60 protein-coding genes, 2 tRNA genes, 1 rRNA gene, 1 other RNA gene and 4 pseudogenes (1 of these 68 only partly in view) are annotated in these 57,453 nt (G+C 41.7%); 11 read left to right on the top strand and 57 right to left on the bottom strand.

Going from position 1 to position 57,453, the window contains the following annotated elements; all coding sequences use genetic code 11:
• From HCJ54_RS14170 to HCJ54_RS14090, 17 genes and pseudogenes are all read right to left on the bottom strand, one after another.
• A protein-coding gene (locus tag HCJ54_RS14170; protein ID WP_036065878.1) for a response regulator transcription factor crosses the window boundary here: on the bottom strand, positions 1-591 show its 5' portion. 111 nt of this gene lie to the left of the window's left edge; 591 of the gene's 702 nt are visible here — the first part of the coding sequence; it begins with the start codon at positions 589-591; its stop codon lies off the left edge, out of view.
• A 98-nt stretch (positions 592-689) separates the two neighbouring features.
• Positions 690-1,562 carry a cation diffusion facilitator family transporter gene (locus HCJ54_RS14165; RefSeq protein WP_036065793.1) on the bottom strand — a complete coding sequence of 291 codons (873 nt, stop codon included), beginning with the start codon at positions 1,560-1,562 and terminating at the stop codon, positions 690-692.
• Between the two features lie 214 nt (positions 1,563-1,776).
• The gene (locus HCJ54_RS14160; protein ID WP_342354469.1) at positions 1,777-2,085 is read right to left on the bottom strand and encodes a thioredoxin family protein; all 309 of its coding nucleotides are present in this window, start codon (positions 2,083-2,085) and stop codon (positions 1,777-1,779) included.
• An 81-nt stretch (positions 2,086-2,166) separates the two neighbouring features.
• Positions 2,167-2,544: a glycine cleavage system protein GcvH gene (gene gcvH, locus HCJ54_RS14155; RefSeq protein ID WP_187138107.1), complete on the bottom strand. Its 378-nt coding sequence runs from the start codon at positions 2,542-2,544 to the stop codon at positions 2,167-2,169.
• A 28-nt stretch (positions 2,545-2,572) separates the two neighbouring features.
• On the bottom strand, positions 2,573-2,926 hold the full coding sequence (locus HCJ54_RS14150; RefSeq protein ID WP_036065791.1) for an arsenate reductase family protein: 354 nt from the start codon (positions 2,924-2,926) through the stop codon (positions 2,573-2,575).
• A 130-nt stretch (positions 2,927-3,056) separates the two neighbouring features.
• Complete coding sequence (rodA, locus tag HCJ54_RS14145; RefSeq protein WP_187138106.1) at positions 3,057-4,232, bottom strand: rod shape-determining protein RodA; 1,176 nt, start codon at positions 4,230-4,232, stop codon at positions 3,057-3,059.
• 53 nt (positions 4,233-4,285) lie between these two features.
• A pseudogene (locus HCJ54_RS15740) lies at positions 4,286-4,594 on the bottom strand (FtsW/RodA/SpoVE family cell cycle protein).
• 535 nt (positions 4,595-5,129) lie between these two features.
• Positions 5,130-5,921: an ABC transporter ATP-binding protein gene (locus HCJ54_RS14135; RefSeq protein WP_185411513.1), complete on the bottom strand. Its 792-nt coding sequence runs from the start codon at positions 5,919-5,921 to the stop codon at positions 5,130-5,132.
• Complete coding sequence (locus HCJ54_RS14130) at positions 5,918-6,913, bottom strand: FecCD family ABC transporter permease (RefSeq protein ID WP_185411514.1); 996 nt, start codon at positions 6,911-6,913, stop codon at positions 5,918-5,920. Before HCJ54_RS14130 ends, HCJ54_RS14135 begins: the two co-directional genes overlap by 4 nt.
• Entirely contained in the window at positions 6,913-7,893 is a 981-nt protein-coding gene (locus HCJ54_RS14125) for an ABC transporter substrate-binding protein (protein WP_187138105.1), read from the bottom strand. Before HCJ54_RS14125 ends, HCJ54_RS14130 begins: the two co-directional genes overlap by 1 nt.
• 66 nt (positions 7,894-7,959) lie before the next feature.
• The gene (locus HCJ54_RS14120) at positions 7,960-8,457 is read right to left on the bottom strand and encodes a GNAT family N-acetyltransferase (RefSeq protein WP_187138104.1); all 498 of its coding nucleotides are present in this window, start codon (positions 8,455-8,457) and stop codon (positions 7,960-7,962) included.
• Positions 8,458-8,534: 77 nt separating this feature from the next.
• The gene (locus HCJ54_RS14115; protein ID WP_187138103.1) at positions 8,535-9,293 is read right to left on the bottom strand and encodes a MerR family transcriptional regulator; all 759 of its coding nucleotides are present in this window, start codon (positions 9,291-9,293) and stop codon (positions 8,535-8,537) included.
• Between the two features lie 75 nt (positions 9,294-9,368).
• Positions 9,369-9,938, bottom strand: coding sequence for a YdcF family protein (locus HCJ54_RS14110; protein WP_187138102.1), 570 nt, complete (start codon positions 9,936-9,938; stop codon positions 9,369-9,371).
• A 10-nt stretch (positions 9,939-9,948) separates the two neighbouring features.
• Positions 9,949-10,539 (bottom strand): VanZ family protein, encoded by a 591-nt coding sequence (locus tag HCJ54_RS14105; RefSeq protein ID WP_187138101.1) that lies wholly within the window; start codon positions 10,537-10,539, stop codon positions 9,949-9,951.
• Between the two features lie 386 nt (positions 10,540-10,925).
• On the bottom strand, positions 10,926-12,197 hold the full coding sequence (locus tag HCJ54_RS14100; RefSeq protein WP_187138100.1) for an FtsW/RodA/SpoVE family cell cycle protein: 1,272 nt from the start codon (positions 12,195-12,197) through the stop codon (positions 10,926-10,928).
• On the bottom strand, positions 12,188-12,532 hold the full coding sequence (locus tag HCJ54_RS14095) for a PadR family transcriptional regulator (RefSeq protein WP_185411522.1): 345 nt from the start codon (positions 12,530-12,532) through the stop codon (positions 12,188-12,190). Before HCJ54_RS14095 ends, HCJ54_RS14100 begins: the two co-directional genes overlap by 10 nt.
• 228 nt (positions 12,533-12,760) lie before the next feature.
• Positions 12,761-13,564 (bottom strand): YwqG family protein, encoded by an 804-nt coding sequence (locus HCJ54_RS14090; protein WP_187138099.1) that lies wholly within the window; start codon positions 13,562-13,564, stop codon positions 12,761-12,763.
• Positions 13,565-13,689: 125 nt separating this feature from the next.
• Between HCJ54_RS14090 and HCJ54_RS14085 the strand changes: the two genes are divergently transcribed.
• Entirely contained in the window at positions 13,690-14,244 is a 555-nt protein-coding gene (locus tag HCJ54_RS14085) for a GNAT family N-acetyltransferase (RefSeq protein ID WP_187138098.1), read from the top strand.
• Positions 14,245-14,282: 38 nt separating this feature from the next.
• Here HCJ54_RS14085 and HCJ54_RS14080 read toward each other — a convergent pair whose 3' ends face one another.
• The 4 genes from HCJ54_RS14080 to HCJ54_RS14065 form a co-directional block, all read right to left on the bottom strand.
• On the bottom strand, positions 14,283-15,224 hold the full coding sequence (locus tag HCJ54_RS14080; RefSeq protein WP_187138097.1) for a siderophore ABC transporter substrate-binding protein: 942 nt from the start codon (positions 15,222-15,224) through the stop codon (positions 14,283-14,285).
• A gap of 79 nt (positions 15,225-15,303) precedes the next feature.
• A complete protein-coding gene (locus HCJ54_RS14075) occupies positions 15,304-16,062 on the bottom strand; it encodes an iron ABC transporter ATP-binding protein (RefSeq protein WP_187138096.1) in 759 nt (252 codons plus the stop codon).
• Positions 16,059-17,000, bottom strand: a complete 942-nt coding sequence (locus tag HCJ54_RS14070) for an iron chelate uptake ABC transporter family permease subunit (protein ID WP_187138095.1) — start codon at positions 16,998-17,000, stop codon at positions 16,059-16,061. Before HCJ54_RS14070 ends, HCJ54_RS14075 begins: the two co-directional genes overlap by 4 nt.
• Positions 16,993-17,943, bottom strand: coding sequence for an ABC transporter permease (locus HCJ54_RS14065; protein ID WP_185527220.1), 951 nt, complete (start codon positions 17,941-17,943; stop codon positions 16,993-16,995). Before HCJ54_RS14065 ends, HCJ54_RS14070 begins: the two co-directional genes overlap by 8 nt.
• A 226-nt stretch (positions 17,944-18,169) precedes the next feature.
• Here HCJ54_RS14065 and HCJ54_RS14060 point away from each other — a divergent pair, with 226 nt between their 5' ends.
• A complete protein-coding gene (locus tag HCJ54_RS14060; protein ID WP_159101111.1) occupies positions 18,170-18,340 on the top strand; it encodes a hypothetical protein in 171 nt (56 codons plus the stop codon).
• Positions 18,341-18,392: 52 nt separating this feature from the next.
• Here the strand turns inward: HCJ54_RS14060 and HCJ54_RS14055 are convergent, their stop codons facing one another.
• The 3 genes from HCJ54_RS14055 to ald all read right to left on the bottom strand — a co-directional run bounded on the left by HCJ54_RS14055 (position 18,393) and on the right by ald (position 20,805).
• Positions 18,393-18,623, bottom strand: a complete 231-nt coding sequence (locus HCJ54_RS14055; RefSeq protein ID WP_036065876.1) for a lipopolysaccharide assembly protein LapA domain-containing protein — start codon at positions 18,621-18,623, stop codon at positions 18,393-18,395.
• 80 nt (positions 18,624-18,703) lie between these two features.
• Positions 18,704-19,705 carry a bifunctional threonine ammonia-lyase/L-serine ammonia-lyase TdcB gene (gene tdcB / locus HCJ54_RS14050; protein WP_187138094.1) on the bottom strand — a complete coding sequence of 334 codons (1,002 nt, stop codon included), beginning with the start codon at positions 19,703-19,705 and terminating at the stop codon, positions 18,704-18,706.
• Positions 19,702-20,805, bottom strand: coding sequence for an alanine dehydrogenase (gene ald, locus HCJ54_RS14045; RefSeq protein ID WP_187138125.1), 1,104 nt, complete (start codon positions 20,803-20,805; stop codon positions 19,702-19,704). Before ald ends, tdcB begins: the two co-directional genes overlap by 4 nt.
• A gap of 352 nt (positions 20,806-21,157) precedes the next feature.
• Here ald and HCJ54_RS14040 point away from each other — a divergent pair, with 352 nt between their 5' ends.
• The 4 genes from HCJ54_RS14040 to HCJ54_RS14025 all read left to right on the top strand — a co-directional run bounded on the left by HCJ54_RS14040 (position 21,158) and on the right by HCJ54_RS14025 (position 27,158).
• Positions 21,158-23,263: a BglG family transcription antiterminator gene (locus HCJ54_RS14040; RefSeq protein ID WP_187138093.1), complete on the top strand. Its 2,106-nt coding sequence runs from the start codon at positions 21,158-21,160 to the stop codon at positions 23,261-23,263.
• Positions 23,264-23,363: 100 nt separating this feature from the next.
• Positions 23,364-24,554 carry a glycine C-acetyltransferase gene (locus tag HCJ54_RS14035; RefSeq protein WP_187138092.1) on the top strand — a complete coding sequence of 397 codons (1,191 nt, stop codon included), beginning with the start codon at positions 23,364-23,366 and terminating at the stop codon, positions 24,552-24,554.
• Positions 24,555-24,786: 232 nt separating this feature from the next.
• Positions 24,787-25,758, top strand: a complete 972-nt coding sequence (locus HCJ54_RS14030; RefSeq protein ID WP_185411532.1) for an L-threonine 3-dehydrogenase — start codon at positions 24,787-24,789, stop codon at positions 25,756-25,758.
• A gap of 74 nt (positions 25,759-25,832) precedes the next feature.
• The gene (locus tag HCJ54_RS14025) at positions 25,833-27,158 is read left to right on the top strand and encodes an APC family permease (protein WP_187138091.1); all 1,326 of its coding nucleotides are present in this window, start codon (positions 25,833-25,835) and stop codon (positions 27,156-27,158) included.
• 85 nt (positions 27,159-27,243) lie between these two features.
• On the opposite strand, the gene HCJ54_RS14020 is transcribed toward HCJ54_RS14025, so the two are convergent.
• The 3 genes from HCJ54_RS14020 to HCJ54_RS14010 all read right to left on the bottom strand — a co-directional run bounded on the left by HCJ54_RS14020 (position 27,244) and on the right by HCJ54_RS14010 (position 30,479).
• Positions 27,244-28,728, bottom strand: coding sequence for a peptide MFS transporter (locus tag HCJ54_RS14020; RefSeq protein WP_187138090.1), 1,485 nt, complete (start codon positions 28,726-28,728; stop codon positions 27,244-27,246).
• Between the two features lie 97 nt (positions 28,729-28,825).
• The gene (locus HCJ54_RS14015; protein ID WP_187138089.1) at positions 28,826-30,007 is read right to left on the bottom strand and encodes an iron-containing alcohol dehydrogenase; all 1,182 of its coding nucleotides are present in this window, start codon (positions 30,005-30,007) and stop codon (positions 28,826-28,828) included.
• Between the two features lie 163 nt (positions 30,008-30,170).
• On the bottom strand, positions 30,171-30,479 hold the full coding sequence (locus HCJ54_RS14010; protein WP_187138088.1) for an antibiotic biosynthesis monooxygenase family protein: 309 nt from the start codon (positions 30,477-30,479) through the stop codon (positions 30,171-30,173).
• Positions 30,480-30,653: 174 nt separating this feature from the next.
• Here HCJ54_RS14010 and cbpA point away from each other — a divergent pair, with 174 nt between their 5' ends.
• Positions 30,654-31,295, top strand: coding sequence for a cyclic di-AMP binding protein CbpA (gene cbpA, locus HCJ54_RS14005; protein WP_187138087.1), 642 nt, complete (start codon positions 30,654-30,656; stop codon positions 31,293-31,295).
• Positions 31,296-31,439: 144 nt separating this feature from the next.
• Positions 31,440-32,360 carry an ABC transporter substrate-binding protein gene (locus tag HCJ54_RS14000; RefSeq protein ID WP_187138086.1) on the top strand — a complete coding sequence of 307 codons (921 nt, stop codon included), beginning with the start codon at positions 31,440-31,442 and terminating at the stop codon, positions 32,358-32,360.
• A gap of 46 nt (positions 32,361-32,406) precedes the next feature.
• Here the strand turns inward: HCJ54_RS14000 and HCJ54_RS13995 are convergent, their stop codons facing one another.
• Positions 32,407-33,576, bottom strand: a complete 1,170-nt coding sequence (locus HCJ54_RS13995; RefSeq protein WP_187138085.1) for a serine hydrolase domain-containing protein — start codon at positions 33,574-33,576, stop codon at positions 32,407-32,409.
• A gap of 261 nt (positions 33,577-33,837) precedes the next feature.
• On the opposite strand from HCJ54_RS13995, the gene HCJ54_RS13990 reads away from it, so the two are divergent.
• Entirely contained in the window at positions 33,838-34,854 is a 1,017-nt protein-coding gene (locus HCJ54_RS13990) for a tagatose-bisphosphate aldolase (RefSeq protein ID WP_036065754.1), read from the top strand.
• Positions 34,855-34,906: 52 nt separating this feature from the next.
• Here the strand turns inward: HCJ54_RS13990 and HCJ54_RS13985 are convergent, their stop codons facing one another.
• The 7 genes from HCJ54_RS13985 to HCJ54_RS13955 form a co-directional block, all read right to left on the bottom strand.
• A complete protein-coding gene (locus HCJ54_RS13985) occupies positions 34,907-35,875 on the bottom strand; it encodes a tRNA dihydrouridine synthase (protein ID WP_187138084.1) in 969 nt (322 codons plus the stop codon).
• A gap of 114 nt (positions 35,876-35,989) precedes the next feature.
• Positions 35,990-36,382, bottom strand: a complete 393-nt coding sequence (gene rpsI / locus HCJ54_RS13980; RefSeq protein WP_036065752.1) for a 30S ribosomal protein S9 — start codon at positions 36,380-36,382, stop codon at positions 35,990-35,992.
• A gap of 21 nt (positions 36,383-36,403) precedes the next feature.
• Positions 36,404-36,841 carry a 50S ribosomal protein L13 gene (gene rplM, locus HCJ54_RS13975; protein WP_036065750.1) on the bottom strand — a complete coding sequence of 146 codons (438 nt, stop codon included), beginning with the start codon at positions 36,839-36,841 and terminating at the stop codon, positions 36,404-36,406.
• A 244-nt stretch (positions 36,842-37,085) separates the two neighbouring features.
• Positions 37,086-37,826 (bottom strand): tRNA pseudouridine(38-40) synthase TruA, encoded by a 741-nt coding sequence (gene truA / locus HCJ54_RS13970; RefSeq protein ID WP_187138083.1) that lies wholly within the window; start codon positions 37,824-37,826, stop codon positions 37,086-37,088.
• 15 nt (positions 37,827-37,841) lie between these two features.
• Positions 37,842-38,639, bottom strand: a complete 798-nt coding sequence (locus HCJ54_RS13965) for an energy-coupling factor transporter transmembrane component T family protein (protein WP_185411543.1) — start codon at positions 38,637-38,639, stop codon at positions 37,842-37,844.
• Positions 38,636-39,508, bottom strand: coding sequence for an energy-coupling factor ABC transporter ATP-binding protein (locus HCJ54_RS13960; RefSeq protein ID WP_187138082.1), 873 nt, complete (start codon positions 39,506-39,508; stop codon positions 38,636-38,638). Before HCJ54_RS13960 ends, HCJ54_RS13965 begins: the two co-directional genes overlap by 4 nt.
• A complete protein-coding gene (locus HCJ54_RS13955) occupies positions 39,484-40,323 on the bottom strand; it encodes an energy-coupling factor ABC transporter ATP-binding protein (RefSeq protein WP_185411545.1) in 840 nt (279 codons plus the stop codon). The genes HCJ54_RS13960 and HCJ54_RS13955 overlap by 25 nt, the downstream gene beginning before the upstream one ends.
• A 546-nt stretch (positions 40,324-40,869) precedes the next feature.
• Between HCJ54_RS13955 and HCJ54_RS13950 the strand changes: the two genes are divergently transcribed.
• Positions 40,870-41,763: an acetamidase/formamidase family protein gene (locus HCJ54_RS13950; RefSeq protein WP_187138081.1), complete on the top strand. Its 894-nt coding sequence runs from the start codon at positions 40,870-40,872 to the stop codon at positions 41,761-41,763.
• 47 nt (positions 41,764-41,810) lie between these two features.
• Here HCJ54_RS13950 and HCJ54_RS13945 read toward each other — a convergent pair whose 3' ends face one another.
• The 12 genes and pseudogenes from HCJ54_RS13945 to HCJ54_RS15515 all read right to left on the bottom strand — a co-directional run.
• A complete protein-coding gene (locus HCJ54_RS13945; RefSeq protein ID WP_187138080.1) occupies positions 41,811-42,890 on the bottom strand; it encodes a winged helix DNA-binding domain-containing protein in 1,080 nt (359 codons plus the stop codon).
• Between the two features lie 82 nt (positions 42,891-42,972).
• A 5S ribosomal RNA gene (gene rrf / locus HCJ54_RS13940) occupies positions 42,973-43,088 on the bottom strand.
• 502 nt (positions 43,089-43,590) lie between these two features.
• Positions 43,591-44,520 (bottom strand): ABC-2 transporter permease, encoded by a 930-nt coding sequence (locus HCJ54_RS13935; RefSeq protein ID WP_187138079.1) that lies wholly within the window; start codon positions 44,518-44,520, stop codon positions 43,591-43,593.
• On the bottom strand, positions 44,501-45,133 hold the full coding sequence (locus HCJ54_RS13930; RefSeq protein WP_036065742.1) for an ATP-binding cassette domain-containing protein: 633 nt from the start codon (positions 45,131-45,133) through the stop codon (positions 44,501-44,503). Before HCJ54_RS13930 ends, HCJ54_RS13935 begins: the two co-directional genes overlap by 20 nt.
• A gap of 98 nt (positions 45,134-45,231) precedes the next feature.
• Positions 45,232-45,804, bottom strand: a complete 573-nt coding sequence (locus tag HCJ54_RS13925) for a hypothetical protein (RefSeq protein ID WP_051998430.1) — start codon at positions 45,802-45,804, stop codon at positions 45,232-45,234.
• Positions 45,805-46,278: 474 nt separating this feature from the next.
• The gene (locus HCJ54_RS13920) at positions 46,279-46,989 is read right to left on the bottom strand and encodes a peptidoglycan recognition protein family protein (RefSeq protein WP_187138078.1); all 711 of its coding nucleotides are present in this window, start codon (positions 46,987-46,989) and stop codon (positions 46,279-46,281) included.
• On the bottom strand, positions 46,971-47,369 hold the full coding sequence (locus HCJ54_RS13915; protein WP_187138077.1) for a hypothetical protein: 399 nt from the start codon (positions 47,367-47,369) through the stop codon (positions 46,971-46,973). Before HCJ54_RS13915 ends, HCJ54_RS13920 begins: the two co-directional genes overlap by 19 nt.
• A gap of 2 nt (positions 47,370-47,371) precedes the next feature.
• Positions 47,372-47,494: pseudogene (locus HCJ54_RS15520) on the bottom strand (HNH endonuclease); the annotation flags it as partial.
• Between the two features lie 62 nt (positions 47,495-47,556).
• Positions 47,557-48,330, bottom strand: coding sequence for a toll/interleukin-1 receptor domain-containing protein (locus tag HCJ54_RS13910; RefSeq protein ID WP_187138076.1), 774 nt, complete (start codon positions 48,328-48,330; stop codon positions 47,557-47,559).
• A gap of 260 nt (positions 48,331-48,590) precedes the next feature.
• Positions 48,591-49,337: a hypothetical protein gene (locus HCJ54_RS13905; RefSeq protein WP_187138075.1), complete on the bottom strand. Its 747-nt coding sequence runs from the start codon at positions 49,335-49,337 to the stop codon at positions 48,591-48,593.
• Positions 49,338-49,444: 107 nt separating this feature from the next.
• Complete coding sequence (locus HCJ54_RS13900; protein ID WP_187138074.1) at positions 49,445-50,017, bottom strand: hypothetical protein; 573 nt, start codon at positions 50,015-50,017, stop codon at positions 49,445-49,447.
• Positions 50,018-50,080: 63 nt separating this feature from the next.
• A pseudogene (locus HCJ54_RS15515) lies at positions 50,081-50,224 on the bottom strand (site-specific integrase); the annotation flags it as partial.
• Between HCJ54_RS15515 and HCJ54_RS13895 the strand changes: the two are divergent.
• Positions 50,223-50,480: pseudogene (locus tag HCJ54_RS13895) on the top strand (tyrosine-type recombinase/integrase); the annotation flags it as partial. The pseudogenes HCJ54_RS15515 and HCJ54_RS13895 overlap by 2 nt on opposite strands.
• A 147-nt stretch (positions 50,481-50,627) precedes the next feature.
• Here HCJ54_RS13895 and ssrA read toward each other — a convergent pair.
• The 10 genes from ssrA to HCJ54_RS13845 form a co-directional block, all read right to left on the bottom strand.
• Positions 50,628-50,995: a transfer-messenger RNA gene (ssrA, locus tag HCJ54_RS13890) on the bottom strand.
• Between the two features lie 154 nt (positions 50,996-51,149).
• Entirely contained in the window at positions 51,150-51,614 is a 465-nt protein-coding gene (smpB, locus tag HCJ54_RS13885; protein WP_036063106.1) for an SsrA-binding protein SmpB, read from the bottom strand.
• Between the two features lie 15 nt (positions 51,615-51,629).
• Positions 51,630-53,987 (bottom strand): ribonuclease R, encoded by a 2,358-nt coding sequence (gene rnr / locus HCJ54_RS13880; protein ID WP_187138073.1) that lies wholly within the window; start codon positions 53,985-53,987, stop codon positions 51,630-51,632.
• Between the two features lie 27 nt (positions 53,988-54,014).
• Entirely contained in the window at positions 54,015-54,761 is a 747-nt protein-coding gene (locus HCJ54_RS13875; protein WP_187138072.1) for an alpha/beta hydrolase, read from the bottom strand.
• 208 nt (positions 54,762-54,969) lie between these two features.
• Positions 54,970-55,200: a preprotein translocase subunit SecG gene (secG, locus tag HCJ54_RS13870; protein ID WP_036065738.1), complete on the bottom strand. Its 231-nt coding sequence runs from the start codon at positions 55,198-55,200 to the stop codon at positions 54,970-54,972.
• A gap of 118 nt (positions 55,201-55,318) precedes the next feature.
• Positions 55,319-55,765, bottom strand: coding sequence for a carboxymuconolactone decarboxylase family protein (locus HCJ54_RS13865; RefSeq protein WP_036065872.1), 447 nt, complete (start codon positions 55,763-55,765; stop codon positions 55,319-55,321).
• Positions 55,766-55,957: 192 nt separating this feature from the next.
• Positions 55,958-56,917: an immunoglobulin-like domain-containing protein gene (locus HCJ54_RS13860; RefSeq protein ID WP_187138071.1), complete on the bottom strand. Its 960-nt coding sequence runs from the start codon at positions 56,915-56,917 to the stop codon at positions 55,958-55,960.
• Positions 56,914-57,057 (bottom strand): hypothetical protein, encoded by a 144-nt coding sequence (locus tag HCJ54_RS13855; protein ID WP_187138070.1) that lies wholly within the window; start codon positions 57,055-57,057, stop codon positions 56,914-56,916. The genes HCJ54_RS13860 and HCJ54_RS13855 overlap by 4 nt, the downstream gene beginning before the upstream one ends.
• A 213-nt stretch (positions 57,058-57,270) precedes the next feature.
• Positions 57,271-57,343 (bottom strand) — tRNA-Thr (locus HCJ54_RS13850).
• A 35-nt stretch (positions 57,344-57,378) separates the two neighbouring features.
• A tRNA-Asn gene (locus tag HCJ54_RS13845) sits at positions 57,379-57,451 on the bottom strand.
• Between the last annotated feature and the right edge of the window lie 2 nt (positions 57,452-57,453).

Raw genomic sequence — 57,453 nt, 5'->3', positions numbered from 1 at the left:
ACTCGCACCAAGCGCTTTTTCTTGCCAAATCCGCTCAAAAATCAACTCGGAACTAAAAACACGACCTGGTTCATGCGCAAGCAAAAATAAGATATCAAATTCTGATGTCGTTAAATGCAACTCTTTCTCATTCACCATCACCGTGTGCAGCTCACGATCGATCACAATCGGTCCTAGGATGAGCTCATTACTCGGCTTATTTCCAAGGCTCCCCTGCTTCATCATCTGCACGCGTCGCAAAATCGCCTTCACACGCACCGACAGTTCCAGTGGATTAAACGGCTTTACCATGTAGTCATCAGCACCAGTCAAGAGTCCCATAATTTTATCATTATCTTCAGCCTTCGCACTCAGCATCAAAATTGGCGTCGCGATACCTTCTTGACGCATCAAGCGACACACTTCCAAGCCATCCATCTTCGGCATCATAATATCTAACACAACGAGATCCAACTGCTCTTTTTGTACCATTTCCCACACCTGGGCGCCATCGTATGCACTATGAATCGTGTATCCCTCATTTTGAAGGTATAGTTTGACCAAATCAACAATTTCCTTATCATCGTCTGCAATTAAAATGGATGTCATCATATCAATCCCTTCTGTCGTTCGGCGCATCATCTTTATCGCCTATATTTATTGTATCACAAGAGACTTCAAGGTACATTCCTAAACTAAGAACGCCCAATTTACTTCGTCAAAACCCGCTCTTCTTCCGGTTCTAAATGGATGAGCACCTGCGCTTTAGCATAAAATTCGTAGATTTCCTTCTCAATAGCATCACACAACGAGTGTCCCTGCTCAATGGTCAGATCATTCGCCACGACCAAATGGAAATCAATATATTCCTCCGCGCCAGCACGACGAGAACGGAAATCATGAAATTCAATAAAATCGTCCTGATACGTCAGGATAATACGCTTAATTTCCTCTTCTTCGCTTGGCGACAAACGCTTGTCCATCAATGGTGGGAACGACTCTTTCAACAACTTCCAAGCCTCATACATAATATAAAACGCCGTTAAAATCGCAATGACAGGATCTAGCCACAACCAGCCAGTCAAATGAACAAGTAACAAACTAAACGCAATGCCTAGCGACGTAAACACATCCGTGTACAAATGAAGCGCATTCGACTTCATCGCCACCGAATTTTCCTTATCCGCCGCCTTTTTGATGATTTTTGAAACAATAATATTCACCGCAGCCCCAAAAAGCATCACCGCGATACCAAGGGCAGGAAAACGAATCTCATGCGGATTGAAAAACTTATTCATGGATTCAAAAATAATCCAAATCCCCGCCACAAAAATAAGTAAAGTTTCAATCGTTCCAGCAATGTTTTCCGCTTTCCCATGCCCATAAGGATGATCCGTATCCGCCGGCTGACTTGAAATACGAATCGAGAAAAAGGTAATCACAGACGCAAACAGGTCCATCGATGAATGGACAGCCTCCGAAATAACCGCAACAGACCCCGTCAAAAATCCAACGATAAACTTCAAAACCACGATAACAAAATTACTTATTACCGAAAGAATAGTTAAATTAGAATTGCTCATCATAAACCCCCGTTATACTATAAATATCATCGCGCCTAAGAAAGAGCATTCGTGGGGCACGAGAAGTATCTCAAGTATAGTACCACACGGTCTTCATGTGGGTCTATAGAAACCTTTTTTGCAAGGTACACATCTATATCAGGAGCGAAACTTTTTTGAGCTAAGGAAACTTTTAACCTTGGTTTACTTCCTGTTTTTGAAATTAAAATAAATCTCACAACGCCTTCAAAAAATCATACACCTCAATCATATTTCCTAACCTATAGCTCGTCGAAATCCATTCACCATCCTTAAAAGTCAATAAGACTGGCACGTTCGTAATTGCCCATTTCTCCGCGAGTTCTGGTACGTAATTCAAATCCATTTTGCCAATAGTAAGGTCCGGCAAGGCGGCTCCCGCAAGGTCTACCAACTTCATCGCTTGTTGGCAACCTAAACACATCGGTGTGAAAAAATATACTGCGAAATCCGCGCGATTATCTAACTGCGCCATGAGTTGTTGCTTATTCCAAATGTCTACCACTGTTTAACCTCCCCTCTGTATCCATGCTTTAAAGAAAGAAAACCCTACCGCATCACGCGAGAGGGTTTTCTATGTAACGTATCAATCTAATGTTTTTTCATAGTCGTCTGCAGAAAGTAAGGCTGCAACTTGCGCTGCGTCTACATCTTCCACTTTCAATAACCAACCAGCCTCATAAGGCGCTGAGTTAAGTAGTTCAGGCTCATCTTCAAGCACTTCATTGATCGCAACGACTTTCCCTGTGATTGGCGCATAAAAATCAGACACTGTTTTTACAGATTCAATACTTCCAATAGAATCACCTTGCGTAATTGTGTCACCAACCTCTGGTAATTCAACAAAAACGATATCACCTAATTGATCTTGCGCAAAATCTGTAATCCCGATAACGAAATTTCCCGCGTCATCTTTCACCCATTCGTGCTCTTCTGAATAACGTAAATCCTTTGGTAAACTCATTTTAATAAATCCCCCTTCAAGTCCGTATTTACTTCCAGTTTGCTACAAATTCGCTTTCCTTGAAACCAAGCGTCACTTTTTTGCCGTCCGTAACAATTGGTCTCTTAATTAGTTTACCATCAGTTGCAAGTAATGTAAACGCTTCATCCTCTGTCATATGCTCTACTTTGTCTTTTAAGCCCAATTCACGGTATTTAATGCCGCTCGTATTAAAGAAACGACGAATTCCTAACTCACTATTTTCAAACCACTTCTGCAATTCTTCTTTCTTCGGTGGTGTTTCAATCATGTCTACTTGATTATAAGCCACTTGGTTGTCATCTAGCCACTGTTTTGCCTTCTTGCAGGTCGAACATTTTGGATACCAGTAAAAAGTTATCATCTTTGTTATTCCCCTCCCAAATTGTAATCTACCTCTATCATAATGGATTTCGAATGTAATCACAAATAGTTCCTTAAAAAAAGCAAAAAAAGATTACCCAGCCCACCAAACCGACAGGGTAATCCACCTCTTATTCTGCGAGCTTCTCTTCCTTCACCGTAAACATCGATTTCTGATAATTGAATCTAATTCCTAAAATAAGTCCAATCGCCATCATATTCCCGAGGAGCGCACTACCACCATAACTAATGAATGGTAATGGAATACCAGTAATCGGCAGTAAACCAATATTCATCCCAACATTTTCAAATACGTGGAACATAATCATCATGACCACACCTGTACAAATGTAAGAATAGAACGGAATACCGATATCTAGAGCCACACGAATAATTTGATAAATGAGCAAGAAATAAATCGCTAATAAAATACTCGCGCCAACAAAACCAAAATCCCCACCAATAACCGTAAAAATAAAGTCATTATGGTTTTCTGGTATCGCAATCGCGTTATATCCTGCTCCGTTCCCGCTAATCTGACCCGAACCAATCGCCGTCATCGCGCGCAACACTTGATAGCCGCCACCTTGTGGATCAGATTCTGGATTAATCCACGTATGGATACGCTCAAATTGATACGATTTAAAACCTAGCTTCACAAGCCAACTCTCATGATAGAGCACAAGATATAGCAAAGCCCCACCAATCGCCACAATCGATCCATAAATCGGAACAATCAACTTCCAAGTGATCCCCGAAACCAAAATCATTCCCGACATAATCGCGATAAAAACAAGACCAGTTCCTAAATCCGGTTGTAGCATAATAAGACCAATCGGAATAATTGTAATAATCCCCATTTTGACAAGGAGCAAGAAATCATATTTAACCGTATGCATCGTGTATTTACGATTATGATCCCAGATCACTTTTGCAAGCACGATAATTAAGATCACTTTTACGACCTCAGATGGTTGCAGGCTTCCTAAAAACGGAATGATAATCCAACTTTTCGCGCCGTTCACCTCTTTACCGAAGAACAACACAAAAACCAACATTAAAAGACCCGCACCATAAAAATAGTACGCCCATTTAGTTAATTTTTCATAATCTAATTGCATAATAACGAAAATAGCAAAGCCACTAACAACGAACCAAACGGCTTGTTTCATGACAAAGTTGGCTGTATACTGCTCATTCGTTAGCTGTGCGCTATAGATCGAAACCATGCTGATCAAACACAATAACATAAGAGATAATACAATACCGTAATCAATTCTCGCAGACATTTTATTTTGCGAATTCATTCCTAACGCTCCTTACTGGACGGAATACTGTTCCCCATACAGTTTTTAAAGATTTATAAATCCATTGCCTTTGGTGCATTGTAACGTGCGGATAAAACAAGGCCGATCGCCATTAAGCTGCCCGCCATTGCACTTCCACCATAACTAATAAATAGTAGCGGTATCCCCGTAATTTGGTAATATTCTAATCGTCATACCTATATTCTGTAATACGTGAAAAAAATCATCGCCACAACGCCTGTACATATGTACGAATAAAACGGCATCCCAACATCCAAGGCGACACGGATAATTTGGTAAACTAATAAGAAGTATAACACAAGTAAGAGACATGCACCAACAAAGCCGAAGTCCCCACCGATGATTGTAAAAATAAAATCATTATCGTTTTCCGGGATTGGAATGGCTGGCTATCTGACACCACCAAAAATCGGCAGCAGTAAACGCCGTGAACATTATGCCAATCATAATAGCAATAAGCACTAGCGACGTATCTAAATCTGATTGTAACATAATAAGGCCTATCGGAACCAAGGCCATAAGACTGATTTTCATAAAAAAATAACATCGCTCTTGCATGTCCGAATGTGTGTTTTCTTAGTATAATCCCAGATTAGTTTTGCGGGGGGCGACAATCAAGAAGCTTTTCATTGATTCGGAAGGCTGAATAATGATCGAATAATCTATCTTTGTGCTGTCGTCCCCTTTGTTATTCATGCGCTTCCTCCTAAATAATATTTACGTTACGCCAACCTTCTTATTATATAAAATTTTGTACTGGATAGGAAGCTTTCTCACTAAATTCTAATGTAGTCAAAAACGGCTCTAGAGAACAAAACAGGATGCTGTCTTGGTTTCTAGAGCCATAATATTGAAATCTTTAACATATCTTTAACTTCATGAATGAAATTTTGCCGAGGCGATTGGGAGTACGCGTAAGCCTCTTTCCGTCGTGTGGATCTCCGCTTCGATTTTGAAGATATCGCGCAGTAAATCCTTCGTGAAAACGGCTTCCGGTGTTCCGGTTCGCTGAATCTCTCCGTCCTCGCATACGATAACGTGGTCGCTATATCCTGCTGCTTGATTTAAATCGTGCAAAACAAGAATAATCGACATATCAAAATCGCGATTGAGTTGCTTCAACAGATCGAGTAATTCTAGTTGATGCGAGATATCAAGATAGGTTGTCGGCTCGTCTAATAGCAGAATAGGCGTTTTTTGTGCCAAGGCCATGGCAAGCCAAGCACGCTGCTTTTCGCCGCCAGATAAGGTGTGTAACGGGCGATATGCAAGCTCTTCTAGGTTACAAACTTTCATCGCCCAATCTACCGCGAGTTCGTCGTCCTTTTCCATCGTGCCAAGCCATGATTTGTAAGGCATCCGTCCGTAGCTCACAAGATCGCGTACCACGACATCAATAAGTCCATCGGGTGATTGAGATAGCATCGTCATTTCGCGTGCTAAATTTTTCGCGCTAATATTTTTTAGATCTGTGCCATTTAACATAATTTTGCCTTCATTTGGAGCTAAAAGACGCATGATGAGGCGCAGAATGGTCGATTTTCCGGAACCGTTTGGCCCGATAATCGTGGTGATTTTGCCTTCTGGAATTTCGAGTTGTAAATCCTTCATTTCGAAGGAACGCTTGCGGATGAAGGTGACGTTTTCCAGTGCTGTAATCGCGGTCATGAGGCAACCCTCCCTCTTTGTAGTAGAAATAGGAAGAATGGTGCGCCGATCATGGCGAGCAGGATGCCGACTGGTAATTCAATCGAGCCAAACCAGCTACGCGCGGCCGTGTCTGCAAATCCGACGAGCAAAGCGCCGCCGATCGCTGACATTGGTAGCAGGTAACGGTAGTCATTACCAATGATAAGTCGGAAAATATGTGGCACAACAAGCCCTACGAAACCAATTAAGCCTGCGACGCTGACAGCTACACCACTTAGGAAAGCCGCTAGCATGATGATGAAAAAGCGGTGTTTCTCAACGGAGTAGCCGAGCAATTTCGCCGCGTCATCCCCGAGTAAGAGGACGTTTGATGACCTAATCGCAAAGATACTAAGCGCGAAACCGACCATCATATATGGCAAAATAAGATTCAGATGGTACCAGCTTTTTCCTGATAGCGTTCCGGTCATCCACGAAATGATACTTTGCACGCGATTGCTATAAAGCACCATGATGCCTGATGTCATCGCACCGATAAAAGCATTGATGGCAACACCAGATAAAATGACGCGAAGTGGTGCAACGCCTTTGTCCCAAGCGACTAAATAGATAAGGAGCGCCGTACCAAAAGCGCCGATAAAAGCGCCAAGTGGGACGAACTGGCTCAGTGATGGCAACACGATGGTCAAAATAATCGCGACAAGTCCACCACCTGCTGAAACACCGATAACGCCTGGGTCAGCGAGCGGATTGCGCATCACACCTTGTAGTAAACAACCAGCAATGGCCAGTGCCGCTCCAACGAGAAACGCGATGAACATTCGTGGTAAACGCAGATTCCAAATGAGTTGTGTAGAAAGGTCGTCGCCATGCCCCATCAGCGTTTGCCATACGTCAGAATAGCTCACTTTCACCGATCCCGTTGTCAAACCATAAAAGAAAACAACGATGAGTAGCAAAATCGTAACGATAAATGTGATGATTCTTCTCTTTTTACGTGGATCATGCATTATTTTGTAACCTGATTCAGTTCATTTGCCATGTAATCAAGCGCTTTTGTAATACGGATACCAGGGTTTGTACCAAAAAGATCTGCCGGAAGCACGACGATATTGTTATTTTTTACAGCTGTTGTGGAATTCCATGCATCGTTTTGCTTCATTTCTTTTTGGAACGCAAGCTCGGTTTCCTTTTCGTCGCCACCGTGGATCATCAGGAAGATCACCTCTGGATCTGATTCGACGATTTTTTCAATATTAAGTGATGCATATTGAGGGAAATTCTCGACCCCTTTGAAATCCTTTGCAACATTGATTCCGCCAGCTTTTTCGAGGATATCTCCGCTGAGTGAACTCGGCAATGCCGCATAATTACTGCCTGGCGCGCCTAGTATGAGTAGTGCGCGAACTGCCTTTCCTTTTTGTTTTTCATTTATTGCAGCGACTTTCGTATCGATTTCTTGCTCTAGATTCGTCGCGTCTTTCCCTAGTAATTGCGCCAAAATCGCTTCTTGTTTTTTGATATCAGCGATCGAGTTGGCACCTGTTAATATGACTTGCGCGCCAATCCCTTCCAGCGCGGGGACGTCTTTTAAATTTTGTTCCGAACTTGCGATAATGACGTCTGGCGTGAGCGATGCAATTTTTTCTAAATTCAAGTCATGGGTATTGCCGACTTCTGTTGCTTTTAGCGCGGCACTTGGCTCAACACCGCTTGCATCCATCGTTTGACGGCCAATCACTGTTCCGCCCAGTGCATAAACAATTCCCATATCAGAATTGGTAAGTGTAATGATTCGTTCTGGCTTCTTGGCGAATTTCACCGTTCTCCCCGCCATATCCTTCACGGTTAAAACTGTAGCCTGATTCGACACCTTTTGCTTGCTAGATGTTTCACTATCACTTCCAGAAGAAGTAACATCTTTAGGTCCGCATGCTGCCATGATAACAAGAAGTAGTGAGAGTATACTTATAAACAGAAACTTTTTCATGCTTTCCTCCTTTTTATGCTCCACTTCTATTGTACTAAAAATCTATAGACATGTCGCCACTTAAATTTAATAATATAAGTAATGTGGCATCTCGACGCCGCGATAATATTTCACGTAGCGTTTATGTCTTGTCATACCAATCCGTTCGGCGACTTTTTGGGAGGCAATGTTCGTGTCTCGAATCGTGCAAGTCACCGTTTTTGCACCTAGCGTTTCTAGCGCATATTGCTTGCATCCGAATGCTGCTTCCGTTGCCAAACCTTGCTGCCAAAACTTCCTTTTCAAAAGGTAACCGATTTCTAGCACTTCCTCTTCCTCCACACGTTGCATGGTCAAACCGACTTGTCCGATAAATTCGCCAGTATCTTTCTTGATTACCGCCCACAGACCGAAGCCCCACCGTTCGTAATTATCTAACTGCTTCGCAAGCCAGCGCTGCACTTCTTCATCCGTAAAAGCGCCCTCATAAGCCGTCATCACCGCATCATCTTGCAATATCTCACATAAATCCGCAAAATCGAGTTGATCCAATTCGCGGAAAACTAGGCGTTTTGTTTCTAGCATTAAAAATCCCTCCCAAACTAAAAAAGAACCTCCGCATCAATGTTCGGAAGCTCTCTTCATTATATCGTTTTTCCAGCCTACTTACTAGTAAAAATGACAATCGCATCGCGTAAAAAAGCGGCCGATCCTGGTTTTTCTTTGTCGTAATAAGCCGTAAATCGTGCATCATCAACGTACATTTGGGCAAGTCCAGCATGTGCTTCTTTGCTGTAGCTATCCCAGTAAGCCATCAGCCATTCTTTATGCATTGCCGCTACGTTTTGTGCCAGTTCACCAGCTGGATCACCCGTTTCATACGCCACTTGTAAGTCTGTTAAGATCGTTTGACCAAGTTGATCGATCCGCGCAAGCTCAGCCTCACTCATGCCCTTTAGCTTCGCGTTCGATTTATTGACCGTCTCCTCGCCATATTTCTCGCGAATTTCCGTGCCATATTTTGTTTCGTTATCATCTATCATTTTTTGTTTGAAGCCTTCGAATTTTTCTTTATCCGTCATTGTCATTCTCCTTTCTGAATGCGCGATGGATTTCTCCACATTGCGAATCAGTTCGTCTAATTGTTTTCGTTTATCAAGCAGTTCGACGCGATGTTTTCTGAGTGCTTCCGCCTCGTCAAAATCAGGTTGTTCTAGAATCGCCTTGATTTTTTCCAAGCTCACATTCATTTCCCGGTAAAACATGATTTGCTGCAATCGATCCACCTCAACTTGCCCGTAAATTCGGTACCCTGAAGAATTAATTCTCGCCGGCTTCAGAATCCCAATTTCATCATAGTACCGCAGCGTCCTCGTGCTAACTCCCGCAAGCTGTCCTAGCTTTTGAACCGTATATTCCATGCGTCTCTCGCCTCCTTGATAACTCTACTTTACACCTTGACGTAACGTGAATGTCAATAACTTTTTCAAAAAATTCTATCGATCAAAAAACCACGCATAACTAATCGATAAAATCTCGCGAGGGACACCTTTGAAAAGCGCTCCCGTCTGCGTTTTTGCAGGTAATCCTGTCGCATCAATATTTTGCCGTCCTGCTAGCATGAGCGCGCGGTACAAATGATAGTCACTCGTCACGATGACCGTTTTACCAAGCTCAAATTCCGCTTTACTATTCGCTAGGTTTTCCTCGGTGCGCATCGATGTATCCTCGACTTCAATCCTTGATGCTGCAATGCCCTGCGCTACTAGGTAGTCCTTCATCACACTTGCCTCAGACGCAGACTCATCCTCGCCTTGACCACCCGACACGACCACTTTCGCCAAGCCATGCTTCTCAATAAACGGAATCGCCGCATCCAATCTTTCTCGCAAAACAGGCATGGGTCGCGCCGGATCATCGATTACTTTTGAACCTAAAATAAGAATCGTATCCGGGTTTGACGTTGGTACCGCTCGCGCCCCGCTGTACATAAAGCCGAGCACGACGCCAACATACACAACACCAATCCCCACTAATGCTAAAATCACTTTTTTCCATATTTTCATTACTGTCCACTCATTTCTGCTCCATTATATGTTTATGCGAACTTGAAAAAATACGAATGATCACGTACCCGATCATAATACCAGATACATTCAAAAAGACATCTCCCGTATCAAAATACCCTACATGTAGCGTATATTGCAACCCTTCCACAATAAAAATCATGATTCCCGCTGAAAGTAGCGCCATCAGGGATGATAATTTCTTCAACAAGAAACCAATCGGTACAAAAGCAAGCACATTTCCAATCGTGATTACCCGTAAGTTTCCCGAAATAAACGTATCCACAAAACCGAACGTGTCCATCGAAAACCCTTGCGCACCAGATGCTTTTCCAAAAAGAAGTCCAATCATAATGCCAAAATAAATCAGATACGTCAAAACAAGCAACGTCTTATTAATTTTCCAATTGACAAGCTGTACCGCACAAAGATAAAGCATCAATGCCGTCACACCAACCGTTATATATCCCATGTGATCCACCGCTTGCATCACATCTCTCAAATAAAATTGCAACCATCCTTGAAACCAAAGATAGTACATCATAACCGCTGCACAAAGGGATAGCACTGGTAAAACCGTCCAAATCGTTAACTTTTTCATTCTATCTCCTCCTCATCTTTCTTACTAGCTACTAGCATACCATCTAACATTCAAGGCTTACTAAAAACTTTTTAAAGAAATGTTAAGGTTTTACAGGCATGAAAAAGAAGCTTAGGAACAACACTCGCTCCTAAACTCCCTTAAAATCAATAACAATATCCGGTATTAACTGATAATTTAAACGACAATGTAAAACCTAAATATCGTCCACTGGAATCAATTGTTCTCTGATAACCCTTGCTAATACTTCAACATCTGATTCTACGATACCTTTCATATAAGCCTCGTAGACCGTCGCATTATTTATTGGATTTCACTTGAGTGTCCAGGTCAAGCATCGAACAGCCACTCTGCGATAGATAGGCGTTTTTGCTTTATCTTGAATTTTATCCCAGACTTTGGTTTTCTGTTCCATTTATTTCTACGGCTATTTTTCGTCTTCTAAATATGCTTAAAATTAGACCTAATGCAATCATCTCCAACAATATATGTGAGCCTCCAAAGCTCATGAATGGCGTGGCTACACCAAGTAAAGATGATAAGCCCAGGTTTGTCAGGATGCTTAGTATAAATTGGCTTGCAAAGGTTACTGCCAACCCTATGACCAGCATTTTACCATAACTGAAATGAATCCCTTTTGCGGCACTCCATATTCTACAAATAAAAAACACAAGCAATACGAAAGCGCTAACCGCGGCTAACCAGCCAAATGAATAGGTGATGTACGTGAATATGAAATCTGTATGTACCTCAGATATTAAATTTGGGGTTAAATGAAGACTACTTCCAATAAAATGAGATGTGCCTAGGTTTTTTATATACTCGGTATCAATCCATGTATAATTTTGAGATAGATTCCACAGATGGAAGATTGGCCATATAGATGTAGTAGCTGCGAATACCACAGTTTGTTTCATACTTGCTCTAGAACTAAACATAATGGCTGTGCCTGCAATAATACAAATGATAGAAGTTGCTATGGCACTTGTTGTTAATAGTAATAAGATAGGGAATGCCAAGATTCCTACTCCAAGCCAAGATTTTCGATAATCATTCCAATTCCAAGAATGAAAAATTCCAGCACAGGATATAACTAGGAGAAAGGGAGTAATCTCGATAAAATTAACATTTGCAAAACCTAAGATTAAAAAAGGAATACCATCTACCCTAACACCAAAAAGAACAGTTATTAATAGAATGAAGACCGTTCCCACGTATAGTGGTTTGGAGAACTTTAATAACTTTCTATAGTCAAACCTAGACAAGCTTAGCATAAGAAGAATTCCTACTAAGTAAAAGATAAGACTCTTGCTAAACACTTTCATATTCTGAAGCGCTGCAAAAGTAGAATGAAATTGTAAATAATACATGACTATTAATCCAAACAGTGAGGCTATCATTACTGGAAGTATGGTTTTAATATCCATTGGAGCTTTGTGTGTTTTGTTAAGCTGCTTTCCAAGTACCTTTACATCTCCCATACGAGTCAACGCCTGAGCAATTGCCTCTTTTTCTGAGAGCCCAGCCAACAAGCCTTCCTCTTTAAGTGTTTGAAGATGATCACTTATTTCCAGTTTTAAACTAGCATGTACATCTTTATTTCTTATTTTTTTACACAATTCTTTAATATATACTTCAAAATCCTTCTCTAATCGCATACCGTTTTCTCTCCTTTCAACACTTCGTCCACCGCAGTTTTAAAGATTGACCATTCTTCTTTTTTTTCTTTTATAAATTCCTTACCTTTTTCGTTGATATTATAGTATTTTCTCTTTCTCTTCCCTTGACCCTCTTCCCAATAAGAAACAATCAGTCCTTTATCTTCAAGCGTGTGAAGGAGGGGATAGATCGTTCCTTCTTTAAAACTAAAAATTCCCTCAGACTTCATTTCCAGCTCTTTAATAATTTCATAGCCATACATTGGTTTTGCATTAAGTAGGCTTAAAATAAGAGTGGTGGTACTACCTTTTAGCAACTCTTTACTAATCTTCATAATAGTCTCCCTCCGATACATATGTTATATATGCATAGTAATGCTAGGTATATAGTATATTATAAATTCATGTGTGTCAACTCTTTGGAATAAGAACAAAAAAATGTTGAGGCAGATTATTTTCTACCCCAACATTTATTATAGGACTTACATGTAAAACCTTTGGAGATTAGCTACTTGCTCTAATATCCATTTAGGAACAACACAAGCCCCAAAACTCCCTTAAAATCAATAACAATCCCAGTTATATAGCACATTCGAGAAATCTTTTCGCTTCAAATCTTCCCGATTAATAAAGAAATTTCCGACGCCCATATCGCCCCACATAATGTCATCGACTGAATCCAGCTGAAATAACAACGTGTCGTGGTGCACCTTCTCATCACCCAGCCGAGGATCTTGTTGCGTGAAAAACGGATAACCTCCAAGCTGACTACTGCTACTATCCAATTCAAATAACGCGTCCACCTTCGCCTCATCCTCACCAGTCCACGCATCTAGCAAATCATAAAACTCACCGCCATACGCCTGCTCAAAATCATAACTTTCTTTCAAAGTCACTTGTTTCGTGATTTCCCCACTTAAACGAAATTCACCATCCACAATTGGATAAAACTCCGCATGCACCGACTCAAACAACTTATCCTGTTCCTCAGCCGAATAACTAGCCTCATTCACCGTTTCAAAATACAAAACTCGAAAACCATGTTGACTCGTTTGATCATCAAAATCAAGTCCAGTCAAATCATCAAAGTAATCAATGTAGAACGCTAACAATCCTATTTTCGGAAAATCTTCCAAATCAGGCATTTCCAAAAAATTAATCTGCGCCAACAAGCTAAGAGGGCCTCCGTCTTTATTACGCGGATATTCCATAGACTTAGGCACATAGCCACGTCCGCCCACCTTACTATCAGTTAAGCCTAGCTCCCCATCACTTTCACAAGACAACAAAATACGTTCTTTTTCCGATGCAAGAATCCGATTTACAATTTCAGTTTGCACCAATTTTTCAAGTTTATCTTTTAACATGGAAAAGCCTCCCTAGTCATATAATAACTTCATCATAGCACATTTTAAAAACTTTCAATATAGACTTTAATCGTCTCTATAAATATGCTAAAATAAGCAACAATACCCAAAAGGAGGGAACGAAAATGGAAAGCTTTACTTACTTGTTAGTGGAACATCAAATCATTCACACCGAACGACTCATCTTACGCCCGATTACGCTCGCCGACGCAAAAGGCATGTTCGAATACGCCTCTGATGAAGAGAATACCCGCTTTGTTTTTGATACACATCCATCCATCGAAATCACCCGTCAAAAAATCGCCGAATATTTCGTCGCGTCTCCCATTGGAAAATACGGAATAGAACTCGCTGAAACTGGCAAATTGATCGGTGGTATCGATATTCGCATCGATCCGATGAACCGGAGTGGTTGCCTCGGCTACATCCTAAATCGAGATTACTGGAGCAAGGGCTACATGGTCGAAGCTGGGCACGCTATCCTCGATCTTGCTTTCCAAACACTACAACTAGAACGCGTCTACGCCATGCACGACGTCCGCAACCCCGCCTCTGGAAAAGTCATGCAGCGACTGGGCATGAGCTATGAAGGCACACTTCGAAAAAGCCGCTACGTCAAAGAGGAATTCGTAGATGACGCTTATTACGCTATTTTAAAAGAAGAATACAGCGCCAAATAAAAATGCTCAGCGACACATTTCGCTGAGCATTTATTTTACTATTTCAGGCTATCTCCAACCTCTTTCACCATTTCCAAAACAGACTCTAGCCCGCCTCCTGACAAGTACCAATACTCTGGATTCAAGTAAACAATATTGCCATTTTTATAAGCATTCGTCTTCTTCACTAGGTCATTCTCAACGACAGATTTCGCGGAAGATTCCCCACCAATCGCTGCACCACGGTCAATCACGTACAAGTAATCCGGATTCTTTTCCGCAACGTACTCCGAAGAAATACTTTGGCCATGCGTGGACGCTTCAATTTTCGGATCCGCCGGCGTCACACCAAGCACATCATGAATCAACCCAAACCGAGAACCAGAGCCATACGCACTCATTTTCCCATCGTTCGCCAAGATAATTAATCCCGTTTTTCCAGTTGGCACGCTCGCTTTTACATCCGCAACCTGTTTATCAATCGCGTCTAGCTGTTTCTTCGCCTCGTCCTCTTTCCCAAACAAACTAGCCACCGTGTTCACATTCGCTTGGAATGACTTCATGTAATCCTTCGTATCCACACCTTGGTAAATCGTTGGTGCAATATCGGAAAATTTATCATAAGAATCGGATTGGCGACCAGAGATAATGTTCAAATCAGGCGCCGCCTCGTTTATTTTCTCAAAATCAGGTTCTTTCAAACCGCCAAGATCCGCGTATTTATCGCTCGTGAAATCATCTAAATATTTCGGCAAGGATTGTTTCGGCAAACCGGTCACATTTTTAGATAAGCCTAGCGCTTGCAACGTATCCAACGTCCCGAAATCAAAAACAACCACTTTCCCAGGGTTTTGCTTCACTTTCGTTTCTCCAAGTTCATGCTTAATCGTCAGTTCCTTCGCTGTTTTCTCCTCATCCGCGTTCGTCTTTTCATCCGTCCCACAAGCAACCGTAAACACCGCCAAAAGCATCAACATCGCGACCATTACTAATTTCTTCATCTACTTTAACCACCCTTATTTATCTATTTTTAAAGCTATTATTCCGTGTCATACCAACCGTTTCGCACCCTCACCTCCTTTATTTAAAATACACGCCAATCCGGTCATTATTAATCAACGAAATCGGAATATGCATATCAAAAACTTGCGCCAACACATCTTCCTGAATCATCTCCGCCGTGCTACCATTCGCCACAACCGCGCCATCTTTCAAGGCCACAACCGAATCCGAATAACACGACGCAAAATTAATATCATGCAAAACCAACAACACCGTCTTGCCAAGCTCATCCACCAAACGCCGCAACAGCTGCATAATTTGCACCGAATGCTTCATATCCAAATTATTAAGCGGCTCATCCAGCAAAATATAATCCGTATTCTGCGCAATGATCATCGCAATATAAGCCCGCTGCTGTTGACCGCCACTAAGCTCATCCAAATATCGCGAAGCCAAATCACGCAATTCCATATAATCCAACGCCATCTCAATAAACGCCTCATCATCCTTTTGCAATCGTCCTTTCGAATGCGGAAAACGTCCAAATGCCACCAAATCTCGAACCGTCAAACGCATCGTAACATGATTACTCTGCTTCAAAATCGACAACCGTTTCGCCAAATCATCCGACTTCCAATCACCGAGCGCCACGCCATCTATCAAAACCTCGCCACTATCGGATTTCATCAGCCGCGCAATAATCGAAAGCAACGTACTTTTCCCCGCACCATTTGCTCCGATAAAGGAGACGATCTGCTTTTCCGGAATCACCAAATCGATATCTTGAAGCACTGATTTTGTTCCATATTTTTTCTGCAAGTTCCGTACCTCAATCATAATTTCGCCCCTTTCAAAAGCAAATACAAGAAATATACGCCGCCACATAAATTGATAATCACGCTGATTGGCGTATCGAAATGGAATAGCCTTTCTGCTAGCAACTGCCCACCAACGAGGGCCACCAAACTAATCAGACTCGCTCCAATGAGCAATTCGACATGGCGGTGCGTCTTCAAAAACTGATACGTCACATTCGCCACAATCAGTCCCAGAAACGTAATTGGCCCGACAAGCGCCGTCGCAACTGAGACCAAGACAACAAGAATAAGCAACAGCTGTTTCACAATCCGATTATAAGGAACGCCCAAATTAACCGCATGATCCTTACCCAAAGACAGCACATCCAAATACTTCACAAATCGCAATAAATACATCATCGCCAGCAGAAAAATGAGAATAGCAACCACTAATATCGACGTGTTCACATTATTAAAACTCGCAAACATTTTATCCTGTACAATCTGGAATTCATTCGGATCAATCAACATTTCCATGAAAGATGAGAAACTCGAGAAAAAAGTCCCGCAAACGATCCCGACAAGTAACAAGAAATAAATATTCCGCCCGTTCCGCTTAAACATCAACCAATACAAAACAAGTGCAAATCCCATCATCAACAGCACCGACAAAAAGAAATTCCAGCGTCCACTCCCAGCTCGCATCAACGCTTGTGAGCCAAAAATAAACACAATCGACGTCTGCAAAAGCATGTAAAGCGAATCCAGCCCCATGATGGAAGGCGTTAATATTTTATTTTGCGTAATCGTTTGAAAAATAACCGTCGAAACCGCAATCGCAACGCCCGTAAACACAATCGCAAGGAGTTTCATCGACCTGAGTTCCAAAGCAAAAGCTGGATTCCCACCCAAGAATAAAAATAAATAACACGCCATCAAAAGTCCGACAATACCTGCTAAAATCCAATTTTTACGCATAGACTTTTCTCCTCATCAGCAGATAAATAAAAATCGCACTACCGATAATGCCTACCATCAAACTGATCGACACCTCATAAGGATAAATAATCACTCGTCCCAATACATCGCAAAACAGCAAGAACGTAGCGCCAAAAACGGCCGTATCAAATAGCGTTTTCTTCATATTATCCCCACGATAAATCGAGACAATATTCGGCACAATCAATCCCAAGAAAGGAATCATGCCCACCGTCAGGACAACCGATGCCGTGATAAACGCCACAATGACCAGGCCAATCCGCATAATCGCCTTATAAGAAAGCCCCAGATTGCGTGAAAAAGTTTCGCCCATTCCCGCCACTGTGAATTGATTCGCATACAAATACGCAATCACAATGAGCGGAACGGCAACGTAGAGCAATTCATAACGCCCTTTTAGTACCATCGAGAAATCGCCCTGAAGCCACGAAGAAATATTTTGAATCAAATCAAATTTGTATGCAAAAAATGTCGTAATCGAGCTAAGTATCCCACCAAACATCAACCCGACTAACGGAATAAAAATCGTATCTGTAAATGGAATCCGTTCCAATATTTGCATAAATATAAATGTACCTAATAATGCAAATAAGAAAGCCACACCCATTTTCACTAAAGGACTCGCCGTCGTAAACACGAGCAACGATACAAGTATTCCGAGTCTTGCCGCATCCATCGTCCCTGCCGTTGTAGGCGAAACAAACTTATTTTGCGTCAAACTCTGCATAATCATCCCACAAATACTGATCCCAGCTCCCGCCAAAATAATACTGATTAGCCTAGGGATTCGGCTTATCCAAATAATGTCCCATTGTTCCTTTGTTAATTCAAAAATATGTAATATAGAAATCTTCTGTACCCCGACAAATACCGAGAGTAGCGCTAGTCCAATAAAAACAATAATAAGTATCGCTCTCTTCAAGCAACCACCCACCTTTATAATTGAGAATGATTTTCATTATCGTTTATACACCCCATTCTAATAGATATTAGGGTAGCTTGTCAACCGTTTATTTATTATTGAGCGCATAAAAAATACCCCTCCTACACAGAGAAGCACTCCTATTTCCCATTAATTATTTCACCTTATGAACTAGTGTTTTAATCTATATTTTTGGGGAAAGGAACAAGAAAGGAGGTTTTAAAAAATGACCAATTCTAAGAAAAGTCAGACCTCGCAAGCGATTCAAACACCAAAAATCAGTGACGCTCTTCCACATGACAAAGAAAAAAAGCCATTTGCTGAAAATTTGCATGGGAAACCGCATCAACAAGTGCATGATTCCCATCAACAATTTCACCGTAAAATTCTAAAATAAAACACCAATCTCCAAAGACCATGAAACGAGGCCTTTGGAGATTTTTTAGCGGCTATTTTATTGGATTTTTCACAGCTTTACGCTTCTTTCTTGCTCGGTAGTAATTCAGACAAATAACGAGCAAGGCTCCTGCCACCACAGATCCTAAAATAACAATAATAAGCGGCCATTGTACCGTCCAAAACAGTAATTTCACATCTACCGTTCCCATATTCGTCGTACCAAAGATAATAATCAAAATAGCGATAATAATACCGACAATCGCTTGCCACTGCACCTTCATTGCACTCACTCCTCTCCAAAGCTCTAACTTCCTTTAAGTATACCCATTTTGGAAAAGAGTTACAATGAAAGTGATTGCGATTACTGAACTACTTCACTTGAAAAGAAATGTTCGCAAACTTGTGAAATTCGCTCTAAATCGACATTTCCACCAGAGATGACACACACCACATTCTTCCCTTTGACATAGTCTACTATTTTATCAGAAACAAGCGCTGCGGCACTGAGAGCTCCAGCACCTTCTACAACGGCTTTTCCGCGCTGTAACAGATCTTTCATGGCTTGCTCTAATTCGCTTTCTGAAACTGTGATAATCTCATCCACCAATGCTTGTACAGTTGCAAAGGTGATGTCACCAGGTACTTTGACAGCACAACCGTCAGCCATCGTTGGCGCTTTATAATGCGGCGTTATTTTCCCAGCGTCAAACGAGGACTTCATCCCATGCACATTTTCTGCTTGTACACCGATAATCCGAATGTTTGGATTGAAGGATTTGAGGGCGATCGCGATACCTGAAATCAAGCCACCGCCGCCAATTGGAACGATGACGGTATCGACATCCCACATATTATCCAAAATTTCCAAACCGATGGTGCCTTGTCCCGCAATCACCGCTGGATCATCATACGGATGCAAAAAAGTTCGCCCGGTCCGTTCTGCGATTTCAATGCATTTTTCTTTGGCTTCATCGAACGTTTGCCCATATAAAACAACATCGGAGCCGTAACCTCTCGTCGCATCAATTTTGGCTTGAGACGCGGTTTCGGGCATCACGATCTTACTATTGATTCCAAGTAATTTCGAGGATAGTGCGACACCTTGTGCGTGATTTCCTGCCGAACACGCGATAACGCCATGCTCTTTTTCAGTCGTTGTCAGAGCGGCTATCTTATTGTAGGCTCCACGAAATTTGAAGGAGCCTGTTAATTGCATGTTTTCTAACTTTAAGTAAACATTTGCTTCTGCAACGCTTGTTAAGTAGAATGATTTTACAAGCGGTGTTTTGCGGGCATTATTTTGAAGGACTTCTTTCGCTTTATTAATATCCCAAATATTGACGTGTTCATTGGTTGTTATCATTGGGGCACCTCGCCAGGTTCCATTCCTAGTGTCTCAGCAAGGCTTTTTGAGGTAATTTCCCCTTGATGAATGTTGAGGCCGCTCGCTAAAGATGGGTCTGCTAACATGGCTTGTTCTAGCCCTTTATTGGCAATAGCCAGCAGGTATTCGATGTTCCCCGTTGCCAGTGCCATCGTGGAGGTTCTAGGCGTTGCGCCCGGCATATTCGGCACCGCGTAATGGATAACTCCGTGCTTGATAAAAGTAGGGTTATCATGTGTCGTATAATGCTCGATCGTTTCCACTGTTCCGCCTTGATCAATAGCAATATCAACAATAACACTGCCCGCTTTCATTGATTCTACCATGTACTCTTTCACGATTTTTGGTGGTTTTGCTCCAGGTATGAGGATGGTAGAGATGAACAGATCTGCGTTCTTGATTTCTTGTTCCAAATTTTCCGTAGTCGACGGCAAAACTGTTACTGCTTGGTTCGCGTAATGTTCTTGTAAATAGGTTATACGTGCTGCATTCAGCTCTAAAATCGTCACATCACAACCAATTCCTATCGCCATATCACACGCATTTATCGCTGCATTTCCGCCACCAAGTATCACAACATGCCCAGCCGGAATATTTTCAATCCCTGATAACAAAATTCCTTCACCTTGATGCTGTTTCTCTAAGTAATAAGCTCCCATGAAAATCGCGCGGCGCCCAGCAATAGCACTCATCGGTTTCAACAAGGTCAGCACGCCATCTTTTTCGATAGTTTCGCCACCAATCGCTGTAGCACCAGCCGTTAAAAGTGCCTCCACACAAGGTTTTGATGCGGCCAAGTGTAAGAATCCCCAAATAATCTGTCCTTCTTTGAAAAAAGGATATTCGGAGGCTTGCGGCTCTTTCACTTTCACAACCATATCAGCCATCCACGCCTCGGCTTGATCAACGATTATGGCGCCCGCTTCCACATATTCTTGATTACTATAACCAGAGCCAATTCCCGCATCTTGTTCTACCATCACAACATGATCTTGATCCACCAATTTTTGCACATTTTCTGGTGTCATTCCAACTCGTGCTTCACCGGCTTTTATTTCCTTAACAACACTTATTTTCATCATGAACACGTCCTTCTTTAAATTCTGTTTGCGAGTACAGAATAGCATCATAAAAGAAACGCTGTCAAATCAAGTTTGATAATTATTTCACAAATCATATCAGATTGATTCTTCCCAAAAGTATTGCGCGCCAACGCCTGCAAACACTAGCAAAAGCACTCATTTTGCGCCTTGATATAACTTTGTCCAACTTTTCACTTTCAAATCTGGACAAATTAGCAGTATGTTTGTATTGCTTATATGCAAGCGGAGTCATAGTATAAGGGTGTAAGGTGAAACTTTAGCAACGCAAGAAATAACATGCACAAAGTAGCTTTCACGGGGGAAAAATTCTGCGAAAGGAAGAAGCATAATGTACCTATCTGCACGCTCCCGAATCATTTTAGAGAAAATCTTATCGGTACCTAGCGATATCTCGATTGCGCAACTCGCGTCCTATCTTGATGTTAGCGAGCGAACCGTGCGGCGTGATTTAAAAGAAGTAGCCCAAACATTGAACGACTTCAAACTTACACTCGTGAAACACGGTAGCCGACTCACCGTGACGGGAGCAACCGTTCACCGCGACCAGATTCAAAAAAATATATTAGAACTTGTCAATAATGAATTCACACCTTTTGAGAGACAACAAATCATCTTGCGGGTGCTTTTAAACGAATCCGAACCAGTAAAATTGATTGTACTTGCCAATGAATTATCAGTCACCGTCGCGACGGTCAGCAGTGATTTAACGCGACTTGAAGAAGATTGGAACGGCAAAATTCATATCAAACGAAAGCGCGGTATTGGGGTTCTACTAGAAGCTTCTATTTTAGAAAAGCGCGAACTCCTTTGGGAATTGCTTTTGATGACGATTCCGAAAATCAAACTATACCAGATGTTCAGCGATATGCTAGCTGAGAAAGCGAATCAAATAGACGACCGAATCGCCGACTTCATTGATGTCTCCCTTCTGCAGATGTGCGATCCGATTATTAGTAAATGGATGAAGAAGCTATCGTATGAAATTAGTAACGATTCCTACATGAATTTGCTTATTTACCTCATGATTACGATTCAGCAGATTCCAAAAGGGAAAATTATTACAAAGAGTGAAGGCAATCATGTCTTTTTGCAGGAATATCCTGAATTTGATATTGCCGAACGCATTTTACGTGACTGTTTGCCAGACATGGTGGAAATACCGGAGAGTGAGATTACTGAACTGACAATGCTAGTACTTGAATCCGAGATCCGCAAAGGGCAAGATGTTTTCTATCGCAATGAGAAAGTGCAAGCCATTCGGATCGCGAAGAAGCTCATTTCACGCGTTGCCAAGGAAATCGATACACCGCTTTCCCAAATCAATGTTTTAAAAGGACTCACCGAACATATCCAGTATTCCATTATCCGATTGAAGAAAAAGATGCCCATGAGTAATCCGTTGCTCGAAATGATCAAGGCAGAATTTCCGGAGCTTTTCCAGATTGTGCATAACGCTGCGTGTGACGTTTATCCTTTCAAACAAATACCCGAGGAAGAGACTGGCTTTATCGTTCTTCATTTTGAAGCTGCCATTATTCATTCCGAAAACATGCGACCGTACAGCGCACTCATCGTCACTTCGCGCAGTAGTGGTATCCATACTTGGCTACAAGCAAGGTTTAGGAAGCGCTTACCTAAATTAAAAAAGATGAAATTCATCACGCCGATCGATCTCATGAAAGAAACCAATCTAGAAAAATACGATATGATCCTATCAACATCTCATTTGGAGAATTTTACGCATGATTATCAATTTATCAGTATTTTTTTCACAGATCATGAAATCAATACCATCAATAAAAAGCTGGAGAAAATTGCGAATCGGAAGCAAAGTGAAGTCTTTCCGATGGATGCCACTTCAACGACTGATTTCGACATCGCCTTGTCTGGTTTGACCGCAATGCAATGCTATTATAACTTGATTATTTCCCTTATCCAAGCAACGCATTTCACAACAAGTAGCGTGATGACCCGTAATTTAGAAGACAATCTACGCGCTTTCAGTCAAGAAATCGCGCAAAAAACCGACCTTTCGGCGGATAACCTTTATGCTCAGCTTAACCAACACGAAAGTAAGCGTAAAATCTTGGCCTGCGGAACAAATACGGCCATGTTTCTTATCAACACAGACGTCACTACATCATCGGTTCACATCTTCAACTCCAAACATAATCTAGAAATGCATGTCGCCTCAGAAGGTAAAATCAACATCGCAAACATTCTCGTCTTCCTACTTCCAAGTACACTGTCAAGCGAAGAAATCGAGATTTTCACCTATCTGATTACGATGCTTACCGAAGATGAAATCGCAACCACGATGATCGAGTCTGGCAATCCCGAAAAAATCAAGAGCCTGATTCTCTCCATACTTCAAGAATTTTTAGAACAGAAAAATATCAACCATATGGGGACCGATCGCTCGCTTGGTTTCTAATCTTATTTTGTCATTACCGCGCGTGCCCCTTTTTCAACCCCATCCGAAAATTTCAGCATGCGTGATAATATATAAAAACTTTTTAGGAGGAATCTCTCACATGACGAACAACGTTTTAAATGACTTTCTAGAACCACAATTACAAGCCTTACGAGAGCAAGGCCTTTACAACACGATTGATACGGTAGAAGGTCCTAACGGCGCAAAAATTAAAGTGAACGGTGCCGAACTGATCAACCTGTCTTCCAATAACTATCTTGGCTTTTCAAATGACGACCGCCTTAAAAAGAAATGCATCGAAGCTACCGAACAATATGGCGTTGGCGCTGGTGCCGTCCGGACGATTAACGGAACGATGACCATCCACAATGAACTTGAGGCACGCCTTGCCGAATTCAAGCACACCGAAGCAGCGATTGCTTTCCAATCCGGTTTCAACTGTAATATGGGGGCAATTTCCGCTGTCATGACAAAAAAAGACGCGATCATTTCCGATGAACTAAATCACGCATCGATCATTGATGGCTGTCGCCTTTCTGGTGCTAAAGTATTGCGCGCCAAGCATCAAGATATGGATGACCTTCGCCGCGTCGCCAAAGAAGCAACCGAAAGCGGTCAATATGAAAAAATTATGTACATCACAGATGGCGTTTTTTCCATGGATGGCGATGTTGCCAAAATCCCGGAGATCGTTGCTATCGCTGAAGAATTCGGCTTAATTACTTATGTAGATGATGCGCATGGCTCAGGTGTTATGGGTAAAGGTGCTGGAACCGTCAAACATTTCGGTATGTCCGATAAAATTGATTTCCAAATGGGCACACTTTCCAAAGCCATTGGTGCGGTCGGTGGATACGTGGCTGGCTCTCAACAATTAATCGATTGGCTCAAAGTCCGCGCTAGACCGTTCCTATTCTCAACATCCCTAACACCAGGAACCGCAGCCGCATGTATCGAAGCTATCGACATCATGGAGAACGATTCAGAACGCATGGATAAATTATGGGAAAACGGTACGTATCTTAAATCGGGCTTAGCAAAATTAGGCTTTGACATCGGTCATTCAGAAACACCCATTACACCATGCATCATTGGCGATGAAAACCTAACACAACAGTTCTCCCGCCGTTTACTAGAAGAAGGCGTTTATGCCAAATCGATCGTCTTCCCAACCGTTCCAAAAGGCACTGGCCGCGTTCGTAATATGCCAACCGCTGCCCACACAAAAGAAATGCTCGATGAGGTGCTTGCAACCTACGAAAAGGTCGGTAAAGAGCTAAACGTGATTTAAAAACTGCATACGTCTCTTGGGAAAAAGTCGACACACGTCCACTTTCCTTCCCAGTGCAGAACACACATATCACTCATTATGTGTCGAAAAAACACAAAAAAGAGCCAATCGAGTGTACATTCGTCTCAATGCGCACCCAACCGATAACTCTTTCTAACACCAAATTTAATTATATCATGAATGTGTCGCAACATATAAAAATACGATTTCAAATCCAATGGAGGTTTTTTTAATGAAAAAAGTACTTATTACAGGTTGCTTAGGTCAAATTGGTTCTGAATTAACGATGCGTTTACGTGCCGATAATGGTACAGATAGTGTTATCGCAACAGATATTCGCCGTATCGCCGGCAACGAAGTAATTGAAAGCGGTCCCTTTGAGATTTTAGATGTGACCGATAAGGATAAGATGATGGATATCGCACGTGAATATGAAGTCGATACCATTATTCACCTGGCAGCCCTTCTTTCCGCAGTTGCCGAAGAAAAGCCACAACTAGCTTGGAACCTTAACATGGGCGGACTTGTCAATGCTCTTGAAGTAGCCCGCGAACTCAATCTGAAGTTCTTCACACCAAGCTCGATTGGCTCATTTGGACCGGGCACACCCGCCGAAAACACACCACAAGATACGTTGCAACGGCCAACCACAATGTACGGTGTTACCAAAGTCAGCGGTGAACTTCTATGTGACTACTACTTCCAAAAATTTGGCGTGGATACCCGCGGCGTTCGCTTCCCTGGCCTCATCTCTTATAAAACCTTACCAGGCGGTGGAACAACCGATTATGCAGTAGATATTTATTATGAAGCCTTGAAGAACAAGAGCTACACCTCCTTCATTGGCAAAGGAACGCACATGGATATGATGTATATGCCAGACGCTATTGATGCCATCATCAAACTGATGAACGCGGATCCAAAACGTCTCGTGCATCGCAACGCCTTTAATATTACCGCAATGAGCTTCGAGCCAGAACAAATCGCTGCGTCGATTCGCAAATTTATTCCTGACTTCGAACTAAAATATGATGTCGATCCAGCTCGTCAAGCCATCGCTGACTCATGGCCAGATTCCCTAGACGCTAGTTGTGCTAGAAACGAATGGGATTTTGATCCACAATATGACCTAGACCGTATGACAAAAGATATGCTAGAAAAGCTGACAAAAAAGCTAGAAAATGATACAGTAGTAAGGCATTAATTAATTTCTATTTTTACAAAAACAACTGTTTGCGGTGTTGCTATGTCATACCGCAGACAAGCGAGGGGAAACATATGGAAAATCAGAAACTTAAAAAAGAGATTGGCTTCTTTACCGCACTAACCATTGTTATGGGGACTGTTATTGGTTCCGGTGTATTCTTCAAACCGGAGGCTGTTTATTCAGCAACTGGAACTGCAGGATTAGGCTTGCTAGCTTGGATCCTCGGTGGTGTCATCACTATTTGTGGAGGGCTAACCGCAGCCGAACTTTCCGCGGCCATCCCACAAACCGGTGGAATGATGATGTACCTTCAAAAAACGTACGGCAAGCTAACCGCATACTTACTTGGCTGGGCACAGACGGTTATCTACTTCCCAGCAAATATCGCGGCCTTATCCATTATTTTTGCAACACAAGTCGCTAATCTTTTTGGCACTGGCGATCATATCATTGTCCCAGTTGCCATTGCTGCAGCAGTTTTCATTATGCTCATGAACTTTATTGGCGCAAAAGTAGCGGGCTCATTTCAAGCCGTCACAACAATTTGTAAACTAGTACCACTTATCTTAATTATTATTTTTGGACTTTTTCATCAAGGGGACGTTGCTTTTCGTTTATTCCCGATCAGTGTAGAAGACCACCCATTTTTGACAAGCCTTGGTTCCGGCCTTGTTGCAACAATGTTTGCTTATGATGGCTGGATTCACGTTGGTAATATTGCCGGCGAAATGAAAAACCCGAAAAAAGATTTGCCAAAAGCGATCGTATTCGGACTAACAGGTGTCATGCTCGTCTATCTATTGATTAATATTGCTTATTTATTCGTGATGCCTGCTACAGCACTCGCAGCTACAGCAACACCAGCATCTGACGTAGCAAACATCATCTTTGGCTCGATTGGCGGGAAGTTGATCACCGTCGGAATTCTAATCTCCGTTTTTGGTACTATCAATGGCTATACGATGACCGGAATCCGTATTCCATACGCAATGGCCTTAGATAATCAACTACCATTCAGCAACTGGTTCAAAAAACTTGGCGCTAAAAGTAGTGTTCCGTATAATGGTGGAATTGTCGTACTCCTCATTTCGATTATCATGATCTTCACCGGGAAATTCAACCAACTGACAGATATGCTCATCTTCGTCATCTGGATTTTCTATACACTTACATTCATTGCCGTCTTCATATTGCGAAAACGAGAACCAGAACTCGCCCGACCTTACAAAGTCCCACTTTATCCAGTGATACCACTCATTGCGATCTGTGGTGGAGCCTTCATCGTTCTGAACACCTTGTTCACACAACCAATGAACGCCGGAATCGGACTAGTTCTCACCGCAATCGGACTACCAATTTATCTTTACAAAAAGAACAAAGGACACTTCTCTGAATAACCAACTAAAAAGCATTGAAAACTGGTCTAAAATCCAGTTCTCAATGCTTTTTTTGTACTGCCTTCTTATGCACAATTTGGCGTCATTAATCCACGCCTCGCATATATTTTTTTAGTAATGGCGCGCCGAAGAAAAGTAGGATCGCAAATGCCACGGCACCAAATCCGAAAATACCGAAATACAAGATCTCCGTTTTGGCATTGAAATATTGCGTCGTTTGGGCATTAAACGCCTGAGCCATCGCATCAGATAAGAACCAAACACTCATCGTCTGGGATGCAAATGCCGCTGGCGCTAGTTTTGTCGTTGCTGATAAACCAACTGGCGACAAGCACATCTCACCCACGATACAAATAAAGAAGCTCAGCACAAGCCACATCGGGCTTACTGCTGTCGTTGTATTTCCCGCAAGAATCCCCGGCAACATCATAATCACGAACGATAGCCCTGCAAAAAACAGACCTAGCGCAAATTTTCGCGGTGTTCCTGGTTGCCTTTTTCCGAGCTTCGTCCAGATCCAAGCAAAGATTGGTGATAAAATAATGATGAACATTGGATTTAGCGATTGGAATAATCCCGGATCTAATGTAAAACTACCAACGCTCAGATCCGTTCGATTGGCTGCAAATAAAGCAAGCGTCGTGGATCCCTGTTCCTCAATCATCCAAAACATAACCGAGATCAAAAATAGAGGTATGTAAGCCGTAAGTCGCGAACGCTCATCTTTCGTCGTCTTCTTACTCGTCATCATCACAATAAAGTAAATAAGCGGAATAATAACACCCATAACGGTAACCGTCATAATGACTGTTTGCAATGTAAATTCACCTTGAAGCCAAGCTACAATCGTGCTAATAGCAACAATTCCAGCTGCTAAAGCTAACACTAGACCAGACATTTTCTTCTTTTCCGAGCTTTTCAGTGGGTTAGGAACCTTTTTACCAGCATCACGCAGATACATTTTCCCCGTAATCACGTACACGATCAAACCGACCGCCATCCCAACCGCAGCCACACCAAACCCAGCATGATAACTATTAGCCGAATTCGACACGCCCGTTACGATAAACGGTGCAATGAACGCACCCAGATTAATCCCCATGTAAAAAATACTAAAACCAGCATCCCGTCTTTGATCTCCTTTTGGATAAAGATCACCGACCACATTCGATACGTTAGGTTTCAAAAAACCAGTTCCAATAATAATGAAGAACATCGATACGAAAAGTGCCGTCGCGCCTCCTGGAAATGACAGCGCAATGTGCCCTAACATAATCAAGACGCCACCGTAAAAAATCGTCCTACGCGGCCCTAGAATCCGATCCGCCGTCCAGCCACCAATAACGCCAGACATGTAAACAAGCGAGCCATAAATCGACATGATCGCCGTCGCTGTAGCTTGAGAAAAACCAAGCCCTCCATCGACAACCGCCGTGTACATGTAGTAAATAAGAATCGCACGCATCCCGTAGTAAGAAAAACGCTCCCAGAACTCTGTGAAGAACAGCGTTGCAAGACCACGAGGATGTCCAAAAAATGTTTTAGCACTACTATCCTGAATCTCCCTCATCATCATCCCCTCTTCCCTATCAAAATCTACTATTATAGGACGCCAAACTCACAAAAAGTCCGGCGTCCTATTCACATAAAGTTAGATTAACCTATTATTACAAGGCATTTTTATAAATTTCGCGGCTGACATCAAGCGTTTGATCCCCTCGTTCAGAAATCGCCGTCAGCCCATGTTTTTCAAGCTGAGAAACGAGCGCATCCACGACTTCCTCGCCAAGCTCATACTCACTGAAATGCGTCGGAGCTCCAAGCGATTCAAAGAAAGCACGCGTTTTGTCGATAGCCGCTTGAATTTTCTCATCATCCGTCCCGTCCGTAATATGCCAAACACGCTCCGCATATTGCAACAGCTTCGCGCCCTTCTCTTCCTTACGAATCTCCAGTAGCGAAGGCAACACAATCGCAAGCGTCCGCGCATGGTCAATATGATAAAGCGCCGTAATCTCATGCCCTAACCCATGGCTCGACCAGTCACCCGGAACCCCTTTATTCAGCGTCCCGTTCAGCGCGTATGTCGCCGTCCACATAAAGTTAGCCCGCAAGTTATAATCATGATTCGACTCATCTACAACGTCCGGCCCAATCTCAATCAACGTCTCAAGCAACCCTTCTGCGAACCGATCCTGCACCATCGCACCAACTGGATACGTCATATACTGTTCCATAATATGCACAAACGAATCGATCACACCGTTCGCCAATTGACGTTTCGGCAACGTATACGTAAGCTCCGGCTCAAGAATCGAGAATTGTGGGAAAGTAACCGCGCTACCAAAACCAAGTTTCGCCTTCTTCTCAACGATACTCACCACGCCACCACTATTCATCTCAGACCCCGTTGCAGGAAGCGTCAAAACAGCCCCAAACGGCAAGGCTTCCTTAATCGGAATCCCCTCACCAATCCCACTACCAAAAATATTAATCGGCTCACTATCAAAAAGCGCGCCCGCCGCAACGAATTTCGTTCCATCAATGACAGAACCACCGCCGACAGCCAGTAAATAATTATAGCCCTCTTGCCTCACCTGCTCAATTGCGCGTACCAGCGTCGCGTATGTAGGATTCGCTTCAATCCCACCAAATTCACCAAAAGTGTGCCCAGAAAGTGCTTCACGTACTCTTTTAAGCGTCCCAAAACGTTCCACGCTTCCACCACCGTATAATACCAGTACCTTCTTATCCACTGGAATCAGTGTTACAAGCTCCGCAATCCGGTCTTTCCCAAATACGATGTGCGTTGGGTTATAATAATCAAAATTGGCAATTCCTTTATTCATTGTATAAAGTCCCCGCTTTCCTCTTGTCTTAGATTTTGTCACGTATCCATATTATCACAATTCCCATCATCTGTAACGAATGGACCACTACACTATAAATACACCTTTTCGACGCATTTTAAACAAAAAAACAGAAACCCCGAAAGATTTCTGCTTCAAAACACTACATCATAATCATATCATACGATCCAGTCTGGCGAGTGACAACAAGCTCTGAGCCCCCACCTCCACCAGTCCGCTTCATTTCCCGGTGGAAGTCGCGATGCTGCTTCATCCACACCGTAAACTGCTCCTTCGACGCCCAGCGCGACACATTCATCACTGTCGACTTTCGCGCACCCTCTTTTAGCCAAACCTCATATCCTAAAAAGCCCTCAAAATCGGCCATTTCTTCTCGGTGATGCGCCACAGATTGCAACATTTTCTCCTTGTTACCCGTCTCAAACTCAATACTCACTGTTTCAATATGCATAACGCCACCTACTCTTTCTCACTGATAATCATTATCAATATCATTTTCTCTATTCTAAATGACAACCCTTCTCACTGTCAACTAATCCATACAGTATTTTCTATACAAACCCACGAAATTGGGTTAGAATAAAGAAGATGAATCCTAATAAAAAGAGATTGGAGTGACCAACATATGTTGATTAAAAACCTTTGTATCCCTAAAATCAATTTAACGACCATCACCGAAGACGCAACGCTCAAAGAAACGCTAGACATTTTGGAAGAAGATGGATACCGTTGTGTTCCCGTATTAGATAATAAAGGTGAGAAATTTATTGGTAATATTTATAAAATGCATATTTATCGTCACGCCGCAAATGGTGGGAACCTCTCCGACAATGTGACAAGCCTCATTAAAAACCAAACCAAGCATATCAGCATCAATTCCTCATTTTTCGAGGTTTTCTTCACGATTAAAGAACTGCCCTACATCGCTGTATTGAATGAGCAAGGCGATTTCTACGGCATTTTGACGCATGGGAAATTGCTCGGAGTTTTACAAGATGCATGGAATATTGATTCAGGAAGCTACGTTTTAACAATCGCAACCGGCGAAGTTCCCGGCTCCCTCACAAAAATCACGAAAATCATCGATAAATATACGACGATCGCCAGTCTAATCACGATGGATTCCCAAGTAGAGGATTACATCCGCCGCGTTCTTGTCACACTACCTGCTGGCATCAGCGAAACCGAAAAAGACGCCATCGTGACCGCGCTAGATCGCAAAGGCCTGCGCGTCATCGAAGTCGAACATTTGAAAATGAAGAAATAAAGCCCTACATACAAAAAGCTGGAGCCATGAATCCAGCTTTTTTGTATACCTCAAAAATTATTTTACAAAACCCCTTGAATATTCATTCATCTACATCTATAATTATCTTATTGAGAATAGTTTTCAATTACAGGAGGTTTAAGGATGAAAAAGAAAAAATTAACAGCACTTCTTCTCGTCGTTTTAACATTGGTACTGGCACTTGCCGCATGTGGCGGATCCAGCGCTTCTAACGACGAAGCGAAAACAGAAGATAAGGCGCGTACACTAACGGATGCACTAGATCGTAAAGTCGTCATTCCAGCAACGCCGAAAAAAATCGTGGCGATTCAAAACGCTGGGGAACTTTACGCCCTTGACATCAAGCCACTCGCAACAACAGACTACTACATGGGAATTTATCCAGACTTCCTAAAAGGTGTTGAAAATATCGGTGGCGACAAGCCCAACGTGGAAAAAATCGCTTCACTCAAACCCGATCTCATCATTATTTCCGATTATCAAAAAGATATGCTTACAAACCTAGAAAAAATCGCACCTGTTTATGCAACCAAATTCGGCGTGACACCTGATGAACAACTCAATGATATCGCTAATTTAGTCAATGCCAAAGACGCGGAAAAAACATACCTAGCAAAATACGCGAAAGAATCAAAAGAAGCCAAAGCGACACTCAAAGACGCTGGCATTGAAAATCAAAAAGCAGCCGTTGTTCAATTCTGGGGTAAAGAAATCTACATACACGATCCAATCGTGTTTGACGGCCTGTATACTGGCGCTGGGTTCACACCAACCGAAGCAGCCAAAAAGAATAAAGAAACAAAAGCAATCGCAACAGAAGCCGTACCAGCCTATGTTAGCGACGCTGATCAGCTATTCATTTTAACACCAGAAGGTAAAACAACAGACGATGTCAGCACACTTTTAGCCGGTATTTGGAAAGACATCCCTGCTGTCAAAGCAAAACACGTGTACCTTGTAGACAGCGACAAATGGAGCAATTACACGGCCCCATCAAGAGAATACCAAATGCAAGATGCAATCGATAAAATAACGAAAAAATAACAAAAAACAGGACGAGTCACGCCCCCAAACGTGCCCATCCTGTTTTTTATTGATTTAGTAGCTGATAAATATGATTGTTCACCTTGCCGAATGATTTAATATTATTTTGAATGTTTGACAGCAGAACAACCACCGTTTTTCCACTGTGGCTGAAGCTATTCGAAACGTTCCAACCACTTAACACGCCATGACTATTGTAGCTTCCTGGATCGGCATAAAACCCCATACCATAGCCAGAAGCACTTCCAGCCGTAAACATCTTCTCAAAACTCGTATCATTGATCAACTTCCGATCCGATAAGGCACGATCAAATAAATACATATCCGTCGCTGTCATGTACATGTCACCGCACCCGTAAAGCTGTGATAAATCAGGTAAATATGGCGTTTTATACGTTCCATCTTTTTGAATCGAATAGCCTATAGAGGGCTGCTTTTCCTTGTTATACGTTGTGTAAATTCCCGAATGCTTCATGCCTGCTGGTTCAAAAATATTCTTTTGAATGTAGCTCATCAGTTTTTCACCACTAATTTGCTCGACAATATACGCTAGAACACTATAGTTCGAATCATTATAATCCCATTTTCCGGGCTTACGCTTGATACCTTGCGCTTCAATATCCTTTATCAAGTCAGCTGGTGTGATCTTCACATTTTCTTCCGTATGACCGACAATACCAGACGTATGATTGAGCAAGTTCTTAAGCGTAATCCGATCCCCATTCGGAAAATCTGGTAAATACTGCGACACTGGATCTGAAACCTGCAACTTGCCACGTTCCTCCAATTGCAAAATCGCCGTTGCAATCACCGCTTTTTGAGAAGAGCCGATATAATATGCGGTATCGGGTGTATTCGCCGCATTGGTCTCCCGATTCGCATCTTTGTACCCCTTATTCAGCACAATTTTACCCTCTCGGTAAACTAGCGCGGTTCCACTAAACCCAATGCTCTCTAGATATTGATCGATCTCGGTATTATCCGTCACCGTTGGCGTTTCTTTCTCCACCTGCTTCTTCGGTGTTTCTGACTTCTTCTTCGTTGGCGCCTCCTGAGCACTTTTTTCATCCGCATTTATGAGCTCTTCTGGTGTAATCATTTTCACGACAATAAAGATAACCATCAACAACACGAAAATCAAAGCGACACCGACATAAAAATCACGTTTCTTTTTGTTGCGCCGTTTCGAGGAGCGGCTACTAGCCTGTTTTGTCATGCCTCATATCCTCATTTCTATCCAAGAATTGCTCGCTTGTCGTCCCCATTGTTAACAATTCCCCAAACACAACTCCTAATCAAAATAGTAGCCCATTTTTGTGTAAAATGCAACGTTTATAGATAAATATTTTGTATATAACAATTTTGGTGGTAGAATAGAGTGGTACGTAGGTCAGATCTAGGTTTACGCCCCATTTTAACAGGGTATTGTAGGTAGGTATGCACGTATAGAAATAAGAGAAAGAAGGAGATTAGAGTTATGGTACAAATCACAAAAGGTAAATTTGATGGTTTACAACGGCTTTCCAATGATAAAGGAATTATTGCCGCACTCGCGATTGACCAACGTGGCTCCCTAAAGAAAATGATTCAAGAAGCTAAGGGGTCTGAGAGTGATAAAGATGTCGAGGATTTCAAACAATTGGTGTCCGAAGAGCTGACACCTTACGCATCTGCCATCTTGTTGGATCTTCAATATGGTACACCAGCCATCAAAGCACGCCATGAGAATTGCGGCTTACTAACCTCTTACGAAAAAACAGGCTATGACGCTACAACCCCAGGTAAACTCCCTGATTTGATCGCTGACTTATCCGCACTCCGCATTAAAGAAAGCGGCGGTGATGCAGTGAAAATTTTAGTATATTATGATCCAGACGAGCCAGCTGAGATCAATGAGATCAAATACGCGTTCCTTGAAAGAATTGGTGCTGAGTGTCGCGAAGTCGATATCCCATTCTTCCTTGAACCAATTACGTACGATGCGAAAGTAACAGATTCAGCGAGCGCCGAATACGCCAAACTGAAACCTGCGAAAGTCAAAGCATCGATCAAAGAATTCTCCAAACCGCGTTATGGCGTGGACGTACTTAAACTAGAGGTTCCAGTGAACTTTAAATATGTAGAAGGCTTCACGGACGGCGAAACCGTTTATACAAAAGAAGAAGCTGGACGCCATTTTGAAGAGTGTTCCGATCTAAGCCCACTACCATTCATTTATTTGAGTGCTGGTGTAACGGCGGAACTTTTCCATAAAACAATTGCCTTTGCGAATGAGCATAAAGTGCAATATAGCGGTGTGCTTTGTGGCCGTGCAACATGGAAAGATGGCATTGAAGTTTACGGCAAACAAGGCGATGACGCACTGCGCGAATGGTTGCGTACACAAGGAAAAGAGAATATCACATCTCTTGACGGCTTGTTAAACGCCGGAGCATCTCCATGGTGGTCAAAATATGGCTCGTTTGAAGATGTACATGTCGTTGAGAAACAATAGTAAGCAACAAAAAATCCCCGATTAATTTCGAGGATTTTTTGTTTTTCCAATACTAATTTTCAGTGATACTTGTGAAATCGGCTAAAACCCGTCGAACCTCTTCTGTCGATTTCGTATTCATCAATTGGATTCGCAGATCATTGGCACCCGGAAAACCTTTAACATAAATTTTAAAGAAGCGATGCAATCCAACAATGGAGCGCGGAACAAGTTCTGCAAACTGATCTTGTAAATCAAGTTGTAGTTGCAGCAGTCTAAGTAATTCTTGCGCCGAATGCTCTTTTTTCACTTTTTCAAACGCATACGGATTCTTAAAAATCCCTCGACCAATCATAATCCCATCCACGCCATACTGTTCCGCCAGTTGCAAGCCCTTGTCACGATCAGGAATATCCCCATTAATCGTAATAAGTGTGTTAGGCGCGACACGATCACGAATCGCCATAACTTGAGGAATCATTTCCCAATGAGCGTCGACTTTACTCATTTCCTTGCGCGTCCGTAAATGAACCGATAAATTCGCAATATCTTGCTTGAGCAAATGCGTAATCCACGCTTCCAGTTCATCCAACGCTTCATACCCAATCCGTGTTTTAACACTAACCGGTATCCCGCCAGCTTTTGCAGCCTCAATCAATTCCGCAGCCACTTCCGGACGCAAAATAAGACCACTACCTTTTCCACGACCAGCGACATTCGGAACCGGGCATCCCATATTAATATCTACACCTTTGAACCCCATATTTGCCAATTCAATACTCATTTCCCGGAAAAATTCAGGCTTATCCCCCCAAATATGAGCCACGATCGGCTGCTCGTCTTCCGTAAAAACTAAGCGCCCACGCACACTTTCTTTCCCATCCGGATGACAAAAGCTATCAGAATTCGTAAACTCCGTGAAAAAAACATCCGGCGAACCAGCTTCTTTTACAACGTGCCGAAAAACGACATCTGTCACATCTTCCATCGGTGCTAAAACAAAAAAAGGCTTTGGCAACTCCGTCCAAAAATTATTTGTCATTCTAGAATCTCCATTTCATTTTGATAGCACATCTTTCCCCACTTCCAAAGAGTAAAAAAACACTCTCCAATTACTTGGAAAGTGCCTTTTTGAATGTCGATATATAAAAATATATTAACGTTTTGAGAACTGAGGAGCACGACGTGCACCCTTCAAACCTGGTTTCTTACGTTCTTTCATACGTGGGTCACGAGTTAATAGACCTGCACGTTTGAGTGGAGAACGGTAATCTGGTGCAACTTGTAGCAATGCACGTGAAATACCGTGACGGATTGCGCCAGCTTGACCAGTATAACCACCACCGTTTACGTTTACTAAAACATCATAGTTTCCTAGAGTTTCAGTCGCAACTAATGGTTGTTTAATAACTTCGCGAAGAGCCGCGAATGGAATGTAATCTTCCCAATCTCTACCGTTTATAACTACTTTGCCATCGCCTGGTACTAAACGTACACGAGCTACTGAGCTTTTACGACGACCTGTTCCATAATATTGTACTTGAGCCACTATATTTCCCTCCTCTTCTAATTATCCGCGTAATTGATACACTTCTGGTTTTTGTGCTGCATGTTCGTGCTCAGCGCCACCATAAACGTGTAATTTCTTGAAAATTTGACGTCCTAAAGAGTTCTTTGGAAGCATTCCTTTGATAGAAAGCTCAAGTAATCTCTCTGGATTGTTCGTACGTAGGTCACCCGCTGTACGTGATTTCAAACCGCCTGGATATTGAGAGTGACGGTAGTAGATTTTGTCAGTTGCTTTCTTACCAGTTAAAGCAATTTTGCCTGCATTGATAATAATTACGAAGTCCCCTGTATCAACATGAGGAGTAAATTGTGGCTTGATTTTACCACGTAAGATTGAAGCTACTTCACTAGATAAACGGCCAAGCGGAATATCAGTGGCATCAATAACATACCAATTACGTTGTACTTCGCCTGTTTTTGCCATATAAGTCGTACGCATAATTTTCCCTCCTAGATTTTAAGAAAAATGCGATCTGTAAACTGTTCCATAGCCCACGATCTGCTTTTCGATTTGTTTTAAATTTCCATTGTTTTGTTCAACACAACAAACTTTCCGGGGCTTATTGTGGGGCAAACAATACCATAGTCAATAATACAGTCTTTACCGTAAAAAGTCAATGCGATTGGTTATTTTTTTTCAAATGGGTTTAGATTGGAACATTATTCGCCTAAAACGCTTGATATTACTTATAGTAAACCTCCCATAAGTAAAGTCCTTGTGGCGGCGCAGTTTTTGCACCTTGTGTCCGGTCGCGTGCCTCTAAATTTGCTTTGACTTGCGCCACCGTCAACCGATCATTTCCGACATCGAGTAACGTGCCCACTAGAATTCGCACCATATTATATAAAAAACCATTTCCTTTAAAAGAGAAAATAAGCGTATCGCCCTCTTCGATAATCTCAATCGCATAAATCGTCCGAACCTTATTCTCACGACTCGACCCAGCGGCACAAAAACTTGTAAAATCGTGCTCACCAGTCAGAACATCCGCCGCCTCACGCATCCGCGAAACATCTAATTTATAAGGAAAGTGTAGCGAGAAATGACGCGCAAACGGATCAAAAAACTCCGAACGCTGCACAAAATATCGATATTCCTTCCCATCCGTCCCAAAACGCGCATGAAAATCAGCATCTACTTCCTCTACAGACACGATACTAATATCATACGGCGTGAACGTTTGCAGTGCCTTTCGATATTTTGCAGGTGGAATCGCAAGCGGCGAGTCGAAATGAATCACCTGTCCTTTTGCATGAACCCCCGTATCCGTCCGTCCAGACCCAACGATTTTCACCACGTCACCCTTATGCATCCGCAACAACGCTTTTTCAATCTCCTCTTGCACCGTTCGCCCATTTGGCTGAATCTGGTATCCCACAAACTCCGTACCGTCATACTGAATCACTGCCTTAAACCGCTTCATTCGTCACACCTCTTCTTATGATCGCAGCCAAACCAACATTGCCGTCACGACCAACATCATCACTAACAAAAATGTATCCGAAAACCGCCACGCAAGTAGTCTAAACTTCGTCCTGCCCTTACCACCACGATATCCGCGTGCTTCCATCGCAATTGCCAAATCCTCTGCCCGTTTAAAAGCACTGATAAATAGCGGCACGAGTAGCGGCACAATCGCCTTCATCCGCTCCTTGATTGGCCCGCTAGAAAACTCCACACCTCGTGCTTTCTGTGCCTTCATAATTTTTTCCGTCTCGTCCATCAATGTCGGAATAAAGCGGAGTGCAATACTAAGCATCAACGCCAACTCATGCACTGGAAAACGAACATATCGCAATAATGCTAGCATGCTTTCAATCCCATCCGTCAGCTCAATCGGACTCGTCGTAAGCGTCAGCAACGTTGTCATAAAAATGATCAACACGAACCGCGCAAAAATCATCGCCCCATTCATCAAGCCAAGACTCGTCACATGAACCGGTCCCCATTCAAAATACGTTGTCCCACCCTGCGTAAAAAACACTTGCAACAGCAACGTCAAAATAATCAACCAAAACACCGGTTGCAGTCCTTTAATAAAGAACATAAACGGCACACGTGACGCAAATAATAAACTGAGTACAAACACAAATAATAACGCATATGTAAGCCAGTTATTTGCTAAAAATACAATCACTATAAAATACATCACCGCTGTAATCTTAGCCCGCGGATCGAGCCTATGCAACCATGATTCGCCGGGGATAAACCGACCGAGAATCATTTTCTCCATCATTCGCTCGCCACACCCTTCCCGAGATGCGGAACCATTTCGCCCACCAATTCATCGATCGTTAAACACGTCTTGCCAAGCTTCACCGCAAACCGCTGTTCAAAATGGCGTTGAAAATGCACCACATCCGGAACCGATAGCCCCAAATCCGTCAATTTATCCGGATCACTAAAAAGCTCTCTCGGCGTCGAAACTTGCTCCACCGTTCCGCCTTTCATCAGCACCACTTTTTCCGCATAGGTCGCCGCGTCCTCCATACTGTGCGTCACAAGAACTGTCGTCAACCCCTTCATCCGGTGCAGCGCTGCAAACATTTCCATGATCTCCTTACGCCCATTTGGATCAAGCCCCGCCGTCGGTTCATCAAGCACCAATACTTGCGGATCCATCGCCAAAACGCCCGCAATGGCCACCCGACGCATCTGACCACCAGAAAGTTCAAACGGTGAACGCATCAAAATTTCCTCTGTCAATCCAACCTCCACGATCACCTTGCGCGCTCGTGCTTTAGCTTCCTCCTCTGGCACACCGAAATTCAGCGGACCAAAACAAATGTCCTTTTCCACCGTTTCCTCAAATAGCTGTGCCTCTGGAAACTGAAATACAATTCCCACACGCTTACGTAACTCGCGTAACCCTTTTTGTTTCTCGCCAGCCTTAATCACACGATCACCGAGCGTCACTGTTCCTTCTGTCGGCAATAGCAAGGCATTCAGATGTTGCAGCAACGTTGATTTCCCAGAGCCAGTATGCCCGATAATCGCCGTATAACTTCCAGAATCGATTGCCACATCCACATGTTGAAGTGCGCGCGTCTCAAAGGGAGAATTTTTCTGATAACAAAAACCTACTTGTTCGAATGTAATGTCCATAATTGATCCATCAACGCCCCTTCCATCAAACTTCGATCTGCGAGTGTGACTCCTGATTGCTCTAAGTTTTCCTGCAGCAAGGTTATAAAAGGGACACCCAGTCCGATCCGACGCATTTCATCAGCCTGCGCAAAAACTTCTTTTGGCGTGCCTTCAATATGTAGCGACCCCTTATTCATCACGATTACCCGGTCAGCCAGAACGACCTCATCCAAATCGTGCGTAATGGAAATCACCGTAATGGCCTCGCGCTCCCGCATCACGCGAATCGTTTCCATCACCTCAGCCCGGCCTCGCGGATCAAGCATCGACGTCGCCTCATCCAAAATAATCACATCTGGTTGCAAAGCAAGTACCCCTGCAATCGCCACACGCTGCTTCTGACCGCCTGAAAGACGCGACGGCTCGTGTAATGCGTAACCTTGCATGCCAACCTCATCTAGCGCACGCTCCACGCGCTCCACCATCAACTCATGCGGTACACCATGATTCTCAAGTCCAAACGCCACGTCATCTTGCACCGTTGCCCCAACAAATTGGTTATCCGGATTCTGAAACACCATGCCAACCTGTTTTCTAATTTCCCAAATCGTTTTTTCCCCCAGTTTAAAATGGCCGATTTTCACCAAACCATCCGTTGGAAACAAAAGTCCATTTAGCAATTTTGCAATCGTCGACTTCCCTGAGCCATTATGCCCGACGAGCGCCAACCATTCGCCCCTTTTTACCGTAAAAGAAACATCGTTCACCGCAAAATTATCTTCATCCTCATATTTATAACTCACGTGATCTAATTTCACAAAATCCTCCGACATCACGCCCACCTCACTCTCACGATCCTATTCTCTGCCTATTATAGTACAAAAAAACACCTCACGCAAAGAATGGTTTTCCTAGCGTTCCCAATCGCAATCATTTTCAAAATCTCTCAAAAAGGCCTAAACAGACGTAGTGAAGGAGTGTTCAAATACAGAATGGGCATTTTTAAGACGGCTGAACATCATCGTAAGCGCACTCATCATGATTAGCGCTCATCCAGACTACTACAGATAAAGAAAACTACTAAAAACCACAACGAAACAGCCAAAAAATAGGACTAAAATCAAGCTTGTTTTCACGTTTTTCTCATTTTAAAATCCGCAAAGAAGAACTCAGAAACGGCATCACTCCAACATCTCCAAACTTCATCTGGCCCTCTAACCAAAAAAATGGAGAAAAGCAAACAATCTGACTCAAACTGTTCACAATATGTCCATGTACATCAATTTACGGAGATGCTATACTTTATCAAAGTAATCAAATAATATAATTATTTCTTATTGCTTGAAGTACTACCATTAAAAAAGAAAGGAGAAAATTAAATGCATCCTGTGATGAAACAACACGTTATTTATGCGATGGATAAGAATGCCAAACCGAGTATGACAGTCGATAACGGCGCAGTAATTACCGTTGAAACCTTTGACTGCTTTGAAAACCAAATTAAAACGGAAGATCAGCCTTTCCATCAACTTGATTGGAACAAAATAAATCCAGCAACTGGCCCCATTTTTATAAATGACGCCGAGCCTGGTGATATTCTGGCTGTTACTATAGAGAAAATTCAATTAATTGGAAAAGCGACCATGCTAACGGGCCCTGGCCTAGGCGTACTTGGTGATGAACTGACGAACAATACCATCCGACGCCTTCCAATTCTAAATGACAAACTTATTTTTGCAAGCGATATTGCTATTCCATTAAACAAAATGATCGGCGTTATCGGCACAGCACCAGCTGGTGATCCAATTTCCTGTGGCACACCAGACGCACACGGTGGCAATATGGACTGCAAGGAAATTAAAGAAGGTGTAACACTATTCCTTCCTGTCAACGTTTCTGGCGCCCTTCTCGCTCTTGGTGACGTCCATGCCGCAATGGCCGATGGAGAAGTATCTGTTTCAGGCGCAGAAATGGCTAGCCAAGTCACGATCCGCCTCCAAGTTGTAAAAAATAAAAAATGGCCAACACCGAGCCTCATTAGCGAAGATAAGATCATCACGATTGCTTCCGCTCCAACGCTCGACGATGCCAGTCGAATAGCAACTAAAAACATGGTTCAACTTTTAATAGGTACAAACACAATTACAGCTACTGACGCCATCATGCTATTATCACTAGCCGGCGACCTTCGAATCTGCCAAGTTGTCGACCCAAACAAAACGGTACGCATGGAATTACCACTCCAGTACTGGTCAGAAAATCCATTTTTATAAAACCATCACACAATCAGCATTCTTAGCAGTGGAGTCTGATTGTGTTTTTATTCGTATTTGATACCTGCTAAATCTTTCTGGAGGAATAACGCTAACCGCTCTGCCTCAAGCGCGATTCTTTTCCGATCACGTACAGAAATCCGACTAAAACAATAGCAAGTAAACTGAATCTTCGTTCCTTTGATCAAGTATCTCCAAGTCCCACGAATCTCCCCATCAATCAAGATCACCGCCTCGATATGTCCCGCCGTTCGCCAGATTTCCTTTTGATACATAGCATCCGCAAACCAGCCCTTGTCCGCATAACTCACAAAAAGCGGATCAAATTTCCCCAACAATTTCACCTGAGAAATCACATTTTGTCGCTCCAAATAAAGCGCCTCCTCAGGAATGTAATACATTTTCCCAGCAACCTCAAACCGTTCCAAGTTCTCTTCAATCCTTTTAAAAGCGTCCAAGAAAGCATAATTAGGCAAGCCACTCCAATGCTTGAAATCCTCTAACGTAGCCGGCCCGTAACAAGAAAAATAGCGATACAAAAACCGATCAATCGCAGACTTGTCTATACTCGCTTGCCAAGTTGCAAGCGACGCGTCATCGATCCACTTCCTATGCGCATAAAACCGCGTTTTCGGACTCTCCGGCACAGCATATATTTGCCCCCTCAAAGAAGCTTCAATCAAAACGCCACCCCAAGTCATCAATTTCTTAGCTTGGTCTCCCATCAAATCCGCCAATTCTTCTTTCGGGACAAAGCGCTTCGATTTCCCAAGACTATCCATTTGCTCCAAAAGAGAATCGAGATCCACCCCCAATTCCTCACAATGTTTTCGAACCCACGTCCTTCTCGGCGCATAAATCGCGCTTAAGTTTTTCCAATCTTCCGGAATATAAAGATGCACGGTTGTTCGCTGTCCCCACAACTTAATGATTTCGTTATCATCATATTTCCTTTTTAAAATATCCTTATCCAATTCACCCAGCCGATGAAACAGACTAATCTCACCAAACTGCTGATACTGTGCCTGTATACCAATCAGCGCCTCCACACACTCATTCACTGATCCAAAAGCATTGCCTAAACCGGAGTTTGCAATACGAATATTTTTAATACTAACTAAATCCAATTCGCCATCTCCATTCCCATTTTTAAATCACAAAAAAATAGCCTACAAATCCGTTACGATTCATAGACTATTATGCAACTTTGCCTGGCAACGATCTACTCTCACAGGGGGAAGCCCCCTACTACCATCGACGCTGAGAAACTTAACTTCCGTGTTCGGGATGGGAACGGGTGTGACCTTCTCGCAATAACCACCAGACTATATTTAATTACTAATCAGGTTGAAACTAGTAGCCTGTTATGAATCATCTGATCCGAACTGGTAACCTTGATTACTTGAACTATAATACCATGTTTGGAATACGTTGTAAATACTTATTTTTTCATTTAAGCAATAACATTAGCGCTGCATACAGTAAAACACCTCAAAAGTTAGACCAAACATCTAATTTTTGAGGTGTTTTCTAGGAATTTCTTCATATTCCCTGTTTTATGGAGACGGTGACCGTATAACTCGTTCATCAAAGGTACTCGTACCAATGGTTGTACTATCCCATAAATCACCCTTGTGGCAAATCTGTGGCAAATGATTTTAGCACTACTTTTTCTTTAATAACTGCTTTTTATAATCCTCAATTAATCCAATTCCACTTGTATCAGATGCTTTAGGCAAGATGCCTAGCTTTCTATATTTTCAAACATTCAATATAGTCATACATTTTTGCAGCAACTTAGTGGAAATCATTCCAATATTATCCGATTCAAAGTTTAGGACATAACCTTTTTTCATTCCACTTGTAAGAAATAATTGTAAACACAATACACACAGTTATAACAATCAAGTAACCAGCTATAATATTTGTATTCACTCCTGATACCACTTCCATTGTTGAGGCTGAGGTATTGTATATTTTAGATATTGTAAGAAGCATCAAGTTTTTCAGATCATAACCGCCCAAATTTGGTACAATAAACATGTATAAAAATAACATGACTATGCTTACTAACGTTGAACGAATCAGAATGGTTAGTGTGAAGAAAAAAGTTCCAAATAAAATAAAAACTAATGACTGATAAAAAAACTGTAAGGGTAGTTTCGACAAGTAGTTCACACTTGTATTAGGCTGAACACCTGCTAATAAATTAAATAAATACTGTACTCCTATCGAAAGCAGTATTGTAATCAGAGCAGTAGCGACAGCAACAATCGCAATAGATATAAGCTTACTAAAATAGAAAGATTTATAACCTCTTAATAATAACTGATTTTTAATCGTTCTATATTTAAAATCAAAAAAGGCAACATGACAGCTATATACTCCAAAAAGAATGGGTAAGATTATAATTGCAATAGATGTAAAAATTTGATTGGGCGCATTTAAGGGGTTTAATGCTACTTTTGCCGCGATAACACGGTAATAATCATATTTTAATGCATTGCTTATCTCTTCCGAATTACCATCCTTCTTAATCTTCAACTCCTCTGAAAGTGCCTGCTTCAAGGTAATTCCATCTTGTTCATACGTCTCCATTGTTATATCAAATCGATTTTCTTTTTGATGGAGCGAACTGTATTGTGTATAGCTAGAAAATACACACATCACAATAAGAGATATAAATAATGAAATAAGATATTTTGCCTTCCATTGATAAAATAATTGCATCTTTACACTAGCCCACATACTTTTCATATACGCTCTCCAAATCTGTAAACTTATTTATATCAACATGAATTAGTTGCATATCATTTATTACAAAAACTTCATCCAAGATTTGATTATAAAAATCAAATTGATGCCCACATACTAAAACAAGCATTTTATCTTTGCATGATATTAACAAATTTTTAACTTTCTTTGCCGTTTCATAATCCAAACCATTAGATACTTCATCCAATATTAGCATTTCTGGCTTTGTAAATATGGCAATAAAAATAGATAGAATCTTTTTTTGCCCTAGTGAATACGATCCTATTTTTCTATCTAGCACGCTATCATCTATGTACTTCAGTAGCAATACCCGCTCCTCTTGTTCTAAATCTCTTCCAACCAATAATTTTATATTATCATATGCATTTAAATTGCTATACAATTGTGACTCATCAAAAACGGCTGCAATGTTTACAGGCTTGATAATCTCACCTAAGTAATCTTCAAAACCCATAATACAATTAAAAAAAGTGGTCTTTCCAGCTCCATTTTTCCCTAGAAAAAAAATAATACCTTTGGAATCAAGTTTTAAATTAAAACCTGCTAATATTTTTTTATTCTTATAATGCTTTTCTAAATTAATAATTTCTAGCATTTTACCACTCCACTAATCAATATTTTAAAAAGTAGTGCAGTTGCAAATTTAAGAATACACATTGCAACTGCCTCACTTAATCGAACCTTAAAACCTTTTTATTTCAGATAACCAGAGCCGTTGGATTTCACTCTGTATTGATCTGTTTTATCAAATGCGCTGAAGGCAAAATCTCCCCACGGACTTGGCGTTCCAATTTTATATGTTTTTGTGCCTCTATAATCCCTGTATCCTGTACCAGTGGCAACGATTTTGATTCCTTTTTTTGAAATAATATTTGGGAAAATATAGCCAGCTTCCTGCCACTTACTATTTTCCGACACTGTAACTCCATTATATTTATAACTTATATTATCTCTACACCACGCAGCAAAGCCACCTCTTTTATAAGAATAAGTCTTATTTTTATAAGCTGCTGCTCTAAGTAGTTGCACGTTTGAGGTGGTTGGTGCATCTTCGCTTACAATCTCTTCTACCCCTACACTATCAATTTCAGAAATTGCTTGGGAGGCATCCACATCGAATTGGTTTGTTTCTACTGATAGCATTACATCTTCCAAATTTTCTTCTGCATGGGCATTTAAAGCTGGGGATGCAACTGTAAATGCAAATGAACAAGACATTGCTACCGCTAACATTTTTACTTTCTTTTTGCTCAATACTTTCAACATAATACATTCTCCTTTTTTTCTGTATTTTACAATTTTGAGTATATAATGATTTCATTGATATGTCAAATGTTACGTAAATATGAAAAATATTAGGATGCTGTAGGTTTTGAAATGAGAAAAATAGTAATTTTGTATAATCTATTTTTCATAATGGCTTATCTATTCATACTTTTCTATTTCTAAGTTTTTAAAGATGAATTTTAGTTATTCCCCAGCCTATTTCCTTGCCGACATTCTTCATTTTTAAATCTTTGGTTGCTTTTTCTTTTCAGTGCATTATTTTGTTGCCATGATCCCCTATCCTTTCCAATTGTTATATTCTTCTTCCAATCATACCATATTCTGCACATAAAAAAAGCCCCTATCCCTTGAAAAAGGATAAGAGCTTTGCACATTATTTCTCATTATTTGATCGTTGCACCTGTGGTTGGGCTAGCATAAATTTGCACTCTTCCAAACTGAGATGTTTGGATTTCATATACATCTGAACCACGTTTTTTTTAGAATGGTATAGCTTAATCCTCCAAACTTTGCTGGTTTTAAGAAGGCTTTCGTATTCACTTTAATAGGGCTAACCGTAAGTCCATAAATCCGCCATGTACTCGCTGTAGCTGGTAAATAGACCTTTTTGGACGTAACAGGTGGTGCAACTGTTGCCTTCATCACCTCGACATCTCGGTTGTAAACCCAAGAATTAATCCCTGAGAGTCGCACGCGATCCGCTTTCGTTTGTAAAATTGTGTATTGGCTACCTTTAATAAAGGCTTGAATAGCTTGTCCCGTAGCGTACTTTTTAGCACTTGGCAAGACCTTCACTTTTGCACCTACCACAATGTTACTTGGCACGTTTGGTTTTGGTGTTTCTGTCACTGGGGGCGTGCTTGGTGAAACAATGGTATCCCCTCGATATTTAGCTTTCAAACCCTTTTCTAATTGTGTCATGGATACACCATTTTGTTTTAACCACGCGATTGGGTCTTGATGGTTAGTGCCGCCGAGCTGATCACTCACCCATGCATGTGTCACAAAACCCTTTTTCCCAGTGTTAAATGTCATTGGAATGTTGTATTGCTTGGCATAATAAACAGCTTCATCCAACCAATTTCCATACGCTTTTGTAAAATTCCCTTTACGTACGAGCTCCACATGAATCGCATATCGATTAGCTACAGAGCCGCACCCCATGCAGTGTAGTTTGTATCGACAATCTCGATTACCTTGCTAGCACTCGCAAAGGCATGCACAAACGCATTTTGCCAATTTCGAGACATGTAAGACACTTCATTCTCAATCGTTGCGCTGTTGTTTGCCGCCTCATGTAGAACAATCATGCTTGGTTTACCTACACCATTCGCATACGCTGTTTTAGGTAAACCGTTAATGTGTTGCTTTTGAATATTCACCGCGGCTTTTGTCGGTAGGGCAACCGCAAAAATCATTAAAACAACCATCAAGCCCATAGGCTTTCGAGATTGGATAAAGTCAATGCTAGCGTTGGCACTTCCTTTACATATTGTAAGTGATGGACACAATCCGCTTTCGCATAAAGCCCACGCTTCTTGCATCACTGGCACTCGTAGTTGTCTCGTTTCAACGCAATCTCTCGCAGCGTCTTCCATTCCTTCGTTTTATAAAACCTGATAAGTTGACCTGTTAGAATGTATTGTAATAACTTTGCTGTTAACTTCATAATACATATCACAACCTTTCTGGAAAATAGGCAACAAAAAAAGAACCCAAAGGTTCCTTCAATCAACTTATTGCGTTGAACGATTCTGTATTACGAACAAAATCATTAAATTTAGAAAGTTTTACAATCTCCATATCTCTAACAGTTCCTTGAACCGTAGTATGGGCAGCCCCTCTTGCGTTAGATCGAATGTTTAATAATTCTAATTCTACCATTGTTTTTTCTAAAGCCCGAATTTGCATAATTTCGCTATCAGTTAATTGAACTTGAAAAACGTCCGCTTCCTTATTAGCCTTCAGCTGATCTACAATAGGCACAATATTATTTAATTCGCTTAGCACTGTAGAAGCTCGACTTAAAAAAGTATACTCGTATTCAAAAATCTCAATCTCTTCTAAAAATATACTAAGATCTATATCTGGTACTGAGCTTCCTAAGCTGGTTGAAATTGTAGATAATATACCCCGTATAGAATTAATGTCCTTGGCTTCCCCAGCCTGTAATTGATTTAGTGGAACTGGTAATTCCGAACGCTTCATGCCAGAATGGCATAACGGGATAACAGGTATATTTCTTACCCAGCCAGCTCCCGCTTCAAAATTAATCCATGGTCTAGTTATTGAATACGGGCTACAAATAACTATTTCAACTGACGCGCGCTCTAGAGCAGTAGAAATTTGCCCTAACCATTTACTCCCCATAGTTAAATCTTTATCATCACTAGAGACAAATACATCTATCATCCCCAAAAAACTCTTCTCAATTATTCCCTTCAACTTTAGTGCTATATCTTTTTCCTCTGTAATATGGGATATAAAAATTAATTTTTTCTCCATGAGTCCATCTCCTTTTCTTCTAACTATACCAAAAAGGTTCCTTTCATTCCAATGGTTTCTACCCGCTTATCCATATGTACTATAATATATGGCAGCACTACTATATTACCAGCCCACAAATGTAACATATCTAAGATTCTGTAACTTTTAGAAATAGCTTCAATCTCGTTCAAACACAAAGCTTTATCATAGATTAGTCAAACCAATGTAACGCTATTCATTTGAATAGACATTTATTCAGAATACTCCTGATAGATTGATCACTTCATCTTCTGATCCAATGCTTCTATTGAATTAATTATTTTGTTTAATTTCTCTTTAAAATCATCCAAATTATCGGCAATATCAAGGACAGGCTGAGATCCAACACTTACTCTATAAATCTCTGGGATTGTTGTACTAAACAGCATGTCCTCTTGAACAATGACCTCAATATTTGAAATGTGCTGATCCACTACCAACGGTATATATTTCAAATACCTATCTATATATTGATGTATATCTAGCCGTACCGTATCTCCAAATCGCCATCCTTTTGCAAGTATATTTTGTTTTACTTCGCTTGTGCTAAGATCTGGGTTCAAAATTGGTATACTATCAATTCTCTCAAGAAAATCAACATTTACGTATTTATCCAAGTTTGTTGCAATATCTTTAAATTTCTCATCTATTTCGGATTCTGAAAATTGCTGGGTTAATAAAAGTCCTGCAACACTATATTTCAGTCTACGCACAAAATGCTTATGTCGACTCCCTACAATTAAATAATATGTTTTCAACTCTTTTTCAAATTCTGCCTTAGCTTCATATTCACTAATCAAAGTATCAAAAATAATAACGACAAATGCTAATTCAATTGAAAGAAAAAAGATATTTCCCCCTAAATTATACAAAAAACCTTTTAGAGTCTCCTTATCAGCCATTAGTGCAGATAATACGACTCCAATCATAAATATAATTCCCAGCGTGTATGCAATTTTTTTCTGCGCTAATAATCTCTTTAACATATGCACCATCCTTTCGTATAGTATAATCAATAAACCTTAATCTATGAAACAGCCTTCCAGTTTAAATACATATTAATGGAATACAATAACTTTATAAAGATACTGTTTTAAGCAATTATTGTTGTACTAAATGTTATTTCATTAACTGTATCTGGATTTAACTTTGACATGTACACACTCAGTTTTTTTTGAGTTTGCAGCATTCTTTTTGATGAAGTAGAGGCACTCTCCTGCGCAAGCCTACAAAACTCTTTTTCAGCTACCGCGCTACCTTCATGATGCTGTAAAAAAGCATACTTAATATCATCTGTATCACAAATCAGCCTATGCAATTTACTGTATGGCCTATTTGACATTGTGGCAAACACTAATTTGCCTTTAGTATTCTTTCCTCCAATACAAATCATGGCTTTATTATTTTCGTTGTAGATTGTGCGAGACAAATTTCTGGATACTGTATCAATCACATGCTCTAAGGTTTTCCCTGAATTAAACATATCTATAACCTGTTCCTGAACACTCAAACAAACTGTTACGTTGCCTGCATATGCAATGAAAAATTTCCCTTTAATTTTATTGAATTTCTTGAAATTTTGCTCCCTTCTATCTGGCCAAACAGCCAGCCCGTCACTCACCACATTAATAAATTTTTTATTTCCTACAATTGATACAAAACTCATATTTTCACACACCTCTCTGTATCCAATTGTACCAAACATAGTTCTATATAAACAATTACCTATTTACAAATTAAACTTCAACATCTTACTGTCTAACTCATCCTGCTGTATACCAATATAAATTAATGTTTCTTTTTGATCTTTATGATTAAATATTTTTTGAAGAGATACAACATCCTTAAACTGTATATAGAAGTGATAACCAAATCATGCCGTAAACAAAACACTAAAAAAATTCTGCGGTAAAATTAATGTTGAAACAATAACAAGTCATGGTTTACGACACTCTCATGCATCCATACTTTTATACAGGGGCGTAAATATAAAATATATATCTAGACGTTTAGGTCACAAAGATATTATAACTACGTTACAAATCTATAGTCATATAATTGATGAACTTGAACAAAAAGAATCACGATTAGTGGATGATGTGATGGAACAATTATACGATGTTAGTTGAAAAAGCGTGGCAAATTTGTGGCAAAAGTTTTTCATTTCTATCATTTTCTATCCTTTTTATAAAAATAAAAAAACACCCCTAAAACGTCTCATATCAACGCCTCAAGAGTGGTTTCCTCCTAAACAATATTCTTCTTTAATCTTCCAAAAATGGAGACGGTGGGAGTCGAACCCACGTCCAGAAATAACGGCACTTAGACTTCTACGAGCGTAGTCGTCGTATTAGGATTTCGCATATACATCAGCCCGACAACAGGCTTCCATAAAGCTAGTCTGATTCATCTCTTCTTCCAAGCCCCAGACGGAGACTTGAAATCGTATCCCACTTCATTTGAGACCCTTACCGTAGCACATGGGCGATGCACGGAGGATCAGCTATCGACTGTTCTTAGGCAGCGAAAGCTAGGTTATTATTAGTTTTGCCAGTTATTATTGGCTTTGACGTTTGTAACGAGGCCGATCCCCCCGACTCGCAATCCAAGCTCGAACTATCCCTGTCGAATCCGTAACGTCCCCGTGATATAGCCGCTCAAACGGCGTACCACGAGAAAAATGCTTCCTTTTGCGAAACACCAAACGTGACAGTAACTAATATTATACACGAGAGGCTCACAAATGGCAAATTACAGCCAATCACGAGCGGCATCTCACCCACAATAGTCTCCGAAACTTATCGTTGTCTTTCTTTAAACGCCCGCTCCACATCACGCTTCGCTTCTTTGCTCTTCAAATCTTGACGCTTATCATATTTCTTCTTACCTTTCGCCACACCAATCAACACTTTAGCATAGCCATCCTTGATGTACATTTTCAGCGGAATAATCGAGTACCCCGCCTCTTTTGTCTCACCGATTAACTTGCTAATCTGCTTCTTGTGCAACAACAACTTGCGCGTCCGAAGCGGATCATGATTATAGCGATTTCCCTGCTCATACGGACTAATGTGCATATTATGCAGAAAAATTTCACCACGATCAATTCGCGCATACGCATCCTTCAAATTCACGCGTGCGTTACGGACCGACTTAATCTCCGTTCCCTGAAGCACAATCCCAGCTTCAAAAGTCTCCTCAATCGCATAATCATGACGCGCCTTCTTATTTTGCGCTAGTAAACGTCCATCGCCTTTAGGCATGATACATCTTCCCTTCTAACGACGTGGTTTCTTTGGCTTCGTGCCCTTCGCCACACCTTGGTAAAATGGTTTTTTCTTTTTCTTCTTCGGTTGGCCGGACCATTCGTTATCTTGCTTTTCCTTCTTGCTAGACGAGTCCTTATCCTTCCGTTTTTTATCACCACTTGGGCGGTTTTTCTTTTTCTTGAACGACTTCGAGACTTCGAGCTGCTTCTTATTCCGCTTAAAGCCTGGCGTCTCCTTACCAGGACTACGAAGCGCAAAATCGATTTCGCGGTGATCTACATCAACCTTCGTTACTTCGACCTCGACCTCATCACCAATCCGATAAACTTGGCCCGTACGCTCACCGATCATCGCCAATTGATTTTGGTGGAATTGGTAGTAGTCCGTCTTCATCGTGCTCACATGAACAAGACCCTCGATCGTATTTGGCAATTCAATAAACAGACCAAAATTCGTCACCGAACTAATAATTCCTTTAAAAATTTCACCAACCTTGTCCACCATATACTCCGTCTTCTTCAACTCATCCGTTTCACGCTCAGCCTCCACCGCACGACGCTCCATTTTAGAAGTGTGCTCTGCGATCTCAGGAAGGCGTTCAGCCCATTTTGCGAGCGTACCCTCATCAATATCCCCGTGAATCAAATACTCGCGAATCAGGCGGTGTACGATTAAATCCGGATACCGACGAATCGGCGACGTGAAATGCGTATAGTATTCCGTCGACAAACCGAAATGCCCTAAATTTGCCGTATCGTACTTCGCTTGTTGCATCGAACGAAGCATAATCGTCGAAACCACCATTTCCTCTGGCTTACCTTTTACTTCTTCCAAAACTTGCTGCAAAGCCCGCGGATGAACATCATTCGCCGTTCCCTTCACAATCAAGCCAAAGTTCGTAATAAACTCGAAGAAACGTTGCAACTTCTCTTCCCGCGGATTTTCATGAATACGGTAAATAAACGGTACCTGCATCCAGAAAAAATGCTCTGCAACAGTCTCATTGGCGGCTAGCATAAATTCCTCAATCAGGCGTTCACCAGCCGAACGTTCCCGCGTCACAACACCCGTCGGACGACCTTCATCATCCACCACAATGCGTGCCTCTTTAAAATCAAAATCAATGGCTCCACGCGCGTCCCGTTTCTTATTCAGAATACGCGACAAATGATGCATCTCCTCAAGCATTGGGACAATCGCGGCATACTTCGCGCGTAAGTCCGCATCCTCAGAGACTAAAATATCATTCACATCCGAATAAGTCATCCGTTCCGTAGTCTTAATCACACTCTCAAAAATCTCATGCGAAACAACCGTCCCCGTCCCATCAATCTCCATCTCACAAGACATCGTAAAACGATCCACATGCGGATTTAGCGAACAAATCCCGTTCGACAGACGATGTGGTATCATCGGAATAACCCGGTCCACTAAGTAGACACTCGTTCCCCGATCAAATGCCTCACGATCAAGCGCCGAACCTTCCGTCACATACGAACTAACATCCGCAATATGTACACCTAATTTATAGTTGCCATTGGGAAGTTTTGTCACCGTCACCGCATCATCAAGATCCTTCGCATCCGCGCCATCAATCGTAACAATGACCTCATCACGCAAATCGCGTCGCGCCCCAATCTCACTTTCCGAAATCTCTGCCGGAACCGCATTCGCCTGCTCCATCACCTCATCCGGAAACGCAATCGGAATCCCATGCTTATGAATAATCGATAGAATATCAACACCTGGATCATTACGATGGCCAATAATCATTTTGACAATCCCTCGTGCACGGTTGCGCCCCTCAGGATAATCCGTCAATTCCACGATCACCTTATGTCCATCCACAGGTTTCAGACCACTTTCAAGATCCACCTCCACCTGACCAAATGTACGTTTATCATCAGGAATCACGATCGGGTCCCCAATCAAATCCTCCATATAAGTTCCAACAATTTGCGACGTCTTCCGCTCCACAATTTTGTGAATGGCGCCCTCCGCTAAGTTGTCACCCTTAATCTTCGTGATATTAGCAAAAACTATATCCCCATTCATCGCATTATTCACCTGCGTTGGCGGGATAAAAATATCATCCATCTCTTGTTCCTCAGGAAGCACAAATCCAAACCCCTTCTCATGTGCCCGGAAAGTCCCCTTCACAAAATCAAGTTCCTCCGGTAAAGCATAACGGTTCTTCTTCGTCCGAATCACATCCCCGCGATCCTCCATCGCAACAAGCGACTTCACCATCGCCTTAAAATCATCCGCATCTTGCAACGCCATCTCCACCTCTAAATCATCCAGTGAAAACGTCTTTTTCGGTGATTCCTTCATAAAATCTAAAATCTTATCTTCTATTTTCTTCATTGTTTCCCTCCTCTCTCTTCATAAAACTTAAACATGCCAATCCAGCGTATCTAAAAAGGCCAAAATATCATCTTGCAACTGCGCCTTTTCCTTATCGATCGTAATAACATGTCCAGAATTCTCGTACCATTTCAGTTCCTTTTGATCTGACTCTACCTTATTATAAATCAATTCCGCACCATTTACATCCACCATCTGATCTTTTTTTCCTTGAACAACCATGATTGGCGCATAAATCATGTCAATCTGCGGAATCACGTCCTCGATCTCATCCTTCAATTTTGCAATCGTATCCATTGGTGCATCCTTGTATGCCAACATCTCCGCATCGATCTCGTCCGGCGTCTTCCCCTCATACTTCTTGTAATTACGCACATAATCCAAAAAGCCCTGAATAATCGGCGAAGAACTATCCATCCGCGTCGGCGTACTCATCGCAACAATTCCCTTAAGCGGCCGATTAACCCCTAGCTTCAACGAAAAAAGCCCACCAAGCGACAGCCCAGCCACCGCAATCTCCTCGTAGCCAAGCGATTTCAAGCGATCATAAGCCGCGAGCACATCCTGCCACCAATCATCAGGTCCCGTCGTCAGAAGCACATCAGGCGACACCCCATGCCCCTTATACTGCGGCGCATAACACGTATAATTATTATCCTGCAAAAACCGTCCCAACATCCGCACATCCGCCGAACTTCCCGTAAAGCCATGCAACAACAATACCGCACGCTTTCCCGTCTCAAATAAAAATGGCTCTGGCGCCTTCATCTTCATATCAAAAAATCCCCTTCATTCTAAAAATATCATTACATCCAGTGTACCGCCTCCGCATCTAAATTTCAAAAAGAAGGTGCTAGAGACTTATCAAGCTTTGAATATGGTTTCCCTGCGCTCACACTCATCTGGGGCTATACTCACTACAGCCCCATCAACAAAAAGCTCCACCCAAAAAAATTAGGTGGAGTCATCATTGCTTTTGAAATTACAAGAAAAATCCTAAAGCAATCAATATTGCGAAGAAGATAACCGCTAAAACGATCGTTGTGCGATGTAATATACGCTCAAGTCCTCTTGCCTTTTGTTTACCAAATAGTTCTTCTGCTCCACCAGAGATAGCTCCGGATAACCCGTTACTCTTACCTGGTTGAAGAACAACTACGATTATTAACAATATAGATATAATTACAAGTAAAATTGTTAACGCTGTATTCATGCTCTTTCCTCCTAAAACCGTCCTCATTTTGACTACCTTTTATGATAGCATATTTTGCAAAGAAGGTAAAGAGTAAAAAGAGGATTCACCATTAAAAACGGTAAATCCCCCCATTTTTTCATTTATCGGCTTTTGGTTGCAAACGGCTCATAACCCCAAGTCTATTATATGCATTGATCGTCGTAATCAACAAATACAACTCGCCAATTTCCTTCTCATTGTAATACTTCTCAAGTTCCACATAAACCTTGTCTGAAACGCCGTGCTGATGAATAAAAGTTACTTCCTCAACCAGTTCCAGAACCACACGTTCCTTATCCGTATAGAATGGGGCTTCACGCCAAGCATTCACTCCTATAACACGCTGCACTGTTTCGCCATTCTCCAATGCTTCTTTCGTATGCATATCAATACAAAACGCACAGTGGTTCAAGCTCGACGCATAAACTTTAATCAATTCTTGCAACTTCTTCGGAATGCTACTTTCCCGTCCAAGCGTATCAAGCTTACCGAGCAATGCATAAACTTCTGGATTTTCTTTCATAAGATTAAAACGTGCACTCATTTCAACATTCCCCTTCCATCTCACTACAGTATATAATGCAATTTTCCATATATCACAAAACACTAACCCTCCAGTATGTTTCCATTCAACATCTATATAGTACCAAAGGTGTCTCCATGATAGCACATTTCAATACATAGGTAAAGCGCCCAAAAGCTGTATAAATAGTATTAGCCAAGTCACTAATATCAGTTATTTAATCGCTGTTTTCATACTTAATATCACGTTTTTTGTATCTAACAATTTACCAGACTTATCAAAAGCTTCCAGTGAAACTATATCTCCGACTTTCTTAATTTTATCGATAGCATAGAATTTAAAAGTGCCATCACTATGGAATGTTCCGCCCTTATAATTCACGCCATTTACCGTCAGAATAATTGATTTCACGTCATGCGTATATGTCCCTATAAGATTTTTATCACCGATTGTAAATATGTCTAGCGTCACCGAACCAATCGTTGTAACATTCGCAGCTTTCACCATCACTGATTTCGTATCTAGCACTTTGTTCGCCTTATCCAAAGCCTGAATAGTCACAATATCATCCACCGTTTTAATTTTATCTAGAACATAGAATTTGAATCCACTTTCACCATGGAATGTACCACCTTTATAACTCGTACCATTGACAGTGACAATAAATGATTTCACATCATGCGCGTATGTCCCCGTAATATTTTTATCCCCAATCGTAAAAGTAGCTAATGTCACGTGCCCTTTCGTCAAATCAACACTAGATTTCAGCACTACGCTCCTTGTATCCAGCAACTCATTCGAAGCATTGTAGGCATTCACGATAACCTCACTTGTCGCAAACAGAATCTTATCAAAAGTATAAAATTTAAATTCGCCATTGATCACCGTCCCACCTCTGTACTCCTTACCATCAATTGTAACAGTGATAAATGACACATCTCCTACGTATGTCCCCGTCACATAACGATCAACACCCAAGACATAATCGTGTGTCGTTATTTCCCCCTGCATTTCATCCTGCTTCTTTAAAAGTGACTTTGCAATATCAAAATAGGGTTGTAGCTCTTTTTTGAGTGCCCCGTCACGCACACCATCTACTAACTTCCGAGCTTCCGCAATCGTGTCTTGATTCGTTGTCGCTTTAACTTGGTTCGTCAACGGATCATTATTCACAAACAGTTCCTGCACGGCTCTTTTGTCGCAGCATCCTGCTTCTCTTTTTCCAATTGTGCTGCCATTTGCTGGTTTAGTAACTCCTGAGCGTTATCTAAATCTGCTTGTAATTCCATTTTTTTGATTCCCCAGCTTTTCATAAAACATTCCTTCTTTCCTCTTTTTTATAAGCAGAAGTTCCGTTCTCATGACATAAAATCGCAATAATAAGTACAAAAATATGTAACCGTTGTCATTCAATGATTTAGACCCAAATAGTAAGATACAAAAATCGGTGACCAAATGGTGACCAGAACAAAAAAGGAGTCTAACGAAAAACCGTCAAACTCCTTCGTATATCTCATTTTCTAACAAGCTTCCAACCAGATTCGAACTGGTGACCTCTTCCTTACCATGGAAGTGCTCTACCTACTGAGCTATGGAAGCAGTAGCACGTAATATTCCCTGAAACAAAAATAAGGCTCCACAGGCAAGACTCGAACTTGCGACCGATCGGTTAACAGCCGATTGCTCTACCAACTGAGCTACTGTGGAAT

Origin of the sequence: Listeria grandensis (assembly GCF_014322885.1) — a bacterium.
Lineage (GTDB): Bacteria > Bacillota > Bacilli > Lactobacillales > Listeriaceae > Listeria_A > Listeria_A grandensis.
The sequence above is the reverse complement of the archived record's forward strand: the minus strand, read 5'-3'. Positions and strand labels throughout refer to the sequence as shown.

Bases quoted from the DNA above. Each gene is read 5' to 3' on its own strand.
- HCJ54_RS13965 (WP_185411543.1), bottom strand. From the start codon at position 38,639: ATGATGGAGAAAATGATTCTCGGTCGGTTTATCCCCGGCGAATCATGG.
- HCJ54_RS14125 (WP_187138105.1), bottom strand. From the start codon at position 7,893: ATGAAAAAGTTTCTGTTTATAAGTATACTCTCACTACTTCTTGTTATC.
- rnr (WP_187138073.1), bottom strand. From the start codon at position 53,987: ATGAAGAAAATAGAAGATAAGATTTTAGATTTTATGAAGGAATCACCG.
- HCJ54_RS13960 (WP_187138082.1), bottom strand. From the start codon at position 39,508: ATGGACATTACATTCGAACAAGTAGGTTTTTGTTATCAGAAAAATTCT.
- HCJ54_RS14010 (WP_187138088.1), bottom strand. From the start codon at position 30,479: ATGCATATTGAAACAGTGAGTATTGAGTTTGAGACGGGTAACAAGGAG.
- HCJ54_RS14080 (WP_187138097.1), bottom strand. From the start codon at position 15,224: ATGAAGAAATTAGTAATGGTCGCGATGTTGATGCTTTTGGCGGTGTTT.
- HCJ54_RS14020 (WP_187138090.1), bottom strand. From the start codon at position 28,728: ATGAGGGAGATTCAGGATAGTAGTGCTAAAACATTTTTTGGACATCCT.
- gcvH (WP_187138107.1), bottom strand. From the start codon at position 2,544: ATGAGTTTACCAAAGGATTTACGTTATTCAGAAGAGCACGAATGGGTG.
- truA (WP_187138083.1), bottom strand. From the start codon at position 37,826: ATGAAGCGGTTTAAGGCAGTGATTCAGTATGACGGTACGGAGTTTGTG.
- HCJ54_RS14060 (WP_159101111.1), top strand. From the start codon at position 18,170: ATGACCAATTCTAAGAAAAGTCAGACCTCGCAAGCGATTCAAACACCA.
- HCJ54_RS13865 (WP_036065872.1), bottom strand. From the start codon at position 55,765: ATGAGTGCACGTTTTAATCTTATGAAAGAAAATCCAGAAGTTTATGCA.
- HCJ54_RS14095 (WP_185411522.1), bottom strand. From the start codon at position 12,532: ATGAAGATTAGTAAAGAGTTGCTAAAAGGTAGTACCACCACTCTTATT.
- HCJ54_RS14085 (WP_187138098.1), top strand. From the start codon at position 13,690: ATGGAAAGCTTTACTTACTTGTTAGTGGAACATCAAATCATTCACACC.
- HCJ54_RS13985 (WP_187138084.1), bottom strand. From the start codon at position 35,875: ATGACAAATAATTTTTGGACGGAGTTGCCAAAGCCTTTTTTTGTTTTA.
- rodA (WP_187138106.1), bottom strand. From the start codon at position 4,232: ATGAATTCGCAAAATAAAATGTCTGCGAGAATTGATTACGGTATTGTA.
- HCJ54_RS14070 (WP_187138095.1), bottom strand. From the start codon at position 17,000: ATGCGTAAAAATTGGATTTTAGCAGGTATTGTCGGACTTTTGATGGCG.
- HCJ54_RS14165 (WP_036065793.1), bottom strand. From the start codon at position 1,562: ATGAGCAATTCTAATTTAACTATTCTTTCGGTAATAAGTAATTTTGTT.
- cbpA (WP_187138087.1), top strand. From the start codon at position 30,654: ATGTTGATTAAAAACCTTTGTATCCCTAAAATCAATTTAACGACCATC.
- HCJ54_RS14150 (WP_036065791.1), bottom strand. From the start codon at position 2,926: ATGATAACTTTTTACTGGTATCCAAAATGTTCGACCTGCAAGAAGGCA.
- HCJ54_RS13935 (WP_187138079.1), bottom strand. From the start codon at position 44,520: ATGAAAAGTATGTGGGCTAGTGTAAAGATGCAATTATTTTATCAATGG.
- HCJ54_RS13920 (WP_187138078.1), bottom strand. From the start codon at position 46,989: ATGGGGTGCGGCTCTGTAGCTAATCGATATGCGATTCATGTGGAGCTC.
- rplM (WP_036065750.1), bottom strand. From the start codon at position 36,841: ATGCGTACGACTTATATGGCAAAAACAGGCGAAGTACAACGTAATTGG.
- HCJ54_RS14000 (WP_187138086.1), top strand. From the start codon at position 31,440: ATGAAAAAGAAAAAATTAACAGCACTTCTTCTCGTCGTTTTAACATTG.
- HCJ54_RS13955 (WP_185411545.1), bottom strand. From the start codon at position 40,323: ATGTCGGAGGATTTTGTGAAATTAGATCACGTGAGTTATAAATATGAG.
- HCJ54_RS14100 (WP_187138100.1), bottom strand. From the start codon at position 12,197: ATGCGATTAGAGAAGGATTTTGAAGTATATATTAAAGAATTGTGTAAA.
- HCJ54_RS14110 (WP_187138102.1), bottom strand. From the start codon at position 9,938: ATGAAAATATGGAAAAAAGTGATTTTAGCATTAGTGGGGATTGGTGTT.
- secG (WP_036065738.1), bottom strand. From the start codon at position 55,200: ATGAATACAGCGTTAACAATTTTACTTGTAATTATATCTATATTGTTA.
- HCJ54_RS13910 (WP_187138076.1), bottom strand. From the start codon at position 48,330: ATGGAGAAAAAATTAATTTTTATATCCCATATTACAGAGGAAAAAGAT.
- tdcB (WP_187138094.1), bottom strand. From the start codon at position 19,705: ATGATAACAACCAATGAACACGTCAATATTTGGGATATTAATAAAGCG.
- HCJ54_RS14120 (WP_187138104.1), bottom strand. From the start codon at position 8,457: ATGCTAGAAACAAAACGCCTAGTTTTCCGCGAATTGGATCAACTCGAT.
- ald (WP_187138125.1), bottom strand. From the start codon at position 20,805: ATGAAAATAAGTGTTGTTAAGGAAATAAAAGCCGGTGAAGCACGAGTT.
- HCJ54_RS14015 (WP_187138089.1), bottom strand. From the start codon at position 30,007: ATGAATAAAGGAATTGCCAATTTTGATTATTATAACCCAACGCACATC.
- HCJ54_RS14025 (WP_187138091.1), top strand. From the start codon at position 25,833: ATGGAAAATCAGAAACTTAAAAAAGAGATTGGCTTCTTTACCGCACTA.
- HCJ54_RS14135 (WP_185411513.1), bottom strand. From the start codon at position 5,921: ATGACCGCGATTACAGCACTGGAAAACGTCACCTTCATCCGCAAGCGT.
- HCJ54_RS14035 (WP_187138092.1), top strand. From the start codon at position 23,364: ATGACGAACAACGTTTTAAATGACTTTCTAGAACCACAATTACAAGCC.
- HCJ54_RS13925 (WP_051998430.1), bottom strand. From the start codon at position 45,804: ATGTTGAAAGTATTGAGCAAAAAGAAAGTAAAAATGTTAGCGGTAGCA.
- HCJ54_RS14090 (WP_187138099.1), bottom strand. From the start codon at position 13,564: ATGTTAAAAGATAAACTTGAAAAATTGGTGCAAACTGAAATTGTAAAT.
- HCJ54_RS13990 (WP_036065754.1), top strand. From the start codon at position 33,838: ATGGTACAAATCACAAAAGGTAAATTTGATGGTTTACAACGGCTTTCC.
- HCJ54_RS13930 (WP_036065742.1), bottom strand. From the start codon at position 45,133: ATGCTAGAAATTATTAATTTAGAAAAGCATTATAAGAATAAAAAAATA.
- HCJ54_RS14030 (WP_185411532.1), top strand. From the start codon at position 24,787: ATGAAAAAAGTACTTATTACAGGTTGCTTAGGTCAAATTGGTTCTGAA.
- smpB (WP_036063106.1), bottom strand. From the start codon at position 51,614: ATGCCTAAAGGCGATGGACGTTTACTAGCGCAAAATAAGAAGGCGCGT.
- HCJ54_RS14055 (WP_036065876.1), bottom strand. From the start codon at position 18,623: ATGAAGGTGCAGTGGCAAGCGATTGTCGGTATTATTATCGCTATTTTG.
- HCJ54_RS13995 (WP_187138085.1), bottom strand. From the start codon at position 33,576: ATGACAAAACAGGCTAGTAGCCGCTCCTCGAAACGGCGCAACAAAAAG.
- HCJ54_RS13905 (WP_187138075.1), bottom strand. From the start codon at position 49,337: ATGTTAAAGAGATTATTAGCGCAGAAAAAAATTGCATACACGCTGGGA.
- HCJ54_RS13875 (WP_187138072.1), bottom strand. From the start codon at position 54,761: ATGAAGATGAAGGCGCCAGAGCCATTTTTATTTGAGACGGGAAAGCGT.
- HCJ54_RS13950 (WP_187138081.1), top strand. From the start codon at position 40,870: ATGCATCCTGTGATGAAACAACACGTTATTTATGCGATGGATAAGAAT.
- HCJ54_RS14105 (WP_187138101.1), bottom strand. From the start codon at position 10,539: ATGAAAAAGTTAACGATTTGGACGGTTTTACCAGTGCTATCCCTTTGT.
- HCJ54_RS14075 (WP_187138096.1), bottom strand. From the start codon at position 16,062: ATGATTGAGGTACGGAACTTGCAGAAAAAATATGGAACAAAATCAGTG.
- HCJ54_RS14040 (WP_187138093.1), top strand. From the start codon at position 21,158: ATGTACCTATCTGCACGCTCCCGAATCATTTTAGAGAAAATCTTATCG.
- HCJ54_RS13915 (WP_187138077.1), bottom strand. From the start codon at position 47,369: ATGCAAGAAGCGTGGGCTTTATGCGAAAGCGGATTGTGTCCATCACTT.
- HCJ54_RS14130 (WP_185411514.1), bottom strand. From the start codon at position 6,913: ATGCATGATCCACGTAAAAAGAGAAGAATCATCACATTTATCGTTACG.
- HCJ54_RS13855 (WP_187138070.1), bottom strand. From the start codon at position 57,057: ATGAAAAGCTGGGGAATCAAAAAAATGGAATTACAAGCAGATTTAGAT.
- HCJ54_RS14115 (WP_187138103.1), bottom strand. From the start codon at position 9,293: ATGGAATATACGGTTCAAAAGCTAGGACAGCTTGCGGGAGTTAGCACG.
- HCJ54_RS13900 (WP_187138074.1), bottom strand. From the start codon at position 50,017: ATGAGTTTTGTATCAATTGTAGGAAATAAAAAATTTATTAATGTGGTG.